66 protein-coding genes and 1 riboswitch (2 of these 67 cut by a window edge) are annotated in these 55,291 nt (G+C 47.0%); of the genes, 53 read left to right on the top strand and 13 right to left on the bottom strand.

Translation table 11 applies throughout. The features are described from left to right. The 3 genes from ggt to ACFVS2_RS07720 all read left to right on the top strand — a co-directional run. On the top strand, positions 1–550 hold the end of the coding sequence (gene ggt / locus ACFVS2_RS07730) for a gamma-glutamyltransferase (protein WP_390232795.1). The gene continues 1,484 nt to the left of window position 1, outside the view; only the last 550 of its 2,034 coding nucleotides appear in the window; its start codon lies off the left edge, out of view; its stop codon occupies positions 548–550. Positions 551–577: 27 nt separating this feature from the next. Continuing rightward, the gene (locus ACFVS2_RS07725) at positions 578–1,468 is read left to right on the top strand and encodes an NAD-dependent epimerase/dehydratase family protein (RefSeq protein WP_390232793.1); all 891 of its coding nucleotides are present in this window, start codon (positions 578–580) and stop codon (positions 1,466–1,468) included. An 82-nt stretch (positions 1,469–1,550) separates the two neighbouring features. Continuing rightward, positions 1,551–2,372, top strand: coding sequence for a M15 family metallopeptidase (locus ACFVS2_RS07720; RefSeq protein WP_390232791.1), 822 nt, complete (start codon positions 1,551–1,553; stop codon positions 2,370–2,372). A 62-nt stretch (positions 2,373–2,434) separates the two neighbouring features. Here ACFVS2_RS07720 and lepB (ACFVS2_RS07715) read toward each other — a convergent pair whose 3' ends face one another. Then, the gene (lepB, locus tag ACFVS2_RS07715) at positions 2,435–2,995 is read right to left on the bottom strand and encodes a signal peptidase I (RefSeq protein ID WP_390232790.1); all 561 of its coding nucleotides are present in this window, start codon (positions 2,993–2,995) and stop codon (positions 2,435–2,437) included. A gap of 387 nt (positions 2,996–3,382) precedes the next feature. Here lepB (ACFVS2_RS07715) and ACFVS2_RS07710 point away from each other — a divergent pair, with 387 nt between their 5' ends. The 4 genes from ACFVS2_RS07710 to ACFVS2_RS07695 all read left to right on the top strand — a co-directional run bounded on the left by ACFVS2_RS07710 (position 3,383) and on the right by ACFVS2_RS07695 (position 5,933). After that, positions 3,383–3,808 carry a MarR family winged helix-turn-helix transcriptional regulator gene (locus ACFVS2_RS07710; protein ID WP_390232788.1) on the top strand — a complete coding sequence of 142 codons (426 nt, stop codon included), beginning with the start codon at positions 3,383–3,385 and terminating at the stop codon, positions 3,806–3,808. 75 nt (positions 3,809–3,883) lie between these two features. Next, a complete protein-coding gene (locus ACFVS2_RS07705; RefSeq protein ID WP_390232786.1) occupies positions 3,884–4,366 on the top strand; it encodes a hypothetical protein in 483 nt (160 codons plus the stop codon). A gap of 122 nt (positions 4,367–4,488) precedes the next feature. Then, complete coding sequence (locus tag ACFVS2_RS07700; protein WP_390232784.1) at positions 4,489–4,671, top strand: DUF4025 domain-containing protein; 183 nt, start codon at positions 4,489–4,491, stop codon at positions 4,669–4,671. Positions 4,672–4,817: 146 nt separating this feature from the next. Next, positions 4,818–5,933, top strand: a complete 1,116-nt coding sequence (locus ACFVS2_RS07695; protein ID WP_390232782.1) for an aminopeptidase — start codon at positions 4,818–4,820, stop codon at positions 5,931–5,933. 17 nt (positions 5,934–5,950) lie between these two features. Here ACFVS2_RS07695 and ACFVS2_RS07690 read toward each other — a convergent pair whose 3' ends face one another. The 3 genes from ACFVS2_RS07690 to ACFVS2_RS07680 form a co-directional block, all read right to left on the bottom strand. Continuing rightward, positions 5,951–6,271: a hypothetical protein gene (locus ACFVS2_RS07690; protein ID WP_173617355.1), complete on the bottom strand. Its 321-nt coding sequence runs from the start codon at positions 6,269–6,271 to the stop codon at positions 5,951–5,953. Positions 6,272–6,391: 120 nt separating this feature from the next. Further along, complete coding sequence (locus ACFVS2_RS07685; protein WP_390232780.1) at positions 6,392–6,919, bottom strand: isoprenylcysteine carboxyl methyltransferase family protein; 528 nt, start codon at positions 6,917–6,919, stop codon at positions 6,392–6,394. Positions 6,920–6,921: 2 nt separating this feature from the next. Continuing rightward, positions 6,922–7,986, bottom strand: a complete 1,065-nt coding sequence (locus tag ACFVS2_RS07680; protein WP_390232778.1) for a type III polyketide synthase — start codon at positions 7,984–7,986, stop codon at positions 6,922–6,924. A gap of 285 nt (positions 7,987–8,271) precedes the next feature. Here ACFVS2_RS07680 and ACFVS2_RS07675 point away from each other — a divergent pair, with 285 nt between their 5' ends. The 3 genes from ACFVS2_RS07675 to ACFVS2_RS07665 all read left to right on the top strand — a co-directional run bounded on the left by ACFVS2_RS07675 (position 8,272) and on the right by ACFVS2_RS07665 (position 10,747). Continuing rightward, positions 8,272–8,958 (top strand): GGDEF domain-containing protein, encoded by a 687-nt coding sequence (locus tag ACFVS2_RS07675; protein WP_390232777.1) that lies wholly within the window; start codon positions 8,272–8,274, stop codon positions 8,956–8,958. 159 nt (positions 8,959–9,117) lie between these two features. Beyond that, the gene (locus tag ACFVS2_RS07670) at positions 9,118–9,735 is read left to right on the top strand and encodes a DUF47 domain-containing protein (protein ID WP_007728239.1); all 618 of its coding nucleotides are present in this window, start codon (positions 9,118–9,120) and stop codon (positions 9,733–9,735) included. Beyond that, positions 9,728–10,747: an inorganic phosphate transporter gene (locus ACFVS2_RS07665; protein WP_173617358.1), complete on the top strand. Its 1,020-nt coding sequence runs from the start codon at positions 9,728–9,730 to the stop codon at positions 10,745–10,747. Before ACFVS2_RS07670 ends, ACFVS2_RS07665 begins: the two co-directional genes overlap by 8 nt. Positions 10,748–10,817: 70 nt before the next feature. On the opposite strand, the gene ACFVS2_RS07660 is transcribed toward ACFVS2_RS07665, so the two are convergent. The 3 genes from ACFVS2_RS07660 to ligD all read right to left on the bottom strand — a co-directional run bounded on the left by ACFVS2_RS07660 (position 10,818) and on the right by ligD (position 12,955). Next, a complete protein-coding gene (locus tag ACFVS2_RS07660) occupies positions 10,818–11,057 on the bottom strand; it encodes a hypothetical protein (RefSeq protein ID WP_390232774.1) in 240 nt (79 codons plus the stop codon). Positions 11,058–11,181: 124 nt separating this feature from the next. Continuing rightward, on the bottom strand, positions 11,182–11,979 hold the full coding sequence (lgt, locus tag ACFVS2_RS07655) for a prolipoprotein diacylglyceryl transferase (RefSeq protein ID WP_390232772.1): 798 nt from the start codon (positions 11,977–11,979) through the stop codon (positions 11,182–11,184). A 73-nt stretch (positions 11,980–12,052) separates the two neighbouring features. Continuing rightward, the gene (gene ligD, locus ACFVS2_RS07650; RefSeq protein ID WP_173617360.1) at positions 12,053–12,955 is read right to left on the bottom strand and encodes a non-homologous end-joining DNA ligase; all 903 of its coding nucleotides are present in this window, start codon (positions 12,953–12,955) and stop codon (positions 12,053–12,055) included. Positions 12,956–13,124: 169 nt separating this feature from the next. On the opposite strand from ligD, the gene ACFVS2_RS07645 reads away from it, so the two are divergent. From ACFVS2_RS07645 to ACFVS2_RS07630, 4 genes are read left to right on the top strand one after another with little or no spacing between them, the layout of a single operon-like run. Then, entirely contained in the window at positions 13,125–14,705 is a 1,581-nt protein-coding gene (locus ACFVS2_RS07645) for a spore germination protein (protein ID WP_390232771.1), read from the top strand. Next, a complete protein-coding gene (locus ACFVS2_RS07640) occupies positions 14,702–15,868 on the top strand; it encodes a Ger(x)C family spore germination protein (protein ID WP_390232769.1) in 1,167 nt (388 codons plus the stop codon). The genes ACFVS2_RS07645 and ACFVS2_RS07640 overlap by 4 nt, the downstream gene beginning before the upstream one ends. Beyond that, positions 15,861–16,097: a hypothetical protein gene (locus tag ACFVS2_RS07635; protein ID WP_390232767.1), complete on the top strand. Its 237-nt coding sequence runs from the start codon at positions 15,861–15,863 to the stop codon at positions 16,095–16,097. Before ACFVS2_RS07640 ends, ACFVS2_RS07635 begins: the two co-directional genes overlap by 8 nt. Positions 16,098–16,109: 12 nt before the next feature. Next, positions 16,110–17,468 (top strand): GerAB/ArcD/ProY family transporter, encoded by a 1,359-nt coding sequence (locus ACFVS2_RS07630; protein ID WP_390232765.1) that lies wholly within the window; start codon positions 16,110–16,112, stop codon positions 17,466–17,468. 175 nt (positions 17,469–17,643) lie between these two features. Here ACFVS2_RS07630 and ACFVS2_RS07625 read toward each other — a convergent pair whose 3' ends face one another. After that, a complete protein-coding gene (locus ACFVS2_RS07625; protein ID WP_173617365.1) occupies positions 17,644–18,003 on the bottom strand; it encodes a winged helix-turn-helix transcriptional regulator in 360 nt (119 codons plus the stop codon). Between the two features lie 210 nt (positions 18,004–18,213). Between ACFVS2_RS07625 and ACFVS2_RS07620 the strand changes: the two genes are divergently transcribed. The 7 genes from ACFVS2_RS07620 to ACFVS2_RS07590 all read left to right on the top strand — a co-directional run bounded on the left by ACFVS2_RS07620 (position 18,214) and on the right by ACFVS2_RS07590 (position 22,888). Continuing rightward, complete coding sequence (locus ACFVS2_RS07620; RefSeq protein ID WP_390232763.1) at positions 18,214–18,858, top strand: nitroreductase family protein; 645 nt, start codon at positions 18,214–18,216, stop codon at positions 18,856–18,858. Positions 18,859–19,018: 160 nt separating this feature from the next. Then, positions 19,019–20,011 carry an LLM class flavin-dependent oxidoreductase gene (locus tag ACFVS2_RS07615; protein ID WP_390232761.1) on the top strand — a complete coding sequence of 331 codons (993 nt, stop codon included), beginning with the start codon at positions 19,019–19,021 and terminating at the stop codon, positions 20,009–20,011. A gap of 20 nt (positions 20,012–20,031) precedes the next feature. Beyond that, the gene (locus tag ACFVS2_RS07610; protein WP_173617515.1) at positions 20,032–20,274 is read left to right on the top strand and encodes a DUF896 domain-containing protein; all 243 of its coding nucleotides are present in this window, start codon (positions 20,032–20,034) and stop codon (positions 20,272–20,274) included. Beyond that, on the top strand, positions 20,271–20,747 hold the full coding sequence (locus ACFVS2_RS07605) for an RrF2 family transcriptional regulator (protein WP_390232759.1): 477 nt from the start codon (positions 20,271–20,273) through the stop codon (positions 20,745–20,747). The genes ACFVS2_RS07610 and ACFVS2_RS07605 overlap by 4 nt, the downstream gene beginning before the upstream one ends. A 32-nt stretch (positions 20,748–20,779) precedes the next feature. Next, a complete protein-coding gene (locus ACFVS2_RS07600) occupies positions 20,780–21,067 on the top strand; it encodes a putative quinol monooxygenase (protein WP_390232757.1) in 288 nt (95 codons plus the stop codon). Between the two features lie 172 nt (positions 21,068–21,239). After that, positions 21,240–22,175: an ATP-dependent DNA ligase gene (locus tag ACFVS2_RS07595; RefSeq protein ID WP_390232755.1), complete on the top strand. Its 936-nt coding sequence runs from the start codon at positions 21,240–21,242 to the stop codon at positions 22,173–22,175. Positions 22,176–22,558: 383 nt separating this feature from the next. Beyond that, positions 22,559–22,888, top strand: a complete 330-nt coding sequence (locus ACFVS2_RS07590; protein ID WP_390232753.1) for a DUF1904 family protein — start codon at positions 22,559–22,561, stop codon at positions 22,886–22,888. Between the two features lie 48 nt (positions 22,889–22,936). Here the strand turns inward: ACFVS2_RS07590 and ACFVS2_RS07585 are convergent, their stop codons facing one another. After that, entirely contained in the window at positions 22,937–23,107 is a 171-nt protein-coding gene (locus ACFVS2_RS07585; RefSeq protein WP_390232751.1) for a hypothetical protein, read from the bottom strand. A 15-nt stretch (positions 23,108–23,122) separates the two neighbouring features. After that, positions 23,123–24,877: a phosphomethylpyrimidine synthase ThiC gene (gene thiC, locus ACFVS2_RS07580; RefSeq protein ID WP_390232749.1), complete on the bottom strand. Its 1,755-nt coding sequence runs from the start codon at positions 24,875–24,877 to the stop codon at positions 23,123–23,125. 149 nt (positions 24,878–25,026) lie between these two features. After that, positions 25,027–25,139, bottom strand: a riboswitch (TPP riboswitch). Between the two features lie 250 nt (positions 25,140–25,389). On the opposite strand from thiC, the gene ACFVS2_RS07575 reads away from it, so the two are divergent. Next, positions 25,390–26,271: a cation diffusion facilitator family transporter gene (locus ACFVS2_RS07575; protein WP_390232748.1), complete on the top strand. Its 882-nt coding sequence runs from the start codon at positions 25,390–25,392 to the stop codon at positions 26,269–26,271. A 58-nt stretch (positions 26,272–26,329) separates the two neighbouring features. Here ACFVS2_RS07575 and ku read toward each other — a convergent pair whose 3' ends face one another. Next, positions 26,330–27,283 (bottom strand): non-homologous end joining protein Ku, encoded by a 954-nt coding sequence (ku, locus tag ACFVS2_RS07570; RefSeq protein WP_390232746.1) that lies wholly within the window; start codon positions 27,281–27,283, stop codon positions 26,330–26,332. A gap of 123 nt (positions 27,284–27,406) precedes the next feature. Next, positions 27,407–27,550: a hypothetical protein gene (locus ACFVS2_RS07565; protein ID WP_016743266.1), complete on the bottom strand. Its 144-nt coding sequence runs from the start codon at positions 27,548–27,550 to the stop codon at positions 27,407–27,409. A gap of 483 nt (positions 27,551–28,033) precedes the next feature. Between ACFVS2_RS07565 and rsmD the strand changes: the two genes are divergently transcribed. Both rsmD and coaD read left to right on the top strand, forming a co-directional pair. Further along, on the top strand, positions 28,034–28,600 hold the full coding sequence (gene rsmD, locus ACFVS2_RS07560) for a 16S rRNA (guanine(966)-N(2))-methyltransferase RsmD (RefSeq protein WP_390232744.1): 567 nt from the start codon (positions 28,034–28,036) through the stop codon (positions 28,598–28,600). Positions 28,601–28,646: 46 nt separating this feature from the next. Further along, positions 28,647–29,126 carry a pantetheine-phosphate adenylyltransferase gene (gene coaD / locus ACFVS2_RS07555; protein WP_007728199.1) on the top strand — a complete coding sequence of 160 codons (480 nt, stop codon included), beginning with the start codon at positions 28,647–28,649 and terminating at the stop codon, positions 29,124–29,126. Positions 29,127–29,130: 4 nt separating this feature from the next. On the opposite strand, the gene ylbJ is transcribed toward coaD, so the two are convergent. After that, the gene (gene ylbJ / locus ACFVS2_RS07550) at positions 29,131–30,360 is read right to left on the bottom strand and encodes a sporulation integral membrane protein YlbJ (RefSeq protein WP_390232742.1); all 1,230 of its coding nucleotides are present in this window, start codon (positions 30,358–30,360) and stop codon (positions 29,131–29,133) included. A 147-nt stretch (positions 30,361–30,507) separates the two neighbouring features. Between ylbJ and ACFVS2_RS07545 the strand changes: the two genes are divergently transcribed. The 29 genes from ACFVS2_RS07545 to ACFVS2_RS07405 all read left to right on the top strand — a co-directional run. Next, positions 30,508–31,302: a patatin-like phospholipase family protein gene (locus ACFVS2_RS07545; protein WP_390232740.1), complete on the top strand. Its 795-nt coding sequence runs from the start codon at positions 30,508–30,510 to the stop codon at positions 31,300–31,302. Beyond that, on the top strand, positions 31,299–32,366 hold the full coding sequence (locus ACFVS2_RS07540) for a SepM family pheromone-processing serine protease (protein WP_390232738.1): 1,068 nt from the start codon (positions 31,299–31,301) through the stop codon (positions 32,364–32,366). Before ACFVS2_RS07545 ends, ACFVS2_RS07540 begins: the two co-directional genes overlap by 4 nt. Positions 32,367–32,450: 84 nt before the next feature. Further along, positions 32,451–32,969, top strand: coding sequence for a YceD family protein (locus ACFVS2_RS07535; RefSeq protein WP_390232736.1), 519 nt, complete (start codon positions 32,451–32,453; stop codon positions 32,967–32,969). Positions 32,970–33,109: 140 nt separating this feature from the next. Beyond that, positions 33,110–33,280, top strand: coding sequence for a 50S ribosomal protein L32 (gene rpmF, locus ACFVS2_RS07530; RefSeq protein ID WP_005834357.1), 171 nt, complete (start codon positions 33,110–33,112; stop codon positions 33,278–33,280). A 151-nt stretch (positions 33,281–33,431) separates the two neighbouring features. Then, positions 33,432–34,193, top strand: coding sequence for a DeoR/GlpR family DNA-binding transcription regulator (locus ACFVS2_RS07525; protein ID WP_173617379.1), 762 nt, complete (start codon positions 33,432–33,434; stop codon positions 34,191–34,193). A 184-nt stretch (positions 34,194–34,377) separates the two neighbouring features. Beyond that, positions 34,378–35,157: an ABC transporter permease gene (locus tag ACFVS2_RS07520; protein WP_390232733.1), complete on the top strand. Its 780-nt coding sequence runs from the start codon at positions 34,378–34,380 to the stop codon at positions 35,155–35,157. A 4-nt stretch (positions 35,158–35,161) separates the two neighbouring features. Beyond that, positions 35,162–35,950: an ABC transporter permease gene (locus tag ACFVS2_RS07515; RefSeq protein WP_390232731.1), complete on the top strand. Its 789-nt coding sequence runs from the start codon at positions 35,162–35,164 to the stop codon at positions 35,948–35,950. A gap of 11 nt (positions 35,951–35,961) precedes the next feature. Next, on the top strand, positions 35,962–36,930 hold the full coding sequence (locus ACFVS2_RS07510) for an ABC transporter ATP-binding protein (RefSeq protein WP_390232729.1): 969 nt from the start codon (positions 35,962–35,964) through the stop codon (positions 36,928–36,930). 126 nt (positions 36,931–37,056) lie between these two features. Further along, positions 37,057–37,647: a transcription factor FapR gene (fapR, locus tag ACFVS2_RS07505; protein WP_173617382.1), complete on the top strand. Its 591-nt coding sequence runs from the start codon at positions 37,057–37,059 to the stop codon at positions 37,645–37,647. A gap of 13 nt (positions 37,648–37,660) precedes the next feature. Then, complete coding sequence (plsX, locus tag ACFVS2_RS07500) at positions 37,661–38,668, top strand: phosphate acyltransferase PlsX (protein WP_390232727.1); 1,008 nt, start codon at positions 37,661–37,663, stop codon at positions 38,666–38,668. Between the two features lie 5 nt (positions 38,669–38,673). Next, positions 38,674–39,690 (top strand): beta-ketoacyl-ACP synthase III, encoded by a 1,017-nt coding sequence (locus tag ACFVS2_RS07495; RefSeq protein WP_173617517.1) that lies wholly within the window; start codon positions 38,674–38,676, stop codon positions 39,688–39,690. 2 nt (positions 39,691–39,692) lie between these two features. Beyond that, complete coding sequence (fabD, locus tag ACFVS2_RS07490; protein ID WP_173617383.1) at positions 39,693–40,643, top strand: ACP S-malonyltransferase; 951 nt, start codon at positions 39,693–39,695, stop codon at positions 40,641–40,643. Continuing rightward, complete coding sequence (gene fabG / locus ACFVS2_RS07485; protein ID WP_173617384.1) at positions 40,637–41,377, top strand: 3-oxoacyl-[acyl-carrier-protein] reductase; 741 nt, start codon at positions 40,637–40,639, stop codon at positions 41,375–41,377. The genes fabD and fabG overlap by 7 nt, the downstream gene beginning before the upstream one ends. Positions 41,378–41,461: 84 nt before the next feature. Continuing rightward, positions 41,462–41,695, top strand: coding sequence for an acyl carrier protein (gene acpP / locus ACFVS2_RS07480; protein ID WP_005834336.1), 234 nt, complete (start codon positions 41,462–41,464; stop codon positions 41,693–41,695). 136 nt (positions 41,696–41,831) lie between these two features. Further along, a complete protein-coding gene (gene fabF, locus ACFVS2_RS07475; protein ID WP_173617385.1) occupies positions 41,832–43,073 on the top strand; it encodes a beta-ketoacyl-ACP synthase II in 1,242 nt (413 codons plus the stop codon). Between the two features lie 54 nt (positions 43,074–43,127). Further along, complete coding sequence (gene rnc / locus ACFVS2_RS07470) at positions 43,128–43,814, top strand: ribonuclease III (RefSeq protein WP_232030391.1); 687 nt, start codon at positions 43,128–43,130, stop codon at positions 43,812–43,814. A gap of 259 nt (positions 43,815–44,073) precedes the next feature. Beyond that, on the top strand, positions 44,074–47,646 hold the full coding sequence (gene smc / locus ACFVS2_RS07465) for a chromosome segregation protein SMC (protein WP_390232723.1): 3,573 nt from the start codon (positions 44,074–44,076) through the stop codon (positions 47,644–47,646). A 45-nt stretch (positions 47,647–47,691) separates the two neighbouring features. Continuing rightward, on the top strand, positions 47,692–48,699 hold the full coding sequence (gene ftsY / locus ACFVS2_RS07460; protein ID WP_173617387.1) for a signal recognition particle-docking protein FtsY: 1,008 nt from the start codon (positions 47,692–47,694) through the stop codon (positions 48,697–48,699). A 143-nt stretch (positions 48,700–48,842) separates the two neighbouring features. Continuing rightward, complete coding sequence (locus ACFVS2_RS07455) at positions 48,843–49,181, top strand: putative DNA-binding protein (protein ID WP_390232720.1); 339 nt, start codon at positions 48,843–48,845, stop codon at positions 49,179–49,181. A 10-nt stretch (positions 49,182–49,191) separates the two neighbouring features. Further along, positions 49,192–50,604, top strand: a complete 1,413-nt coding sequence (gene ffh, locus ACFVS2_RS07450) for a signal recognition particle protein (RefSeq protein ID WP_007719715.1) — start codon at positions 49,192–49,194, stop codon at positions 50,602–50,604. Between the two features lie 113 nt (positions 50,605–50,717). Further along, complete coding sequence (rpsP, locus tag ACFVS2_RS07445; protein ID WP_007719713.1) at positions 50,718–50,990, top strand: 30S ribosomal protein S16; 273 nt, start codon at positions 50,718–50,720, stop codon at positions 50,988–50,990. 23 nt (positions 50,991–51,013) lie between these two features. Further along, entirely contained in the window at positions 51,014–51,241 is a 228-nt protein-coding gene (locus ACFVS2_RS07440; protein ID WP_007719711.1) for a KH domain-containing protein, read from the top strand. A gap of 86 nt (positions 51,242–51,327) precedes the next feature. Further along, entirely contained in the window at positions 51,328–51,756 is a 429-nt protein-coding gene (locus ACFVS2_RS07435) for a YlqD family protein (RefSeq protein WP_144614437.1), read from the top strand. Between the two features lie 6 nt (positions 51,757–51,762). Further along, on the top strand, positions 51,763–52,290 hold the full coding sequence (gene rimM, locus ACFVS2_RS07430; RefSeq protein WP_173617389.1) for a ribosome maturation factor RimM: 528 nt from the start codon (positions 51,763–51,765) through the stop codon (positions 52,288–52,290). Positions 52,291–52,302: 12 nt separating this feature from the next. Then, a complete protein-coding gene (trmD, locus tag ACFVS2_RS07425; RefSeq protein WP_390232717.1) occupies positions 52,303–53,034 on the top strand; it encodes a tRNA (guanosine(37)-N1)-methyltransferase TrmD in 732 nt (243 codons plus the stop codon). 166 nt (positions 53,035–53,200) lie between these two features. Continuing rightward, positions 53,201–53,548, top strand: coding sequence for a 50S ribosomal protein L19 (rplS, locus tag ACFVS2_RS07420; RefSeq protein WP_007719703.1), 348 nt, complete (start codon positions 53,201–53,203; stop codon positions 53,546–53,548). A 135-nt stretch (positions 53,549–53,683) separates the two neighbouring features. After that, positions 53,684–54,247: a signal peptidase I gene (lepB, locus tag ACFVS2_RS07415; RefSeq protein WP_390232716.1), complete on the top strand. Its 564-nt coding sequence runs from the start codon at positions 53,684–53,686 to the stop codon at positions 54,245–54,247. A gap of 28 nt (positions 54,248–54,275) precedes the next feature. Then, positions 54,276–55,169 (top strand): ribosome biogenesis GTPase YlqF, encoded by an 894-nt coding sequence (gene ylqF / locus ACFVS2_RS07410; protein ID WP_390232714.1) that lies wholly within the window; start codon positions 54,276–54,278, stop codon positions 55,167–55,169. 85 nt (positions 55,170–55,254) lie between these two features. Beyond that, on the top strand, positions 55,255–55,291 hold the 5' end (the start) of the coding sequence (locus tag ACFVS2_RS07405; protein WP_390232712.1) for a ribonuclease HII. 740 nt of this gene lie beyond the right edge of the window; the window shows 37 of its 777 coding nt (coding positions 1–37); its start codon is at positions 55,255–55,257; its stop codon lies off the right edge, out of view.

Genomic DNA, 55,291 nt, shown 5'->3' with positions numbered 1-55,291 from the left:
TGGAATGGAAATTGAGGATGCCATCCGTGCACCACGCATTTTTTCTAGCGGCTATCCGAATGTGACGTGGGAAGCGGGCATTGACCAAGATGTCATCCTGCAATTGATGGCAAAAGGTCACGTCTTTGCTGAGGAGCCGACGAACATTGGTAACGTCCAAGCGATAGTGTACGATTTTGAAACGGGAAAAATGTACGGCGGAGCGGATAACACACGCGAGGGTACTGTACTAGGGGTCGATGCCATTGCGTATACGGCTGCGCAGCCAGTCCAGTCGCCAAAAGAAAAAGAAGGCCCCTTTGACTTACGAGTAAACGGCCATGTCTATCCATATACAGCAGAGCAAAAAGTGATGATAGATGGGGTAGCGTATGTTCACGCTAACAAGTTGCTGTTAGGTTTGGGACAAAAAGTGACGTCCTTCCAGTCAGATGTGGTCATGGTGAAGGGAATGCCTTACTTGCCTGTCAAAAAAACTGGCGAGAAGCTGGGCTATACGGTTAATTGGAAGGAAGGAGAGCGGTCCATCGAGTTGAATCGCAAAAAGTAGGCTGATCAAGGAAAGGATGTTGCAAAAATGAAGAAAGTACTTGTACTCGGAGGAACGCGATTTTTTGGAAAGCGATTGGTCCAGCTTCTCGTTGAAGCTGGGGCAGACGTTACGGTGGCAACGAGGGGGTTTACCCAAGGGGAGTTGCCTGCCTCTGTCAAAAGAATGACCCTTGATCGCGATGACGTCCATTCACTAGCGGTTGCAGGGGAAGAGCAGTGGGACGTGGTGTACGATAACATCTGTTATTCCTCCCAAAATGCAATGGATGCGTGTAAGGTTTTTCGGGGGAAAGTGGGTAAGTACGTTTTGACCTCTACTCTGTCCGTCTACGACTATGTAGAGGAACCACTACAGGAAGAAGCATTTGATCCATACACGTATGAAATCAACCGGACAACAAGAGAAGAGACGACCTATCAAGAAGGCAAACGTCAAGCAGAAGCCGTCTTTTTTCAGGAGAAGGCCTTCCCTGTCGTAGCCGTTCGTTTTCCAATCGTACTGGCGGAAGACGATTACACTCGTCGGCTATGGTTTCACATTGAGCATGTGCAAGAGGAGCTCCCAATAGGTATTACGAATCTCGCTGCCCGGATATGCTTTATACATGCACAGGAAGCAGCTCAATTTTTGGCATGGGTGCCGACAACGTCCATCACAGGGCCAGTAAATGCGTGCTCGGATGGGACTGTTTCGCTTGCTGAACTGATGGAGATGATTGCGCAAACAGTCGGAAAACCTGCCCGCATCGAGCCAACGATAGATGCTTCTGATGCGTCTCCCTTTGGGTTTGTCGCATCCTTTTACATGGATAACAGTAAGGCTAAGGCCGCGGGCTTCCCATTTTGGTCGCTGGATGAATGGGTGTCGGCGCTTGTCAAAAACCTAAACGAGGAATATACCTCCGAAAAAGCGTGACCTATCTACCTTTTCTTTCGTATAACTCCATGGTAAGGTAGAGCAGAACATATGTGTCTGTAAGGAACCAGGAGGATCGATCATGAACAAAAATCGCACCAGCAGCCTTGCGATCGTCGCAGCATTATCAGTAGCATTACTCAGTGGATGTGAACCTCCCTCATTAAGTGGAATGTTATCCAGCGAGTCGAATGGACAATCCGCGGGAGAGGGAACGCAGTCAACGACAGTTGAGCCAAATAACGAGGAGACAGCACGTCCCCAACGGGCATCTCTTGCAGAGACGATAAAAGATGTGGATGGAGTGCCAACTGTTACGAATGCAACAGATCTCTCGGTTGTCGTAAATAAACAGCGGGCATTGCCTGCCGATTATATTCCACCGGATTTGATAGAGCCGAATGTGCCATTTCCTTTTGATGAAAAAGTTGAGAAGCGATTACTGAGAGCAGAAGCCGCACAAGCATTAGAAGAACTGTTTGCCAAAGCAAAGACAGAAGGTATTGAACTGTATGCTGTTTCTGGCTACCGCTCATATAAGACCCAAAAATCGCTGTACGAAACGTATGTAAGAACACAAGGTGCTGAACATGCCGCTGCCTACAGTGCCGTACCTGGAAAGAGCGAGCATCAGACTGGCTTGGCTATGGATGTGTCCGGATATGATGCAAGTACACGCTTGGAAGAATCATTTGCTGAGACACCTGAAGGAACATGGCTGGCAGCCAACTGTGCAGACTTTGGCTTCGTCATTCGCTATTTGAAGGGCAAGGAAGATACGACTGGATATGCCTATGAGCCTTGGCATTTGCGTTATGTAGGGAAGGAAATGGCGAAAGAAATTATGGCAGGTGGCCTTACTTTGGAGGATTATTTTTCTGAAGCGGCAATTGCCCACAAATAACGTCATCGAAAACGAAAAGAGCCGCCCCGATAAGGAGCGGCTTTTTTGTGCATGAATAAATGTTAACGTGGGAGGCGAACCTGGGACAGCGGCCAGTATACGACCTCTGCACGTCCTACTACATGATCCAGTTGAACAGGGCCAATGACGCGGCTGTCCATACTGTTGTTGCGATTGTCCCCCATAACAAACACACTGCCCTCAGGAATTTTCACAGGGTCAAAATCTTCGGTTAACGTCACACCTGACGAAGAAGCTTTTAGCTTGTTTTCGACCAAGTACTCTTCGCTGAGCGGTTGACCATTGACATACACTTGATCATTTTTGGCTTCAACGGTGTCACCAGCTACTGCGACCACGCGCTTGATCCAGTTGTCGCCAGTTGCATCTGGATGAATGATGACGATATCGCCAGGCTGCGGTTCTTTGAGATAGTAAACCGCTTTGTTTACGATGACGCGCTCGCGGTCATGCAACGTACTTTCCATGGAACGCCCTTGGACGACGTAGGGAGCCATGACAAATACGTAGATAAAGGCAGTCAATCCGCCAATCAAGAGAAACGATTTTAACCAATCGAGCAATTCCGCTTTCCATTTTGGTGTAGAGTTGGTTTGTTCCATTGAAATTCTCCTATGTATGTAGTTTCTGTGGCAAATATGCCTGAGTCAAATGCCTCGTGTGTGTAAGGCTGTCTTCCCATTATACATGCTTTACGAATAGATACGAAAGATGATTCAAGGAAATAATTGGCTTCGTGGATGAAGCTGAAAAAGTCGTAACATTATTTTGCAAGCTTACCTATTGTCAGTTTTTCCTGTTTGAGTTAAGATGTTCTTGAAATAAGTTTTACAATAAAAATATTAAGTGGTAAACACTTTGTCTGGCTCATACATATCTTTCGTGAAAAGAAATAATTTCGGGAGTCCTCTTGATCTTCCGGTACTTAGGCTATATAGTTTTATAGTAAAAGTACTTATATTATTAATTTTCCGAAAATGGGTGATGTTGTGAGCAATATGTCCCGTGCCAGTAAACTTGAGGAACTGGATCGAGTATTTGTCGAGATTGCTCGTTTCTTTATTAACAATTGGCTAGAGGAAGAGTCAATCAGTCCGAAGCAGTTTATCTTGCTGCGTGTGTTACATCAAAAAGGACGAAGCACAGTTTCTGAGCTGGCGACTATTTTGAAGTTATCCAATAGTGCCACCACAATCGCACTCAATCGGTTAGTCAAGGCCGGTTTTATTGACCGGGTTCGAGATGAACAGGATCGACGTGTCGTGTGGGTCACTTTGTCACAACAAGCCATTCCGACTCTGGAAGGACTTTTGTGCCACAGGAGAGCACTAGTAGGAAAGCTGCTGGAGAATCTGTCTGACGACGAGTTAGAGCAGTTTACGTATTTTCTCAGGAAAATGCAGCAGTGCATATAGCATACCTTCAAGTTCGGGTTTGGGGACATTCGTGTAAGACAAAAGTGTGTACCGCGGGAATGGGAGTGTACACATATGAAAAAGAAAAGCACACTGATCATGAGTTCTTGTATCTTAGGAGCGGCTCTCTTCACACAAGCTGCATTTGCAGAAGAGGCAGTAAAAGCTACTGAAACGACTACTGCAACAGAAGCAAAAACAACTGCAACTGAAGAAAAACCAGCAACTACAGAAGAAAAGCCTGCAACTACTGAAGAAAAACCAGCAACTGAAACCACAACAACTGCACCAGCAACTAAACCTGAAGTAAAACCTGCGACTCCAGAAACAGTTTCCCCAATTCAAGGTTTGACTCAACAAGGTGGCTGGGTCATCATGCCAGGTAAAGATGAGTATGTATGGGTGAGTGGACAATATGTTCCAGTAATCTCTAACGTAGCTGGTTGGGCAACGATGCCAGGAGTAGATCAATTTGTTACTACTGGTGGCGTAACTCCTGTGAGTGCTCCAGCAGCTGGTTGGGCAACGATCGCTCCAGAATCCGATAACGAAAAATAAGCATAGCTGATGATAAAGACGCTTTGTCCCTCGATTGGGCAAGGCGTCTTTTTTTTCGGCTAAATCTGGAGATTCCCGTACAAACTATAGCGAATAGAAACCAAAGGGAAGGAGGAACGAAAATGGCAGGTTATGAAAAAGATCAGGCTCGATCCAGGGCGAGAGAGTTGGGCACTGAGGATGCAAGTGGAGCCGTCTACTATCAAGAGGCAGACGAATATACGGCTGGTCTAGCTACAACGCAAGAGTTGGTCAGTGACATGTACAAGATGGGAACCATTGAGGACAGGGAACAGACCGTGTAAAAACATAGGAAAAGAGCAAGGTCAGCCTGGATACAAGGAGGCTGGCCCCTTTTTGTTTCGTTGATAAAAAATTTTTTATTGACTTGGTAGATTGTATCGGTAAAAATACAAGAGGAATCAGAAAATTTAAAAAGGGTGTGCCACGAATGAGAGACTCACGATTAGATCAATTAGCGTACAATCTGGTTAACTATTCTGTACGAGTACAGCCAGGGGAAAACATTTTGATCAACGCGAAAGGGGACACACCGGATTTGGTGCAAGCCCTCGTGCGTGAGATTTACAAAGCAGGCGGCAGTCCTTATGTTCAATTGATTAATCCCGCCGTCAGCCGAGAAATCGCAATGAATTGCAATGAAGAGCAGTTGAAGACCATGGCTCAACATGAAGTTGAACTCATGGAGAAAATGCAAGGTTACATCGGGATTCGTGCAGCGAACAACATCAATGAAATGGCTGATGTTCCAAGTGACAAGCTGAGCATCTATTCTCGCCTGTATGAGCTGCCCGTGATGAACGTGCGCGTGCCTAAAACGAAGTGGGTTGTTCTTCGTTACCCGAATCCTTCCATGGCACAGCTTGCGAATATGTCTACAGCAGCTTTTGAAGATTTTTACTTCCAAGTATGTAACCTGGATTACGCGAAAATGGACAAAGCAATGGATAGTCTGGTTGACTTGATGAATCGCACAGACAAGGTACGCTTGGTAGGACCTGAAACGGATCTCAGCTTCTCAATCAAGGACATTCCTGCTGTGAAATGTGCTGGCCTGCGCAATATTCCAGATGGTGAAGTGTATACAGCACCTGTGAAGGATTCCGTAAATGGCGTTATCACTCATAATGCGCCAACACCATACCACGGCTTCACTTTCGAAAATGTTCGCTTGACCTTCAAGGACGGTAGAATTGTGGAAGCAACAGCGAACGATACCGAACGCTTGAATCAAATTTTGGATACGGACGAGGGAGCGCGCTTCGTTGGGGAATTCGCTATCGGTGTGAATCCTTACATTCGCAACCCGATGAAAGATATCTTGTTTGACGAAAAAATAGACGGAAGCTTCCACTTCACGCCTGGTCAATGCTATGACGAAGCATACAATGGCAACAAATCGTCTGTGCACTGGGACATGGTTTCCATCCAGCGTCCGGATTGGGGTGGAGGAGAAATCTGGTTTGATGACGTCCTGATTCGCAAAGATGGTCGTTTTGTCATTGCAGAGCTTGAATGTTTGAATCCAGAAAACTTGAAAGGGTAAGGCAAAGCCTACCCAAATCATTTGTCGTACTGACGAAGCCTTTCGTGAGCAAGCATAATATCCATTTCTAGCTGAAATAGCATGTGCAGATTGCTTGAAGGAAGAGTAATTCTGCGTGCTGCGTGGTAGAGAAGTGGCTTGTTTTGTTTGATGACCGTCATGATTTCCACAACCGGTGGAACGACTTGCTTGATTCTTAGCAGACTTTGCAAATAGCGAAGAAAGGTTTGAATACTAGCTTGGTCATCCTTGTTCGGTAGCGTTTCAATCAAAGCGAAAAAGTCTCGGACGATGATACGCTTCGTCTCCTGAGGCTCCACTATGGTTGTACGACTCACTTGATCCACCTCACGGGAAAGAGTAATAGATTCTTTTCTTTTCCCGCTGAATGACAAGTGATAAACCTTTTGCTCGATAAAAAGTCTTTGGCATGTGCGTGTGCCAAAGACTTTTCGTTTTTATGACTCACGATGACCATCGTAGACGCTTGCTTCTTCCAAGGGAATTCGTATACGCAGGAGCAGCCAGGCATTCAAGAGTGAAAACGTCAGGGCAGTTGTCACAGCGGAAAATGTCAGGGGGAGTAGGAGCAGCTCAAGCGATACGACCAAGTAGTTGGGGTGACGAATGAACCGATAAGGACCTCGCTTGATCGGAGCCTCCCCCGGGAGTATGAAGATGCGAGTATTCCACCGTTTGCCCAAGCTGCGAATGCACCAGTAACGAAGTGCTTGCGCGATCAAAAACAGGCTGAACGGTACCGCCCACCAGGAGGGCAGAACCATGGCACTGCCTTTTCCCACCACCTCGAAAATAAGCGAGAGAAAAAAGAGAAGATGAAGAAGAACGATGTATTTGTAATGACTCGCCCCAACCTCGTAGCCACCTTTTGACCGGATATAGCGGGCATTCCTCACGGCAACGAGAAGCTCGACCAGCCGCTGCAACACGACTGCAACCATGACGAATCCAAAGAAGAGCAACATGGCTATCTCGCCTCCAGAAGTAAGAGCTCGGAGCTAAATCCAGGTCCAAGCGCAGCGACCAAACCGCGATCTCCTGGTTCCCACGCCCTCTCCAAGCTTTTTTCCAAGACGAACAAAACCGTAGGGGAAGACATGTTTCCAAAATTGGTTAGAACATCTTCAGAAAAACGAGTGGCTTCTGTGCCAATGCCCAGAGACCGCTGGTAAGCTGTTAATACCTTGGCTCCACCTGGATGGAAAATGAAATGACGCAGATGATCAATAGACATCCCGTGCGGTGACAGAAAGCTCTCGACGTTTTCTCGCATCGAAGAACGAATGAGAGTAGGGATGTCGCGAGAGAAAATGACTTTTAACCCCGGATCGGTCAATTCCCATCCCATGACATCTACGGTGTCCGGCCATGTTGTCGTTCGTGCATCACAAAATTGAACCTTAGGTGCGGCAGAAGAGGACAAGACTTGGTCTCCTTCTATTAATGCGGCTGCAGCTCCATCTCCAAATAGGCATGTTGCGACCAAATTGCTTTTAGACAAATCTTGTCGGATGAAGGTCAAGCCGCACAGTTCTACGCTCACAAGCAATACTCGCCGCGAGGGATAAGCTTGGGTGTATTCACATGCCCGCGACAATCCCATCGCTCCACCGGCACAGCCAAGGCCCCACAACGGTACACGGGTTGCTTGCGGACGGAGTCCTAAACGGTGTAGCAAGCGGGAATCAAGGCTTGGGGTCGCAATGCCAGTACTTGATACAAACATCAGACAATCGATGGATGACGGCTCGACACCAGCTTTTGTCAAACACTTTCGGGCTGCTTCCTCGGCCAAGGCTTCTGCATGTTCGATATACAATTGATTTTTCTCTGCAAAGGGCCGGTCCTCCAAAAACCAATCCATTGGCATGCTAAAATATCGCTTCTGAATGTGACTGTGTGCAAATACGTGTAACAAACGGTCTATGTCGGGAAAAGCATCTTGAAAAAATAGGCGTGCCAGCTTCATGGAATCCTCTTGTGTAATCTCGTGGGAAGGTACTGCTGTAGCCACTGCTTCAATACGGGGCATACATTCATTCACTCCCGTCTGTCATTATTAGCCATTAGCTTATCCCTTCCAATTGGTTCCAATTCATGTTGCACCATGTGTATAGACCACAGGCTGGTTGTCAGGATTTTTCCAAGATTCGCTTGAATGAATAAGTGACAGTTTCGTGGTTTTGCTTGAACTTACAAAAAAAGATAGGTAAAATATTCCTGATTATGTGAAAAAAGACCTACTAAAAATTTGTTAGGTAGGTCTAATGTCCGAATTGGAAGAGGGTAACATCGGATAGATCGGGGGTAGTGTGCTTTGGGCTCACGCTGGATTAGCTTGGGTGTGTCCTGTGTGATCATCTCGGTTTGGCTGATCGGATACGGATTGCCTACGGATGAGAGTATGGTTGTCTTTCTTTTACTTGTGGCTGTCATTCAGTCGCTTGCTGCCTATCAAATAGGGAAATATGTAGATCAGTTGCGGCAGATGGCTTATCACGATTCACTTACAGGCGTTCTCGTCAATCGCAGATTTCATGACAAGTTGGTTGAAGAAGTAGAGTTGGCAAAAAGCAATCATCAATCTGTTACTTTATTATTTATTGATTTAGATAATTTCAAAATATTCAATGATTCATATGGCCATTTGGAAGGCGACCGAATCCTTTGCCAATTTGCAAGACTCTTGCAAGCAAGTGTACGCAAACAAGATACGGTTGGAAGATGGGGTGGGGAAGAATTCGTCGTTTTGTTAACGCATACAGACACAATAAGAGGACTGGCAATTGGAGAACGTATTCAAAATCAAGTGAGGCACGCTCTTTCAGGTGTCACGGTCAGCATCGGAGTAGCCTCGTACCCTCACCATGCTTCAACAGCGGAAGAGTTAGCGAAAACAGCAGATATGCTGATGTATGAAGCGAAAAAGAGGAAAGATTGCATGATGGTCGCTTCGAATGAAAAGATAAATATTGGCAAGAATAACACTCGTCATCTCTCTTGACACGGGTGTTTTTTTTGATTGTAAAGGGCATTTACAAAAACTTAATAATTCCTTAAAGAAAAATATACACATTTGACCTTGATTTTAAATTTACGGAAACAATAACTTTCGATATAATCTGTTAGGTGTCATTTATTCAAAGGAGTGAAGAAGTCCCGTATGTTGAAATCAAACAAGTATATCTTCTTTGATCTGTTCGAGCAGCAGATTGCCACTGTGCACAAAGGAACTCATCTTTTCTATGAAATGATAGGAAACTATCAAGATCTAGAAACAAAGGTTAAGGCAATCAAGGCTGTCGAGAAAGAAGGAGACGAGATCGTTCGTCGCATCATGAACGAGTTAAACTCCACTTTTATCACTCCGCTTGAGCGTGAAGACATTCACCAACTCGCTCATACGATGGACTCGATGATCGACTACATTGACGGTGTCGCTGATCGTATGTATCTGTACCAAGTGACTCAACCAGATCCACGTGTACTGGCACAAGCCAATATTTTGGTGAAATGCTCGGCAAAGCTGATCGAGCTGATTCGCACACTGCGCAAGCTGGATCATAAAGTCGTTACACAAATCGCTGGGGAAATTAAAGATTTGGAGCATGAATCTGACTCCAACTACCGCAAAATGGTATCTGATTTGTTGAACTCTCCTGATACCAACCCAATGGAGGCTATCAAACTCAAAGAGATTTACGATAAGCTCGAAGACTGTGCTGACTTCGCTGAGGACGTCTCCAACCTGGTAGAAGGGATCGTGTTAAAGAATGCCTGATCTTTCGCCAGAGTTGCTTATTCTGGTACTCGTCGTCATCATGGCGCTAGCTTTTGACTTTATCAATGGTTTTCACGATACAGCGAATGCAATTGCGACTTCTGTTTCGACGCGTGCATTAAGTCCGAAAACCGCGATTATTATTGCATCCCTGTGTAACTTGCTTGGTGCACTTTCGTATACAGGTGTAGCGAAGACAATCGGGGGAGGCATTACCGATCCATTCAAGCTGGAAAATGGATTGGTCGTCGTTTTGGCCGCGTTGACATCTGCGATTTTGTGGAACCTAATCACCTGGTGGTTCGGAATTCCTAGTTCGTCCTCGCACGCGATTATCGGCGGTGTTGCAGGTGCTGCTTTTGGTGCCGCAGGAAGTGGTGCCATTAACTGGTCAGGCTTCATTAGCATTATCCAAGCGTTGATCGTATCACCGCTTGTTGCCTTTGCTGTTGGTTTTGTCGTGATCAAGCTTGTGTCTTGGTTTGTTCGTAACTCAGCGTACCACAAAACCAATCGAAATTTCCGTTCGATGCAAGTCGTGTCAGCAGCTTGGCAGGCCTTCAGCCATGGAGCCAACGATGCGCAAAAAACAATGGGCGTAATCACCCTTGCTCTGATTTCTGGAGGATTCTTGATACAAGAACCGGGCGAATTCGTCATTCCACTGTGGGTAAAACTCTCAGCTGCTATTGCAATGGCTTTAGGTACAGCTTTTGGTGGATGGCGTATCATCAAGACCTTGGGTGGTAAGATTATGAAAATCAAGCCAATTTCCGGTTTCTCAGCAGACCTGTCTTCTGCCTTGATTATCACAATCTTTACAGCTTTGAAACTGCCAGTGAGCACAACGCACGTGATCACATCCGCCATCTTGGGGGTTGGGGCATCGCAAAAGCTGAACGCAGTAAAATGGGGCTTGGCTGGCCGAATTTTGGTCACTTGGGTCATTACCCTTCCGATTACAGGACTTTTGGCTGCTGCATGCTACGTCGTGTATGACGTATTCCTGTAGAGCTACATCTTTATACAACACACAACCAGACACCTTTCCGTGTAGAGAACGCGGGAAGGTGTCTTTTTCATTAACTTGATCCAGTTAAACGCTCCCATAAACCGGGCTTGGGTTTAATTTGCACGAGGCGTACGGCAGAGAATGGGATATAGTCCAGCGAGCCATCCCGTTCTTCAATTAAAATCCCATTTGGGCTATAATCATACAATTTGCCTTCTGCGTATGAGGATAATCCTTGACCGATCATATCAGGAGCAAAATGAATACGTACGTAGCGATCGAGATACTCTTCCAAAATTCCATCATCCATCTGATTCCCCACCTTTTTCATTCTTTCTCCTAGTTATTGCCTGCATTGCGACAATTCAGACAAGGTAAAGAAAAAACCACCCAGTCGGACTGACCTGAGTGGTAATGGCTATGGCATATTAACGTTATTCAATCGAGTTTTGGGAATGTCCTGTCTGCTTGTTTTTGCGTGCAAACACGAGCATCAGGATGACACCAGCAGCAATTAAGCACAGACTGACTAATTGAGCGACACGCAGAGTATCTGCTATTAACAAGCTGTCTGTACGCATTCCCTCAATGTAGAAGCGACCGAGTGAATACAGGATCATGTAGCTGAACAAGACCTGTCCGTCGAATTTTTTGAATCGGTACAGCATGAACATGAGAACGGCGAAAACGAAAAGGTTCCAGATCGATTCATACAAAAACGTAGGGTGGTAATATTGTCCGCCGATAAACATTTGTTCGCGGATGAATGCGGGGAACTTTTCCATAAACTCAGCAGAGACGGGACCACCGTGCGCTTCCTGGTTGATAAAGTTTCCCCAACGTCCGATGGCTTGACCCAAAATGACACTCGGCATAAAAATGTCAGCCAAACGAAGGAACGGCAGATTATGTTTTCGAATATACCAGCTTCCTGCCAGAACACCACCGATTAATCCACCGTGAATAGCCAAGCCGCCTTGCCAAACTGCGAAGATGTCCAGTGGATTGTCTTTGTACTGCTCCCATTCAAACGTTACATAATACAATCTTGCACAAACGATGGCTGCTGGAATGATCAGAACCACCATGTTCAAGACGTGATCAGGATCAATGCCAGAACGTTTGGAATTGTAGCGCGCGAGATAAGTACCCAAGAAAAACGCCAGCCCCATAATAATGCCATACCAGTGAATCTTTAAGGGGCCGATTGCAATTGCGATCGGATCAATCATGAATGTGCCTCCTTGCCTCAAAACATCTGTGCCAAGTATAGCACAAATAGGCTGCTGGATTCCAACTAATGGCTTACTGGGACTGCAAAAAGCCGAGGATGGCATCAAGGGAGGCTCGTTTCATTGGAGCAGATACGGATGAGAATAAATCTCCGAATGTTTCCAGTCGTTTGGGCACTGTATAAACGGTGAAGTCTGTGGGATGAGAATGAGGAACCTCCTCCCACAGGAGTGGTGTTGATACGGTTGCCTGTTCTTTTGCACGGGTTGAATAAGGGGCTGGTAATGTTTTCCCCCGCCAGTGTTGCAAATAGTCAATGTACAGCTTATCTCCCCGATTCTTCACTAGTCGCTCGATGGTTAAAAGTGAGGGATGCTTGCTGACTAAATAGGATGCGATGAAATGTCCGACCAGGCGTGTCTGTTCAAAGGTATAGCGGAGTTCAATCGGAACGTATATTTGCAAGCCACTGGAACCAGATGTTTTGACCCATGAAGGCAGCTGTAATTCATCGAGCAGCTGTTTCAACAAGAGGGCAGACTCTATCACAACAGCAAAATCGTCTGTAGAAGGGTCAAGGTCAAATACGAGCTCTGTCGGAGTCTCATCCTTGGCGAGGTGAAAGGAGACGTGCCACTCCAATGCTGCTTGATTTGCCATCCACACGAGTGTCGCCCGATCATTGCACAGTACGTAACGAACATTTTCCCACGTATGCGTTTGTATCCAGTCAGGCGCATAGTCAGGGGCGTTTTTTTGATAGAAGTGCTTGTCGCCAACTCCGTGAGGGTAGCGAATGACTGTTAGCAGCCGATCCTTGCTATACCGTAGAAGTGGGGCTGCGACAATCAGCAAATAGCGCAAGTAATCTAGCTTGGTTACCTTGGCCTGTGGCCATAGAGGCTTGTCAGGATTTGTAATGGACAATATGTGATTGTCAATCGTCAGCTCGTACTCTTTTGTTGCAGGACGCAATAATGTTTTCACCTTCTTTTTAAAAGGTAGTAGGTGTTCCTACTATCTCCCATCCGTGTTTCTCTATGTAAAAGGAAAACCACTTTGCATATATTCCCTGCCAATCAACCATAATACGGGTAGCTTTCCAGTGGTTGGTGATGAAATGGAATTCAAGAAGAAAGATAAAATGCAAGAACTGATTGAGACAATGAATGCCTGCAGCTTGATTGAGCTGGAGGGTATACCGATTTCGCCTCAATTGGAACAGAACATTGATCTTTTGAAAAAAATGTTCGCTGATTGCTCTGATTTTGTCATACGAGAATTCCGTCAAAAAAACAGTGTCCGAGCGATTGCTGTCTTCGTTGATGGGCTAATTGATACGAAAGAGGTCAATTCTGCACTGAAATCGTTAATGGTGCTTGAAGACGGCGATGATGATATAAAAGTGATTGAAGAGTCACTTTTGCCCGTTTCCCAGATGGGAAGAGTAGACGATTATAAAAAGCTGCTACAAGCTGTGCTTTCAGGTGATACAGGCATTCTTGTTGAGGGAAATACAGAAGCGCTCACGCTCGGCATTCGTGGAGCAGAAAAACGCTCCGTTAACGAACCAGAAGGAGAAGCGGTCGTACGTGGGCCGCGTGAAGGCTTTATCGAAAATATTCGCACGAACACGTCGATGCTGCGGCGCAAATTGCGAACACCTCGATTGAAAATGAAGTCCTTGGTAGTTGGACGTGAGACGAACACCAATCTGGTGGTTGCCTTTCTTGATGGGATTGCTGATCCAGAGATCATACAGGAGGTAACTGGTCGAATCAGCAAGATCAATATGGATGCTGTGCTGGAAAGTGGATATATCGAAGAGATGATCCAGGATAACACGTACTCGCCTTTCCCTCAGGTTATGTATTCCGAGCGCCCAGACACGGTTGCTGCGGCATTGCTGGAGGGACGTGTCGCGATATTTGTGGATGGGACACCGATGGTTTTGATCGTGCCTGTTACGTTTTGGATGATGATGCAGGCCAGCGAGGATTATTACGAGCGATTTCAAATGGCTACGCTAGTTCGACTGCTGCGTTATGTATTTCTCATCATTTCGCTCATTACCCCTGCTTTATATGTCGCTATTACGACTTATCACCAACAGATGCTACCGACCACGCTCCTTTTAAGTATTGCGGCTGCGCGCGAGTCCATTCCTTTTCCTGCTATTGTGGAGGCTTTTATCATGGAAATTTCTTTTGAAGCCTTGCGAGAAGCGGGGATTCGTCTCCCGAAAACGGTCGGACAAGCCGTCAGTATTTTAGGTGCGCTGGTCGTTGGTCAGGCAGCGGTGCAGGCAGGGATTGTTTCTGCCCCCATGGTTATCGTCGTATCGCTCACAGGGATTGCCTCATTTACCATCCCGCATTTTAATGCATCGATTTCATTGCGAATGCTGCGTTTTCCGATCATGATTGCGGCTTCGATCCTCGGCATCTATGGAATGCTAGTAGCGTTATTGCTCATCCTCGGTCATATGGCCAACCTGCGCTCTTTTGGTGTCCCTTATTTATCGCCGCTAGGACCGATGTCGATCGGCGATCTCAAAGACGTACTGATAAGGGCTCCGTGGTCGATGATGGAAAAACGCCCAAGCTTTTTGGGCGTTCAAAATGCAAGGCGTATGAACGATGGTTTTTCTAATTCTATTCAGCAAAGAGGAGGGCAATCAGGAGTGACAGGCAACCGTCATCCAAATGAGGAGGGACAATCGTGAAGGCTGTGACCCGCATATTGGTGGTGTCGCTCTGCATGTTCCTAGTATCTGGATGTTGGGATCGCCGTGAAGTAAATGATATGGCCATCGTCATTGCAATGGCGATGGATAAGGAACCAGACGGCAGGTATCGGTTATCCATTCAGGTCCCCCTGGTCAGTAGCCTAGGCGCCCAGTCCGGAGGTGGTGGTGGGACGAGTGGTGATAAGAGTTATTACGTTGATTCCGCAGTAGGCAGGACAATTCGGGAAGCGAATGGATTGATCCAAGCTAGAATGTCTCGAGAAATTTACTACTCCCATCACCGGATGATCGTCATAGGCGAAGAACTGGCGAAGGACGGAATGTCGGATGTGCTGGATATTGTGTCGCGCTTTCCGGAAAACAGACTGACAGCTTACATTGTCATGACAAAAGGCAAAGGAATCGAATTACTAACCGCACAGCCGCAATTTGAACGTTTTTCGGGAGAAGCGATGCGTGAGTTGGTCAAGATGGGGGGCATTACGGTAACGTTGAAGGATGTAGCCCAGATGCTCGGTACACCAGGGGTTGATGCCATTTTACCCGTTCTGGCAGCAGTGGATTCTCATCCGAAAGGAAAGTCAAAAGAAATAGAGGCGACGGGGGTAGGCATATTTAGACAGGACAAGCTCGTAGCCATCGCGAAGCCCAAAGAACTGCTCGGCTTGCGATTGTTCCAACGCGATTTTACTCCGTTTTCTGTTGTGGTGTCCCTTAACAAGCACGAACGGCTTACGATAACTCTTTCGAAAGGAAGGGCGAGTATCAAGCCTGTGATCAGGAAGGGACACATCCATTTCAAAATTGATCTCTACGCTTCTGCCGTTGTAGTGGAGAATCTGTCAAACCTCGATCTAGAGGAAGAGAAAAATATTAGAATGCTGCAAACAAAGCTCGTCGAGCAAATCAATAGCGGTGTGAATCATATGATGAAAACGATCCAACAGAAACAATCAGACTTCATTGGGTTAGGAATCGCATTGTCGAGGAATTATCCGCGAGAGTGGCGAGACCGATATCGGAACAGGTGGAATAAGGAGCTTCCGAAAATCACATATGAAATCCGATCCAAAGTGCACATGGCCAATTTCGGACAGACAACGAAAAATATAACCCAAGGTGAAGATGATCATGAATAGAATATTTTTGATCTTTTTTATCTCTATGTTGGTACTTTCGTTTGGAGAATTCATCATAAAGCGAAAAGGAATGGACGGGAGACAGCAGCGAGTCATTGCTATTTTCTACGTTTTAACCATTCTTTGTCTGATTGCTTTGCAATTCCAGTATTATCAAGTGTTACCCACGAGTAATTTGATGAACTTTCTATCTCCTCATGTGAAGTGGTGGGTGGATCAGTTCGTATAAGGAGGCCCAAGTATGATTCACAAGCAAGTTGTCAATCATCGACAAATTGCCTGGCTGGTTGGCAGTGTCTTGATGACAGGAATGATGATCAGTTTCTTGCGGTCTGTCGTTCATGTAGCAAGGATGGATGCTTGGTTCTCTCAAATTTTACCCATCTTTTATGCGCTTTTTATCGCCTACGTTTTGAGTGGGCTGGTTGAAGCATACCCCGGGAAAAATATCTTTGAAATCTTGTTTATCATTGGCGGGAAGTGGATTGGAGGAGCTATCAATCTCCTCATTTTATTTTACATTTGGATCATCCTGGCGATCGATATTAAAGGGGCTGCTGATTTTTTACATATCTCGTTATTGCCAACCACGCCTTTGGAGGTCATCTTACTCGTCTTCGTCTTACTGATGATGTACTATGGCAAAACGAGTCTTGAGGTGGCGGCACGGGTAAATGAGTTTTATTTTCCCCTTTATTTCATCATGTGCATTTCGCTCTATTTCCTGCTGGTTAATGAATACAACGTTGAGCGATTGGAACCAATCTTGACCAGTAGCTTGGATCGAATCGTGGTCAGCAACTTTTTACAAGTGGGTGTATATGGTGATATTTTTCTCATTGGGGCATTCTTACATGCCATTGTAGAGCCGCGACTATTTTTTGCCGCGATGAAGCACGGGGTCATCATTGTTGGCTTTGGGACGACGATTATGTTGCTCGTCTTGCTCGGGGTGATGGGTTTCATGATCGCCAGTCGACTGAATTTCCCTATCTATATTCTCGTCCAGCAAATCCACGTCACAGATTTTTTGGACAGGGTCGAAATGATCCTCTTTAGCGTGTGGTTCCCCGCTTTCACAATCAAAGTCATTGTCGCTTACTTAGCATTTTTAGTGGGGGTGGGATCATTTGGCGGACAGCGGCATTACAATACATTCAATGCTCCGTGTGGATGGTTTATCGTTGTATCGTCCATATTTGCGTTTCCAAATGTAGCGCATATCGATCAGTTTATTAGTTATAGCTTGCCGTTGATCGTGCTCGTCTTTCAATTCCCGTTGGCGATCTTTTTGCTCATTCACGTAAGGAGAAAGAACAAAGGAAGAGAGCAAAGCCTCATTCCCGAAGGAACGAAGCTTTATCGATTTTACCGGTCGATGGTGTGGATCACGACAGTCTGTTTGAGTGGATGTGTGATCGTGATTTTGATTGGGGACTTTTTTAAGGACAAATCAGCAGTCGGAGGGGTTGCGACAGCTATTGTGTTTATTGCCCTCTTACTGATAGCGCTGTTGACGAGCTACGGGGAGATGCAGGCTCTTAATCATGGCAAGCAAAAGCTGGGGAGGGCAAAACAGGCTGGATCGTTTCGACAATGAGATCGAAAGTAGAGGGGGTGTGCCTACGAATTTCCAAGTCAAAGCTACCATTCATACATCGTTAAATAAAGGCAGTGATAGTAAAGACTTTTTAGTCTTTGACTCAGCTGCCTTTTTGTAATGGATGAGAACCATATACCTTGATTTTTCAACGAAATATGTGCCTAAGGTATGGTCATCCAATAATATCATCCTGATTTTTAACGGAAACTTCACCATTCGGATACCGATGCTTTAGATAGTCTCCGCCCCATTTACATAGTACTTGTAAGACTTCTTTTAATGATTCCCCATATTCGGTCAGGGCGTATTCAACTCTTGGCGGTACTTGATCGTATGTTTTTCGGGTGATCAAGCCATCTCTTTCAAGCTCTTTTAATTGTACCGTGAGCATTTTTTGTGAAATCCCCGTTACTAATCGTTTTAATTCCCCTGTTCGGATCGGTCCCCTGGTTAAGTGATATAAAATATGAGCCTTCCACTTTCCACCAATCACTTCTAAAACGACTTCCAGCCTGTTGTTGTACTGTTTCATCTTCTTTAACTCCTTTAAAAATATACAGGTACGTTGACGTACCTATAGCACGTTGGCGTTCCTATAGTACGTAAAAGTGCGTACTTTTCAATGTTTCCTAACCCTTGCATAATAGGGTTCGTTACCAAGTAATGCGGGATCGTGATAAGGACTGTAACCATTATACCCATAGAAGTATCCTGCATAAAATATTTAGGAGGTACTGCTACTATGAAAACTGCAAATCGCACAGCAAATTTTTATGACGTCATTCGAGAGCGTCGTTCTGTTCGGACTTTTGATCCTTCTTATACAATCGCAGAGGAAGAAATCAAAGAACTCATCGGAGAGGCGATTCTCGCTCCAAGTGGTACGAATCTGAATCCTTGGCGTTTTATGGTCTTTACAGAGAAAGCACTCAAGGAAAAACTGCTTCCTACGGCACTGGGACAACAACAAGTGGTTGATGCATCCGCGGTCATTGTCGTATTAGGAGATATGAACGCCTATACAGTAGAGAACGCGGAAAAAATCAATCAAAGAGCAGTGGAAGCCGGTTTCATGCCAGAAGAAGTGAAAAACAGAATTAACGAAAGTGTGAAAGGGTACTACGGTACGGTGAGTGAACAAGTATGGAGAGAATGGCAGCACCTTGATGGAGGACTTGTTGCGATGCAATTGATGCTCGCGGCAAAGGCAAGAGGTTACGACACTGTGCCAATGCTTGGTTATAACACAGAAGAGTTCCGAAAAATCTTCGATGTTCCAGATAACTGGGTGAACGTTCTGATGATTCCTGTAGGGAAAGCTACACAACCAGGGTTCCCGACTGTACGCTTGAGTGTTGATGAAGTGACATACTGGAATGGCAAGTAATTGGTAGGATGGATGTTCCGCCACATATCATCACATGCTTGATCATGTGGCGTCTTCCCTGAAAACATGCATTTTCGATAGATCTTGTATCTGTCGCCTCTCTATAAAACAAAATCACAGATATTAAATATCCTTATTCACGACGAAAGGAGGTCTAACTATGAAACTAAGTGTTTTGGATCAAACACCTACATCTAACGGTCAAACTTCAGCGCAAACCTTTCAAAATACCATTGAGCTGGCGAAGCTTGTGGATGATATGGGGTATAACAGAATTTGGTACTCAGAGCATCATGGGGCTACAAACTTGGCAAGCGCCTCTCCTGAGATCATGATTGCACACATTGCATCTGTAACAAACAACATTCGTGTTGGCTCCGGTGGAATTATGCTGATGCATTATTCTCCATTAAAAATGGCCGAAGTTTTTAAAACGTTATCAACGCTGTATCCTAATCGAATTGATTTTGGTGTCGGTCGTGCTCCAGGGGGAGATCGGTTCTCCACGCTTGCCCTGCATGAAGGAAGACAACCGAATCTGCTTAACCAGTACGATAAGCTGATGGAAACCATGATGTTTATGACAGATACGATGCCTGAAGATCATGTGTACAGTCGCACATTGGCAGCACCAGTAGACGCTCCACTTCCTGAGGTTTGGCTACTAGGATCAAGTGGAAGCAGCGCTGCACAGGCAGGAAGATTCGGTATCGGGTATTCATTTGCCCAGTTCATCAGTGGACAATTAGAGTCTCAAATGCTCGAAGCGTATCGCACGAACTTCACACCCTCAGAGTTTATGCCTGCTCCTAAAATCAATGTTGGCTATTTTGTGATGGCGGCGGAAACAACGGAGGAAGCTGAATATCACGCAGCGAGCCTGGATCTGAATTTGCTGTTTCTGGATAAAGGCATGCCGTTTCAAATCTTCACACCAGAAGAAGCATTGAATTATTCCTATACCGAAATGGACAAAATGCAGATCGAACACAACCGCAATCGTTTCCTGGTGGGAAGTGCAAAAGATGTTGCTGATACACTACGTGAGCACGATGAAAAATACGGGATCACGGAAGCCGTACTTGGAACAATCAGTCATAGCCATGAGACGAGACTACAGTCTTACCGTTTGCTTGCAAAGGAACTTCTATAAATAGAAAGGTGGAAAAAATGATGATCCCATTTTTAGAACGAATGAATAGCTTATCGAAAAAACAACGCGAAGATGGTTTAACCAAAAAAGAAAAGGAAGAACAACAACAGCTTCGTCAAGAATATCTGCAAATTATCCGCGGGCAAGTTTTGCACACATTTTCAGGGCTAACGATCTTAGACCCGCTGGGTAATGATGTAACGCCCGAAAAATTGAAAATCGCCCAACAAAATCAGATGTTCAATACAGAGGATGAAGCATGAATATGAAGTCTGGCGTCGAACAGGCCGTTTATGCTCTTCTGGTGCTAACTCGACTACCTAGACAGGCGATGTTATCTGGTGAAGCTCTAAGTCAACAGCTCCACATCTCTCCAACTTATTTGCAAAAGTTAATGAGAAAACTTGTACGGGCCGGGATTGTTCTGTCCGTGCCAGGTGCAAAAGGAGGCTTTCGACTGCAAGCTTCACCAGACGACATAACCATTTATGATGTGTACATGGCAGTAGAAGGTGTGAAATCTCTTTATCGTTCGACGGGTATCTTTGAAGGGATGCTACAGTTAAAGGATAACAACGCCTGCTTGTTATCTGATGTCATGGATGAAGCGGAGCGTGCTTGGCAGGCTGTATTAAAACGCCAATCTATCGCTTCTTTACACAGCGAACTAAACGAAACCTGCTCGGCTGATGATTTGACGAAGCTGGATTCTTGGTTAAAAAGCACGATTCGTTAACTAGATAATTAATTAGATAAGGAGGAACGATGATGTTTGTTCGAGTGGTGACAATCAGTAGTAAAGAGGGAATGGAGGAGCAACTGAGGCAAATAGGGCGAAATGTACTTGTTCCTCTCAATAAAGCCGCAGGATGTGTAGATGTATATTTCATGGAGCCTAGCTTAGAAACGGACAATCCCTTTTTTGGTGTCGTAAGTATCTGGAGAGAGAAGGAGGCGTTGGAGACGATGAAAAATAGCGGAAGTTATCGTGACATGCTCAAAGACATGGGACCAATGATTGAATCTGTCACGGATCATTTATATGTGGTCGAGTAATCCATTACGTAATGAACTGGACTCCATCGTGAATGACTTGTTGGGTTGGAATGAATTGGTAGAAGAATGATTCCCGCCTAAGTCCACTTGGTATGATATATCCCCTGATCTAGCATAATAGTAGGAAGAACCTTCGAACGATTGAGGGTATTTTATTGACCAGAGGTGAACCATGCATCCAATCATTCCGATGGAGCCAATATTATGTGACGTAATTCCTCAAGGATCAGACTGGATTGCCCAAGTGAAGTGGGATGGTGTCCGGATACTGACCTACTTTGATGGTCATCAAACGAGATTGTTTAATCGTCGGTTAAATGAACGGACTTTTCATTTTCCTGAAGTAGCAGACATTCATTCGTACTGCAAAGCTCGATCTGTCATATTAGATGGAGAAATTATTGCATTAGGACCGGACGGAAAACCATCGTTTCATGAAGTGATGCGACGGGATGGAATAAGACGTTTGGAGAAAGTTAGCCATGTGCGAAAAGAAGTTCCTATTACATATATGATTTTTGATGTCATCTTTTTCGACGAGCAGTGGATCAATCTGCGTTCATTGAAAGAAAGGATTCATATCCTACAAGAAATAATCGTGACGAATGACCATATCCAATTAGTTTCCAACCACGATAATGGAAAAGCGTTGTTTACTGTCATTCAGCAACAAGGCATGGAAGGCATTATCATGAAAGATCTAAACAGCAAATATGTTATTGGGCGTAAAGAAAAACAATGGCAAAAGAAAAAATACTATCGGGATATCGTAGCGGTTGTAGGAGGAGTAACGATACGAGACAACATCGTAAACGCAGTACTGTTGGGGCTATACGATTCAGAAGGTAGGTTACTTTATATTGGACATGCAGGGGCAGGGAGATTAACACGGAACGATTGGATGGCACTAACAGAGAGGATCGTGCCACTCATACAAAAGGATATGCCCTTCTTTAACAAACCCGAAAGGAATAGAGGAGCGATTTGGCTACAACCAAATGTTACGGTGAAAGTGAACTTCGCAGAATGGACAGAGGGTTATACGTTACGACAACCAAGTATACAAGCAATTGTTGATATACCTACTGATCAATGTGTGCTGGAGTGAACAACATCCCTCATGAATCGAGGGATGTCCTCTGTTTGAAATTTCTAAAAACAACTTAAAATAATAAAGTCGCATGGGTATTTGCAGGAATTTTACGAAACTTTTTTATTGATTAAGTATTGAATTCGAGCTATACTACTTGTATCTAAAAGAACTGATCGGTTAGCGCATTGGGCTGTATCTGGTTGAGTTGCTTCCTCCTTCCGTGGTACGTCCACCACACCTCATGGGAAGGAAGCTACTCTCTGATATGGCCCTCTTTGTGTCTCGCTCGGGTTGGGAATGTTTGTTGTTCACTTTCTTTAATCCTTTTTTCATTGATATATAATTAGAGACTTGTTTATAATGACTGTGCGAACTTATTTACGAAAGAAGGAATTGACTTGCCGTTTCTTCGGTTTAAAGGCTTTGCGAAGCAAGACATAGAGCCCATTTCTCAGATTCTTATAGAAGAGTTTTCCAAAATTGCTGAGGTCGCTCAGGAAAAGGTGAAATTGGAGCTGCTTCAGGTAGATCAATTGACGAACAGTCCTTTGTCTGTAGAGATCATGATGTTTCCGCGTGAACAAAAGCAACATGACGCGATTGCTAGTGCCATACACGGCATTTTGAAGAAGCAAGGCTTTCTACATGTCCATATTTTCTTCATTCTGCTATCGCCTTCTCTCTATTATAAAGAAGGACTTCCGTTGCAAGTCGGAATGACGAAATAAGCAAGAAAAAAGGTCGAGATCCTCAAACGGGATTTCGACCTTTTTCTATTAATAGTAGAGGCTTTCGGTTTGCAGGCACTTGGAGCATGTTCGCGTAAGTGGAGTTTCGATATAGACGTGGCTGCAGTCCTGTTGAATCAGCCGCAATTGTTGTTTAGATTGCTCTAGCTCAGCCTCTAATCGAATGATCTCTTCTCGTAAACGACTGGCTTCCTCCATAGGCATCCCCCTTCATTACGACTGGTACAAACGGCTTCCTTGTTCGCGGAACTCACGGGATTTATCCTGCATCCCTGCAAGAATGGTGGGATCTTGGGCAGCCCCTTGTTCATTGGCGATGTGACGAATGTCGTGCGATATTTTCATGCTGCAAAATTTAGGTCCGCACATGGAACAAAAATGAGCGGATTTGGCGGCTTCTGCTGGCAATGTTTCGTCGTGATATTCACGGGCGCGCTCTGGGTCCAAAGACAAATTGAATTGATCGTTCCAGCGAAAATCAAAACGAGCTTTGGATAAGGCGTCGTCTCGTTGTTTTGCCCGCGGATGTCCTTTTGCGAGATCAGCGGCATGCGCTGCGATTTTGTATGCGTTTAAACCGTTGCGGACATCTTCTTTGTTGGGTAGGCCGAGGTGCTCCTTGGGCGTTACGTAGCAGAGCATCGCTGTTCCGAACCATCCAATCATGGCGGCGCCAATCGCTGAAGTAATGTGATCATAGCCGGGAGCGATGTCTGTCGTGAGTGGCCCAAGTGTGTAAAAAGGAGCCTCATGGCAAATAGATAACTGTTTATCCATATTTTCGCGAATGAGATGCATCGGGACGTGACCAGGGCCTTCAATCATGACTTGTACGTCGTGTTCCCACGCAATTTTTGTGAGTTCTCCCAATGTTTCAAGCTCTGCGAACTGCGCCTCGTCATTCGCATCCGCGATAGAGCCAGGACGTAGTCCATCTCCGAGAGATACACAAATGTCATAGGCCTTCAGAATTTCGCAAATTTCAGCGAAATGCGTATACAAGAAGTTTTCCTCATGATGGGCCAGGCACCATGCGGCCAAAATCGATCCACCGCGAGAGACGATACCGGTAACACGGTTAGCTGTCATAGGAATGTAGCGCAATAGAACACCAGCATGAATCGTGAAGTAATCAACGCCTTGTTCTGCTTGCTCAATCAAGGTGTCTCGGTAAACCTCCCATGTCAAATCCTCGGCTTTCCCATTTACTTTTTCAAGTGCTTGATAAATCGGGACGGTACCGACTGGAACGGGACTGTTGCGGATAATCCACTCCCGTGTGGTGTGGATATGTTTTCCCGTGGAGAGGTCCATAATGGTGTCGGCACCCCAACGGACCGACCAAATCATTTTTTCAACTTCTTCTTCCATCGAAGAGCTGACAGCTGACGTTCCGATGTTGGCATTGATTTTGACATGAAAGTTGCGGCCAATGATCATCGGCTCGCTTTCAGGATGATTGACGTTAGAAGGGAGGATCGCACGTCCAGCGGCGATTTCTGCCCTCACAAATTCAGGGGAGACACCCTCGCGAATGGAAACGTATTCCATTTCAGGTGTGATGATATTTTTTCGGGCATAATGAAGCTGGGTAACATTTTTCCCTGGCTTTGCCCGTTTTGGTTCGTAGCCCTCTCGAGGGAAAGTAGGGAGGGTGGCTGCCTTTTCTTCGTTTCGGATGCCGTCGTCAACTAGTTGTGGTTCGCGACCGACATACGTTTCCGCATCATTTCGCTCATCGATCCACTTGTGGCGGATGGAGGGCAGTCCTGCTTCAATGTCAGGAACGTAACCCGTTGCGGTATACTCGCCACTCGTATCGTACACGCGAAGAGGGGGATTGGGTGTGGAGCCAGACAATCCTTCGGTAGGATGAAGGGAAATCTCGCGCATCGGGACACGGATGTCCGCGCGACTACCTGTTTCGTATACTTTGCGACTGCCTGGAAAAGATGACACCAATGACATAAGAAAAACCTCCTTGTTTTGGTTGCACGAAAGCGAGAACCGTTTAGGGAGGCGAAAGAAACATCCCACGAAAAAGCGCCGCATAAACAACATGCGACGCCAACGCGAGAGTAGAGAAGAAACGGGTATCCTAAAGATACACGTATCTTTTCGTGTCGTATATGACATTCCTCCGCTGGCATTACCCAGTTCAGGTTCAACGGTCGATGGCACAGTACCATCCTCTCAGCCTGGTGATTTCCAAGCTCCCGTGCTTTTTTTATTTTGGATTGCAAGAATAGGATAACGGGAAGTCCATTTAATTTCAAGGAAAATTTTCCAGTGAAAAAATTGCGGGTGTGCAACACATTTTCCTTCCCCCTATTCTCATGAATCGGACTAAAACTGTTTCTGTAGACCCACATGAATCCTATCTGTTACGATGAAGTTCGAAAAAAAAGCAACTGCTTCCAGCGCTTTGATTTTTCTCGTTGTTGAAGCAGATTGGAGAAGTATTTTTGAGGTGATGAGGTATGGATGTCTATTCGGATCTAAAACAAGGAGAACGTGGAGCGTGGGTAAGTATTTTCGCCTACATATTCTGCTCTGTATTAAAAATAGGAGTTGCGTATGTCACCGCGTCGGAAGCTTTAATGGCCGACGGTCTTAACAACTCAACGGATGTCGTCGCATCAATTGCTGTTTTGATCGGGCTTCGTATTGCAAGGAAACCACCTGATAAAGATCACCCGTATGGTCATTTTCGGGCGGAGACGATTTCAGCACTTGTCGCATCATTTATTATGCTATTTGTCGGAGTTCAAGTCGTTACGAATGCCGTACCATCCTTATTGGACCCAAAGCATGCGGCTCCTGACCTGTTGGCAGGGTGGACAGCACTTGCGACTGCAGTCATTATGCTTTTCGTCTATCGCTATAATAAAAAGCTCGCCATTAAAACAAACAGCCAAGCACTAAATGCAGCGGCCGCTGACAACCGTTCAGACGCATTCGTCAGTATTGGGACGTTTATCGGGGTAGCTGGCGCACAATTTCAATTGCACTGGCTTGATCCTTTAGCTGCTTTTGTTGTTGGTCTCATCATCTTGAAGACTGCTTGGGACATTTTCAGGGAAGCAACTCACCGTTTGACAGATGGCTTTGACGAAAGTGAGCTTGCGGACCTGCGGGCTACTATTTCCTCGATTTCGGGAGTTAAGGATATCAGTGACATCAAAGCCCGCTACCATGGCAGCAGCGTGCTGGTGGATGTTGTGATCCATGTAGATCCAGGTCTGAATGTGGTGGAGAGCCACACCATCACAGAGAAAATTGAAGAACAGATGCGCAAGATTCACCGCATTAACGCCGTTCATATCCATATTGAACCATGCAGGAAGATGGTTCCAAACTAGATTTCATGATGTGCATGCAAAAAACCTGTCCATAGTGGGCAGGTTTTTTTAGGTGCAATTAAACAGGGGTAGCCTTCTTTTTGCGTAGTGTTTTGGTTGTAGACGTAGTCTTTTTCGGACTAGCTGCGGTCTCCTTTTGCGATGCCTGTTCTTTTTCGGACGAGGAGGCAGCAGTGGTGCGTTTTCGCGCAGGCTTTGACGGAGTCGGTTCAGGCTCGATTTTGATGGGGACTGCGGCTTGACCGGCTGTAGACTCCAAGCTTTCTTTTAGGGCCTGCATGAGATCAATGACATTGGTTCTTGCCACGGTAGGTGCGGTAGCGATCTCCTGACCCTCCAGCTTTTTCTCAATCAGTTTTTGCAGGTCGGATCGATACTCATCAGTATATTTTGCGGGATCAAAAGGGATCGTCATATTGCTAATGAGCTCAGTTGCCATCTTCAGTTCATTTTCGGCCAACGGTACAGTGGCTTCCGGCAAGGCAGGCACTTGACTGACGGGACGTACCTCATCTGGATAGAAGATCGTCTCCAGCATGATGCAATGCTCATACAGTCGGATAACGGCCAGGCTTTGCCGATTGCGCATCGTCACCTGTGCAACGCCGATCTTGCCTGTCTGTTCCATGGCGGAGCGCAGCAGGGCGTATGCTTTTTCCCCAGTGTCCTGTGGGGATAGGAAATAGCTTTTATGAAAATAAACCGGATCGATCTCCGACAAGTCTACGAAGTCGATAATTTCAATGGCTCTGCGTGTTTCTGGCGTAATGGCTTCCAGATCATCATCGTCGATCATGACAAAGTGTCCTTTTTCATATTCGAAGCCACGGACGATTTCGCTCGTATCAACTTCGCGTTGGCAGTGCGGGCACATTTTCGTGTACTTGATCGGGGTATTGCACTCTTTATGAAGTTGGCGAAAGCGAATATCGCGCTCTTCTGTTGCGGTAAACATGCGAACAGGTATATTGACGAGGCCGAAGCTGATCGAGCCCTTCCACACCGTATGCATGCGGATACCTCCTTCACAGCTATTTTTGTATAGTATCTGTAACTGCATAGAAGAAGTGCCGAGGGAATTGAAGGTGGAAAAGTAAAAAGCCAGCCGATTCGATGCGGCTGGCCTCTTGTATAGCTACTGCCCATGTTTGACGATGTCCGATTGATCTGCACGTGATTGCATGTCTCGCGCCAGCTCGACATCTTTGCCAGTACGGTCCGCAATGGACTGGGCTTTGGACGCCTTCAGTTTTTGTGCAGACGGTCGTTTTTCTGCCATGAACGACTCACTCCTTTCAGGCAATCTACATGTAGAGGGTGTTGCAGGTACATGTAGTATGCGCTGCACACAAAAAAATACCCCATCGCCAAATGACGAGGGGCAGCCGTTCAACTCCTCCCGATGAAGGGAGCGATGGCACGAAATGCTCCTATCAGACACGTCGTGCGCCAAAGTGAACAGCCTTTCAATTATGGGAGAGGAGAAACCGGAGGAAGAGCTTATGGGGAAACGTAAGTCTTCTCCGCGGTTGTCAGCGACACCGTTGCGTCGCTATTCATCATCTTTTCCAATCGAAATGGGTTGTATACCTTTCTTGCACATAAATTTTTCCAGTTGCTAATTTTACGGGTGTATGCAGTTGTGATAGTATGATATCATTCTCAGTCTTAGAAAATTGAGTCTAACAACACGCGTTCAAAAAGTCGTCTTTTTGAACAACCTCTTACAACATACATAGGAAAGCAGACAGGTGAAGTGAGTATGCGAGTCATCGCTGGAGAACACAGAGGAAGACGGTTGGCAGCAGTTCCGGGCAAAGGAACCAGACCGACAACTGATAAAGTTAAAGAATCGATTTTTAATATGATTGGTCCGTATTTCGATGGCGGTTGGGCATTGGACCTATACGCAGGAACAGGTGGTCTCGGGATCGAGGCATTAAGTAGGGGAGCGGATCGAGCTGTTTTCGTGGAGCGAGATCAGAAAGCTTTTGCCGTGGTAAAACAAAACGTCAGCACGTGCAGGCTGGACGATTATGCAGAACTATATCGGATGGATGCGGACCGCGCCATTCGCACACTGAGTACGCGCAATCAAAAATTTGATCTCGTCTTTTTGGACCCGCCATACGCCCAGCAAAAAATTGTCGAAGAAATTGAGATGTTGCAGGAGCTGGGAATGTTGGCGGACGGAGCGTGGATCGTGGCTGAGCATGATATCGCAGAATCCTTTCCAGATGCGATTGGTCATTGTGTAAAGGATCGAGCGGCTAAGTATGGGGATACGGCCGTCACGGTATATTATTACGCTTTGGAGCCACAAGCCTAACGCTCAAATCAAGGTGCAAAAGAGCACCAAGGGAGGATAACCCGCTATGGCAATCGCCGTATGTTCAGGAAGCTTCGACCCTGTTACTTATGGGCATCTCGACATTATTGCGCGGGGTGCCAACGTTTTTGATAAGGTCATTGTTGCCGTCTTGATCAATTCAAAGAAAAACTCATTGTTCAGCGTAGAAGAGCGCGTCGATTTGCTTCGTCAGGCAACGGCTGACATGAAAAATGTAGAAGTGGACTCTTTTGACGGCTTGTTGATTGACTATATGAACAAAAAGGGTGCACAGGTGATCATTCGTGGCCTTCGTGCTGTTTCTGATTTTGAATATGAGATGCAAGTCGCCTCGATAAATAAAAAGCTCGACGAAAATATCGAAACGTTTTTCATGATGACGAACAATCAATATTCGTACTTGAGTTCAAGTATTGTAAAGGAAGTTGCGAAATACAAGGCGAGTGTCGCCGATTTGGTGCCGCCGGTCGTAGAAGAGGCACTGAAGCGAAAAATGGCCGAGTAGTTTATCACGTCTTGCTTCGGTTCATGCGCGAAAGAGTCAAGCTGGTACACAACAGAATCGCACCGACGCCGATGGCGATTCCCCCTGATAGGAGCAAGGTCTCCCACCAACTCGTCGCCGGAATCTCAGATTTCACTTGTACAAATACAGGGACGGCTTTCTCCACGAACCAGGAGCTGACTGTGGCAAGAGGACCCCAAAAGACAAAGGTCAAAATCGCAGCTAGAAAAGCGTGCAGCGCTCTGGCAATCAAGTAAGGGGCGACACGAATATCCGTTTCACTCAAGATACTCGCGACCTGCGCGTGAACACTCAAGCCGCCCCAGGACAATATAGCGCTGGCAATGGCCGCTTTCCAGACCAAGGAAACATTGTCAGGCACAATGCTCGCTGCTTGTGCACCGAGGGTTACTTCGAACAACCCAGCCACGATTGCTTGGGAAAAAGTTGGTGGAAAACCAAAGGGACCGAGAATGATCGAGAGAAGCGTACTGATGATCTGTGTCAGATGAATCATGGAGAATAGTTGAATTAATACCGAAAAAACAATGATGAAGCCACCGATCATGAGCAATGTATTCAGGGCGGATTGCACCGCTTCCCCCATTAATCTTCCGAACGGACGTCCATCGCGGACACGTGCCCGATGCATCGCTTGCAAGGCGCGTAAAGGAAGAGGCAGTGAATTTTTCTCCAATGGGGCTGAAGTAATGGCAAAAGGCGCATGGAAACGATAGATTACGCCCATGAGTACAGCTGACAAATAATGAGTCAGAGCTAGTGTGATGCCCATTTGCTCACTGTGAAAAAAACCGATTGCTACTGCTCCCATGACGAATAAGGGGTCTCCCGTCGTTGTAAAAGAGACGAGACGTTCACCCTCAGCCTTCGTCACATTGCCTTGCAGACGCAGGCGTGTTGTCAGCTTTGCGGCTACCGGATAGCCGGACGAGAAGCCCATAGCCAGTACGAACCCGCCAGTGCCCGGAACGTTAAACAGCGGGCGCATTAATGGCTCCAGTAACACGCCGACGAAATGAACGACGCCCAGACCCATCAACACCTCAGACAGCACAATAAAGGGAAGGGTAGAGGGGAAAACTACCTCCCACCATATTTTCAGACCGCGTACGGCAGCTTCAAAAGAAATCTGCGAGTTAGCAATCAACGAAATAACAATGAAAACTGTCGAGATGGCGAGCAACAAAGTAAGTACGGGTGAGTGGCGTGACATGGATTCCTCCTGAATCGAAGAAAAGTAGTAGTACATGTCTACGTGGCAGGTGGGAGAACTATGCGTAAGCTTGGTCGACGAATATCTCCCAAGTGCGAAAGGTACGGCGATTTACCACATAGACTGGTTACGGGGAGGGGTTTTTCCATGGAGACAAAGCGTAAACCAATCGTGGGTGTAGCCCTGGGTTCTGGGGGCGCTCGCGGTTTTGCGCATATTGGTGTATTGAAGGCGTTAGAGGCACATGGCATCCAGATTGACATGCTGGCTGGCTCCAGTATGGGCAGTCTGATTGGGGCCGTCTATGCCAACGGAATTGAACCGCACATGATGGGAAAGCTTGCCCTTAATTTAAAACGCAAGCATTGGCTAGATTTAACGGTACCCAGCATGGGCTTTGTTACGGGGGAAAAGATCAAGCAATTGATTCGTCTGTTAACGCACGGAAAGCGCTTGGAAGAGCTGAACAAGCCGCTTGCCATAGTGGCGACGGATATTGAATCAGGAGAGCGAGTCGTATTTCGTGAAGGTCCAATTGATCAAGCCGTGAGGGCGAGTATATCCATTCCGGGCATCTTCGTACCTGAAAAAGTAGGGGGGCGGCTTTTAGTCGATGGAGGAGTCATTGATCGTGTGCCCGTGACGGTACTGCGTGAAATGGGCGCCGATATCGTAATTGCCGTAGATGTCGCCCAATTCGATACACGGATGGAGGTCAAAAGTATTTTTGATGTCATCGCCCAGACGATTGATGTGATGGAAAGGGAAATTCTGCGACATCGAATCATTGCGGCAGACATCGTAATCAGGCCGGATGTTGGACACTATAGCAGTATCGCGTACACGGGTGTCGAAGAAATTATCGAGCTAGGCGAACGTGCGGGTACTGAACATATCGAACGCATTCAGGAACTAATTGCAAATTGGGAGGCACAAGAATGAGTGAGGAACAGCTTTATGCCAACAGACGCAGATCTACAGGAACCAGAGGCTTTAGCTGGATACTTGCCTTGGTTTTCGTCTTGTTGGGTATTTCTTTTTTTGTACCGACGAATTATTACGTGAGTCGTCCGGGTTCAGCGATTGAGTTGGGGCCGATGATTCAAGTGGAAGGCGGCAAGAAAGACGAGACTGGCTCCTTCATGCTCACGACGGTTCGAATGGGCGAAGCGAATTTGCCGTGGTATTGGTATGCAAAAATGGCGCAGGATGTTGAACTGATGCCCAAGGAGCTGGTTGTCAGCAAGGGCGAGGACAGCGAAGATTTTATCCGTCGAGAACAAGCAGTCATGGACAATTCACAAAAAATTGCGGAGGCAGTCGCATTCCGTCTTGCCGGTTTCGAAGTGAAAATCGAGAAGCAAGGTGTGTGGGTGATGGGTACCTTGGAAGGGTTCCCTGCCTATAAAAAATTGCAAATTGGTGATGTCATTACGTATGTAGACGGGGTTCGCACGTCTGAGGCAAAAGATTTGCTGACAGCCCTCTTTGCAAAAAAAGCAGGCGATCAAGTCGAAATTACGTACACAAGAGATGGACAAGAGGGCAAAACGATGTTAACCTTGGAACCACTCCCTGAATCCAAGTCAGTTGGAATTGGTGTACGCCCTGACAACAAACAGGAAATCATCATTCCGAAAGAAGTAACCATTGCCTCTCAAGGGATTGGTGGTCCTTCTGCTGGATTAATGATGACACTGGAGATTTATGACCAGTTAAATACGGAGACGGATTTGACAAAAGGCTATAAAATTGCAGGAACAGGCACGATTTCGTTAGACGGAAAAGTAGGCAGGATCGGTGGCATTAATCAAAAGGTAATCGCAGCGGACAAAGCGGGCGCAGAGATCTTCTTTGCTCCACAGGATACGCCAGATACGAACTCCAATTACGAGGAGGCGTTAGCGACTGCCAAGCGGATTGGAACTCCAATGAAAGTGGTTCCGATCAAGACGGTAGAAGAAGCGATTACGTACTTGAATGGACAAAAACCGAAATCTACCTGAGCAAACTAGCTGTCAAGCAAAAATGGTTGACAAAGCTTTGGGCAGGGTCTATAATCATCTTTGTTGTGCATGAGGTGAAATGCTATGAACATTAAGTTAGCAGAGTTAGAGCACCGAAAAGGAGAGCCGTTGCCGTTCCAGGTAACTCTGGATGCAGATGAGTTGAAGAAGCGCCATCATGAGATTCGCGGGATTACTCCTGTGACTGCGAGTGGTGAAGCTGTACAGCTAGGCAATCTCTATTACGTAAAAGGAAGCATGAAGGCAGATGTGAATTTTGTCTGTGCGAGATGCTTGAATCCTTTTGTCGATCAGGCAACAGTAGATTTCTCTGAGACATTTGCTCTTGCGGATGATCCAATCCTGCAAGATGACGAGGACAGCGATATCCTTCCTCTGGAAGGCGATGAAATCGAGCTGAACTCACTGCTTCAAGAGGATTTCTTACTGGCAATGCCGACCTTCCCGCTTTGCGAGGAGGATTGCAAAGGTCTGTGCCCGACTTGCGGTGTGAACCGTAATGAAGTGGCATGCAGCTGTAAGAATGAGCGTGTTGACCCGCGTTTGGCTGGGTTGGCTGACTTTTTCAAAGACAGCAAATAAGTATTCTTACTGTATTCAAGATGATTCGCCGACCATTCGTGGCAGCGTCTCATTTTTGAAGGATAGCATAAGCATTTTGCCTATACTGTCCACCCAATAGAGCATCTTAGCATTTGTCAGTTGAAGGAGGTGTAAGGAAGATGGCAGTACCTCAACGGAGAACTTCCAAAACCCGTAAAAGAATGCGTCGTACGCACTTCAAATTAGAGATTCCAGGCATGATCAAATGCGATAATTGCAGCGAATACAAGCTTGCGCATCGTGTTTGCCCAAGCTGCGGTCACTACAAAGGCGTGAAAGTAGCGAAGTAATATTCGCTGCTAAGAAAGCAAGGTGAGAAATCGCCTTGCTTTTTTTGTTCCTTCCTATTGCTTATGATTACTTACAAGTGCTTATTATCACTTGCGACATTTACTTAAATGACTTATAATGAAGTCAAGATAAGGATGGGGTTGAGGCTTCGTGTTTCAAGAGGAGAGGCTCGCTGCAATTCTTGCGTATTTGCAGGAGTATCAGCGAATCAGCGTGCAAGAGGTAGTTGAGCAGTTTGGGGTTTCCCGTGACACAGCGAGGCGTGATATCGTCAAGCTGGAGGAGCAGGGTCAAATCCTGCGAACTAGGGGAGGAGCAGTATTACCCAGCCTCAACAAAAAGAACTACTCCCATCAGGAACGAATGCAGCTTGATTTGACAGGAAAGCGCAGTATTGCAGCAGCGGCGGCCCGTCTGATCAAAGACGGCGATTACTTGCTGCTCGATGCGTCCACAACTGTTCAGCTAACAGTGGAATCCTTGCAGACCCGCGACCATGTCATCATCACGAATTCATTAGCGACTGCCTCCAGTATGTCCCGAAAAGAAGGCGTTCTTGTCAAGCTTTTAGGCGGAGACGTACATGCTGAGGATCAATGTGTGCTCGGTTCACGCGTGATTCAAAACCTCGCTGATTTTCATGTGGATAAGGTCCTGGTTGGTGCATGCGGTCTTACAAAAGAAGGGCTCATGTCCACGCAGGAAGATCACGGCTTTCTGATCAAAGAAATGATCAAGCGGGCCGATCAAGTGATCATAGTCACCGACCATACCAAGTTTGGAAAAAGCATGCTGTATCGCGTTGCAGGTTTTGAGCAGATCGATATTATCGTGACCGATAAGCTGCCTGAAAAGGAAATAGCTGAGGTTTTGCACGCCAACGATGTAGAGGTGATTGTAGCTTCCACATGAAGCTATTGATCCATAAAAAAGAGGATAATTTCCATTTGGCTGGCGTGAATGGGTAACCAGCGTGACAGCAAATGGATTTATCGAAAGAGAGTCCTTCAAATGGGAAGGGCTCTTTCTTTTTTCTTGCATTTGTGTACGGCCCCTGCTATTCTAGTACTCCTGACTTTTCCAAGAGGAGGGTTTTATGGTCTATTGGCGGATTATTAGAAAGAGCTATCGTCGAAATCTTCAGTATCGTTTATCGCATGTCATCAACAATGTCGCAAGCTCGATTTTTGGGCTTGTTTTTATTGCCATTTGGACGGGTGTCCTTTCTGGAAAACAAGTATACGGTCCCTATGATGTCAAAACGATGGGGTATTACATCGCGATTTGCCAAAGTGTTCTCTGGATGACCACATTTATATCGCCGGGCCTGAATGTGCAAATAGCGGTAAGGAGCGGAGCTGTCAGTCTGGATATGATCAAGCCTGTTCATTACCTCTGGTACATGCTCAGTCAGGAGTTTGGAAGACTTTTGTACAACGCTTGTTACCGAAGTGTTCCGATCGGCTTGCTGCTAGGATTAGTGGTAGGCTTCTTTTATCCCTCCCATCCGTTCACTTACTTCTCGTTTATCCTCTCGCTACTGCTAGGAACTTACGTAGGTATGCTGCTCTTTTATCTCGCGGGTATTTCCTCCTTCTGGACGACAGAAATTCGCTGGGTACACCTCATCCTTTTGTCATTAATCTTTGGGTTAGGTGGACAAATGATTCCGATAGACTTGATGCCCGGGATGATTGGAAAGGTAGCACCTTATTTGCCTTTTTCCGCGATGATTTATTATCCAGTCATGACCTTGCTAGAGCTTGCGCCTCCTTATGGCATGCTTGTGCAAGGTGGCTGGGCGCTCGTTTTAACGGCAGTTGCTTTATTGGTGACGAACATGGCAAGAAGAAAGCTAGAAATTCAAGGAGGATAACCACATGTTTGCCCTCTATCGCAAACTGATTGCGGCCAGCATTCGCTCGCAAATGCAATACAAGATAAATTTTGTCACGAGCGCTGCCACGACCGGAATGATTATGGTGCTTGATTTTATTATTCTCTCCGCGATTTTGTACCGATTTCACGATGTGGTTGGCTGGAATATTTACGAGGTTGGGATGCTTTACGGGATTTCCTCGGCATCTGTCTCCTTATATCGACTGTTTGCCCCGGAAATCAACGACTTTGAGAAGTACATCGTACAAGGGGAGCTCGATCAATTGCTCATTCGTCCTGTTTCACCTTTGCTTCTGCTATTGACACGCAATCTTGATTTGTCGAGAGTGGGAGGGTTGGTGCAAGGGGTGTCTGTTTTAGTCATCTCATTGTCGGGTCTTGCGGCGGAAGGAAAATCGATCATGGGGTTGGTGCTATTCTCACCGATTGCCATTTTGTCTGGCGGAGTGATCTATTTCTCCATTGGGCTTGCTACGGCAGGGGTCGCCTTTTGGACGCATCAGATGAAAGACATGCTGACCTTTACCATTTATGCGCCAGCCAATGCTTCCAATTATCCGATCGGGCTATATCCAAACTGGCTCAAATGGCTGTTTTTCTCAGCGATTCCAATCGCGTATATGAATTATTTGCCAATGTTGACGCTGTTAGGCAAAGGGGGCGAATGGTTTTATCCGATACTCACCCCGGTAGCCGCAGCGATTGCTTTTTATCTCGCTCGTATGCTGTGGAATGTCGGGATTCGACACTACCATAGTACAGGGAGCTAAGGAGGCGTAACATGATTGAAGCAAAGCACATCGAAAAATCATTTTTCCTGAATCAAGCGAAAGAGGGGCGCTTTGCTTCTCTACGAACACTCTTTTCTCGTGAACGAAGGGAAGTCAAAGCCGTCCACGATATCTCTTTTTCGATTGACAGAGGCGAGTTCGTGGGATATATCGGGCCGAATGGCGCAGGAAAATCGACGACAATCAAAATGCTCGCAGGAATTCTTCATCCCAGTCAGGGGGAAATACGAATAGGCGGATATAGTCCACAGCGGGAAAGAATTCAAGTAGCTTCACAAATCGGTGTGGTGTTCGGTCAGCGAACACAGTTGTGGTGGGATCTGCCGGTCAGAGATTCCTTCGAAATTTTGCAAGCGATGTACAAGATTGACGACAAGACATATCGGCGATCGATGGAGGCGTATCAGGAACTGCTGGATCTGCATGAATTCCTTGATACGCCAGTGCGTAAGCTGTCATTGGGTCAGAGGATGAGAGCTGATTTAGCGGCGGCACTACTGCATGATCCGCCTGTCTTGTTTTTAGACGAGCCTACGATTGGTTTGGATGTGGTCGCGAAGACTCGCATCAGAGCGTTTTTGAAAGAAGTGAATCAATCCCAGAAGAAGACCATTCTATTGACGACTCATGATATGGACGATATCGAACAACTCTGCAACCGAATCATCGTGATCAATCATGGCAAAAAGATGATGGATACGAGCTTGGCCGATTTGCGACGTCAGATAGGGTTGCCAAGCCTCATTCGAATCGAATTTCGACAACCGCCCGAAAAGCTTTACGACCTAGAGGGAATTGAGCGAATGGAGCTATCAGAGAATGTACTTTCGATTTACTTCGACAAAGGAAAAATTTCTTCCCCGCGAATCCTTGCCGAAGTGGCGGGGTGGGGTGAGCCTCTGGACATTCAGATGAAAGAACCGGGAATTGAGGAGATCATTCGACTCATTTATCGTTAGGGACGGCTACCTAATTTCGTGAACAATACTTGTAATTCCACATCTTCTCCCTTATACTGTGTTTTGGTACCAGGTATTAAAAACAGATCGCAATCATACATAGTACAATGAATCTTGCTTAAGGGGGTGTTCGGCATCGCCCGCTTGCCAAAAAAAGATCGCCAGTCCCGCTTGGTGCAGTATCTGGCGGATAATCCATTTGCGACGGACGAAGATCTGGCTGAGTTATTTCATGTCAGTATTCAAACCATACGTTTAGATCGACTTGAATTAGGAATACCGGAACTGCGTGAACGTATCAAGACGGTCGCAGAGAAAAGTCTTGATCCTGTAAAATCATTGGGCGTCGATGAAATCATCGGTGAAATGGTTGATCTACAGCTCGATTCACAGGCAATTTCCGTATTGGAAATAAAAGAAGAACACGTATTTTCGAAAACACAAATTGCCAGAGGGCATTATATATTTGCTCAGGCCAACTCATTGGCAGTAGCAGTAATTAACGCAGATGTAGCGTTGACAGCTACGGCGAGAATCCGCTTTGTCCGTCCTGTACGATCAGGGGAGAAGTTGGTTGCCAAAGCAGTGGTGAGAAGCCGTAACGGCGACGAATGCAAGGTACGTGTAGAGACGAAGGTCCAAGGTGAATTGGTCTTTACCGCAACCTTCCGTGTAGTTGAAATGTCGAGCTACCATAACAGCATGAATGACGAGTAAGGAGGAGTCACGGTTGCGAATTGCAGTGGATGCGATGGGCGGCGATCACGCACCGAAGAGTACCGTATTAGGGGCGCTTGCTGCCATCAAGGAAAACCCGGCCATTACAGTTGTATTGGTGGGAGATGAACAGGCTATTCGGAACCACTTGCCGCAGGATATTCCGGCAAACATTGAAATCGTTCCTGCAGCGGATGTAATTTTGCCAGATGATGAACCGGTTCGAGCTGTTCGGCGTAAGAAAAATTCTTCGCTGGTAGTAGCTGTTGAGATGGCGCGCGAGAAAAAAGTCGACGCGATGATCTCGGCTGGGAATACGGGTGCATTAATGACAGCAGGCTTGTTGTACGCTGGTCGCATGGATGGAATCGAGCGCCCTGCGCTTTGTGCCTATATCCCGAATACAAAAGGTCGAGTAACACTGACGCTGGACGTCGGAGCCAATATGGATGCCAAGCCGCATCAGCTTGTACAATACGCGGTGATGGGGAGCTTGTATGCTGAAAAAGTGTTGGGTTTCGAGCGTCCTACAGTAGGCTTGCTGAATGTCGGGACGGAAGAAGGAAAAGGGAACGAATTGACGAAAGCGGTTTTTCCTCTCCTTCAAGAAGCTGACTTGAACTTTGTAGGAAATGTGGAAGCGCGCGATGTTATGCAAGGAGCCTGTGATGTGCTCGTATGCGACGGTTTTGTAGGAAATGTTTTGTTAAAGGCCGTAGAGGGTGCTGCTTCCACAATCTTTTCGCAGTTGAAGCAGGAGTTTACTTCCAGCCTGATAAATAAGCTAGGAGCGGCCATTCTGAAACCTGGATTGGTTCGCTTTAAAAAGAAAATGGATTATGCGGAATACGGTGGTGCTCCCTTGCTGGGATTGAAATCCCCTGTGATCAAGGCCCACGGTTCCTCAAATGAGCGTGCGATGAAAAACGCGATCGTCAGTGCTACGCGGTTTATTCAGCAGGACGTGAACGAGGTTATCCAGCAATCATTACAGAAAAATACTTTGGGAGAAAGCGAGTGAAGCAGATGAGTGCAAAGCGTTCAGTAGGGATTTTGTCTACAGGCTCTTATACCCCGGAACGGGTGTTGACGAACTTTGATCTGGAGAAAATGGTGGAAACCTCTGATGAGTGGATTGTTTCCCGTACTGGAATCAGAGAACGCCGCATTAGCTCACCGGAGCAAGCTTCCTCCGACTTGGCTTACGAGGCTGCCAAAGAAGCGCTCCAAAAAGCAAACATCAGCGCGGAACAGTTGGATATGATCATTGTCGCTACCGTAACGCCTGACATGTCGTTCCCATCTACTGCTTGCTTGCTGCAAGAAAAACTGGGTGCTACACGTGCGGCTGCGATGGATCTTTCCGCGGCTTGTACAGGCTTTTTGTATGGAATTACGACAGCGACTCAGTTCATCGCAAACGGTTTGTATAAAAAAGTGTTGGTCGTAGGCGTTGAGACCTTGTCCAAAATTACGAATTACAAAGATCGAAATACATGTGTGTTGTTCGGAGACGGCGCAGGTGCAGCTGTTATCGGTGAAGTTACTGAGGGCTACGGCTTCCAGTCCTTTGAGCTCGGCGCAGATGGATCAGGTGGGTCCCTCTTGTGCATGCCGGCCGGTGGTTCCAGAACACCTGCATCCGCTGAGTCTGTCGAACAAGGACTGCATTATCTCTACATGACAGGCGGAGAAGTTTTCAAATTCGCCGTTCGCGTCATGAATTCTGCAACAGAGGCTGTCTTGTCCAAAGCGGGCGTATCGAAGGATGAGATCGACCTGTTGGTGCCGCATCAAGCAAACAAACGCATCATCGACTCTGCTGTACAGCGTTTCGGTCTGTCTGAGGATAAAGTTGCGATCAACCTGGATCGCTATGGAAACATGTCTTCTGCTTCCATTCCAGTAGCGCTGGATGAAGCAGTAAAGGCTGGTCGCGTAAAAGAAGGCGATAACCTGATTCTGGTTGGATTTGGTGGCGGCTTGACTTGGGGAGCGACGCTCTTGAAGTGGTGCACGACTCCGGCAGAAGGGAGCAAGTAGGAATGGGAAAAGTAGCCTTTGTTTTTCCGGGGCAAGGTTCACAATTTGTAGGAATGGGGCAAGCTCTCTCCGAACAATCGGAAGCTGCCCGTCACATATTTGAGCAGGCTGATGAAGCGCTCGGCTTTTCCTTGTCGGGACTGTGTTTTGCAGGACCAGAAGAGGAATTGAAGCTGACAGCAAACACACAGCCAGCTATTTTGACAGCAAGCATCGCTGTTATGGCAGCATTGAACGAAAAGTTGCCTGACTATAAGCCTGCGTTTGTAGCGGGTCACAGCTTGGGTGAGTATTCTGCTTTGGTTGTAGCTGGGGCGTTGTCCTTTGCAGATGCAGTCAAAACAGTGCGAGCTCGTGGTCAGTTCATGGAAGAGGCAGTTCCAGCGGGACAAGGTGCAATGGCGGCTGTCTTAAACATGGAACGCGCAGCACTGCATGCGGTTTGCGAAGAAGTAACAGCATCTGGACATCCTGTACAATTAGCGAACATGAACTGCCCAGGGCAAATTGTAATCTCTGGTTCTGCTGAAGGTGTGAAGCTGGCTGGTGAAAAAGCGAAGGAAGCGGGTGCAAAGCGTGTCCTTCCATTGAATGTAAGCGGTCCGTTCCACTCGAGCTTGATGCAGCCAGCAGCAGATAAACTCCAAGTAGTTTTGGCTGGCGTAACGGTACAAGAAGCGACTGTGCCTGTTGTGGCAAACGTAACGGCTAGACCGGTGTCTGAGGCTACAATCATTGCAGATCAATTGGTTCAACAAGTTTCCGCTCCAGTTTTGTGGGAGGATTCTGTACAATGGATGGTCGAAGCAGGCGTGACAACCTTTGTAGAAATCGGTCCAGGAAAAGTTTTGGCTGGATTGATCAAGAAAATCGCACCAGCGGATACAACGATTATCTCTGTACAGGATATGGATTCGCTTACTGAGCTTTTGAACGGAGGGGTACTATGTTAACAGGAAAAACAGCACTGGTCACAGGGGCTTCCCGTGGTATTGGGCGTGCGATTGCATTGAAGCTGGCAGAAGCTGGCGCTAATGTGGTTGTCAATTACGCTGGTAGTGAAGCAGCAGCGAGTGAGACTGTTGCGCTTATTAAAGAAATGGGCCGCGATGCCATCATGATTCGTGCAAACGTTTCTTCTACAGAAGATGTCAACGACATGTTCAAAGCTGCTTTGGATCATTTTGGTGCGATTGATATTCTCGTGAACAATGCGGGAATTACTCGCGACAACCTGATCATGCGCATGAAAGAAGACGAGTGGGACGATGTCATTGCGACGAATCTGAAGGGTGTATTCAACTGCGTAAAGGCAGCGACCCGCCCAATGATGAAGCAGCGTTCAGGCAAAATCATCAACATCACTTCTGTGGTAGGTGTTTTGGGGAACGCTGGACAAGCTAACTATGTGGCGGCAAAAGCTGGGGTTATTGGCTTGACGAAGACGGCTGCTCGCGAGCTGGCTAGCCGTAACATCACGGTGAATGCTGTTGCACCAGGATTTATCGATACAGAAATGACTGCTGTATTACCGGAGGATGTCAAAGCAGGACTCACAAGCCAAATTCCGCTTGCTCGCTTGGGACAAACAGATGATATCGCATCTGTAGTGCTGTTCCTGGCATCCAACGCAGCCAACTACATGACAGGGCAGACCCTGCACGTAGACGGCGGAATGTACATGTAGGAAGAAAACCTCAATCGAGCGTTTTCTGAAAACTGGTTTTTTGAAAGCTCATCCACTATAATACGGGAGAGGGGGTGAAGCAAGATGGCAGATACTTTGGAGCGTGTGAAGAAAATCATCGTCGATCGTCTGGGTGTAGATGAGTCCAAAATTACTTTGGAAGCTTCTTTCAAAGAAGACCTGGGCGCTGACTCCCTGGATGTAGTTGAACTCGTAATGGAACTCGAAGATGAGTTTGATTTAGAGATTTCCGACGAAGATGCTGAAAAGATCACTTCTGTTGGTGAGGTTGTTAAATACATAGAATCTCACAAGTAGGTTGATCTGTTGGAAGTCCCGTACCATACGGGACTTCTCCTTCAATTGCCGCCTGTACATAATCCAAATAGATACACGTTTTGCATGCAGTGGATGTAAGAAGCTGACTGCTGACTTTCATATAGAGGTGATTGCAATGAAACGCAGAGTGGTGATTACTGGCGTTGGTGTCGTTTCTCCAGTTGGGAATGACGCGCAGACTTTCTGGAACAGCTTGCTGGAAGGGAAATCAGGCATTGACCGTGTGGCTGCCTTTGACGCTTCTGATTATCCAACACAAATTGCAGGCGAAGTGAAAAACTTCGATCCTGAGCAGTATATGGACAAGAAAGATATCCGACGTACAGACCGATTCGTTCAGTTTGGATTAGCTGCTGCCAAAATGGCTGTAGAAGATGCAAAACTGGAGATTACGCCAGAAAATGCGGAACGAGTGGGTGTATACATCGGATCCGGAATCGGTGGTCTGACTACATGGGAAGAACAGCATTCCGTATTGTTGGAAAAAGGACCGCGTCGCGTGAGTCCATTCTTCATACCGATGCTGATTGCAAACATGGCGTCTGGTGCAGTATCCATTCAATACGGTGCAAAAGGACCAACTTCCAGCGCGATTACCGCTTGTGCTACAGGTACAAATGCGATCGGTGATGCACTGCGTCTGATCCAGTTCGATCACGCAGATGTCATGATCGCAGGTGGAGCAGAAGCAACGGTGCGTCCAATGGCATTTGCAGGCTTTTGCTCAGCGAAAGCGATGTCCACTAGAAACGATGAGCCGCAAAAAGCAAGCCGTCCGTTTGACCAAGATCGCGATGGCTTCGTAATGGGCGAAGGTGCTGGTGTTCTGATCTTGGAAGAGCTTGAGCATGCAAAAAAACGTGGGGCAACGATCATCGCGGAAGTCATTGGCTACGGGATGAGTGCAGATGCTCACCATATTACTTCTCCATCTCCTGGTGGCGAAGGGGCAGCGCGTTGCATGGCAAGCGCACTGAAAGACGCTGGCGTTGACCCAACGGAAGTCCAATATATTAATGCACATGGTACTTCTACTGGCCAAGGAGATATCGCAGAAACACAAGCGATCAAGAGTGTGTTTGGCGAGCACGCATACAAACTGGCTGTCAGCTCGACCAAATCGATGACAGGCCATTTGCTGGGTGCTACTGGTGGTGTCGAGGCAATCGCGACGGCATATGCGCTGCGTGATCAAGTACTGCCTCCAACAATTAACTTGGAAAATCCGGATTCAGAATGTGATCTGGACTATGTTCCGAACCATGCGCGCAAGGCGACCGTCAATGTGGCTGTTTCCAATACATTTGGATTCGGCGGTCACAACGCAACGGTAATCTTGAAGCGATACGAAGCATAAATGAGCCCTACTGATAGAAAAAGTAGGCAGTCTCCTGGAATGGTGGTGAGGGTGATGAATTTTGCACAGCTGCAAGAAATGATAGGCTTTCGCTTTCGCGATGAAAGTGTTTTGCGGCAGGCATTCACCCATTCTTCCTACGTGAACGAGCAACGCGGCAAACGTATATCAGACAATGAGCGGCTAGAGTTTTTGGGGGATGCTGTGTTGGAGTTGACTGTCTCCCAGTTTTTGTATAAAACTTTTCCGAAGATGAGCGAAGGGGAAATGACGAAGCTGCGTGCAGCCATTGTCTGTGAACCTTCTCTCGTCAAGTTTGCTGAACTGTTGAATTTTGGCGATCTCGTATTGCTGGGAAAAGGGGAAGAGCTGACAGGTGGACGTCAGCGACCAGCCTTGCTAGCGGACGTTTTTGAGGCGTTTGTAGGTGCGCTTTACTTGGATCAGGGGTTGGACGCGGTCTTTTCCTTTATGGAAAAATACGTGTACCCGCGCATCGACAAAGGAGAGTTTGCCCAGGTAACCGACTTCAAGAGCCAGTTGCAGGAATTTGTTCAACAAGACAATCTGGGAGACATCCATTACCGAATAGTAGAAGAAAAAGGACCAGCTCATAATCGAGAATTCGTATCTGAGGTGCTTTTGAACAATCGTTCGCTTGGCATCGGCTCTGGCCGCTCCAAAAAAGAAGCGGAACAGCAAGCTGCTGCACGAGCGTTGGTCAAGCTGGGGGATAAATAATCACTCGTCAGCGAGAAGGGCTGCATCATCTGCTACAAGATGGTGCAGCTTTTTTCTTTCGGGTGGGAAACATAGGGAAAATACTGCGAGATGACCGCTATCTATGATACACTTACCTACAGATGACCATGTAGGCTCGTAGTAGGTAGCTCCTGTTCGATGCAGGGGCTTCTTTTCGGGTACCATCCGAACCTTGCATGTTTTTAAGTCTGTCAGTTTGGCAGGCAGTCTGGATGGTTTCTTAAGGAGGACCGTACGTATGTATTTGAAACGCCTGGAGCTGGCTGGATTCAAATCCTTTGCCGATCGCACGGAATTGGAATTTGTACCAGGAGTAACAGCTGTAGTGGGACCGAATGGAAGCGGGAAAAGTAACGTTTCTGATTCGATCCGCTGGGTGCTGGGGGAACAGAGCGCAAAGTCGTTGCGTGGAGCGAAAATGGAAGACATTATTTTCGCGGGCAGTGATAAGCGCAAGCCAGTGAATTTCGCAGAAGTGACACTCACCTTGGACAATACAGATCGTTCGCTCGATGTGGAATATTCGGAGGTATCCGTTACCCGCAGAGTGTATCGTTCTGGTGACAGTGAGTACTACATAAACAACAGATCCTGCCGTCTAAAAGACATCATGGAGCTGTTCATGGATACCGGGCTGGGTAAAGAAGCGTATTCCATTATCGGTCAAGGAAAAATTGAGGAAATTCTCAGTACCAAGTCCGAGGATCGCCGTGGAATATTTGAAGAAGCAGCCGGAATCGTCAAATATAAAACACGCAAGCGCGAGGCGGAGAAAAAGCTCGATGACACTGAGCAAAATCTGGTGCGTATTCACGATATCGTCAGTGAAATTACGGAACAGATTGGACCTTTGCAGGAGCAGGCGGAAACAGCCAAGACGTACAAGGAGCTTCATCGCCAGCTGGTTGAGCATGAAGTAGCTCTTTACGTGCAGCAAATTGAAGCAGCTCATACGAAGTGGGAAGCAGCAACAGGACGCGTAGAGGAACTCAAGCATCTGTTAATTGGACAAACGACCGAAGCATCCAAGCAAGAAGCTGAATTGGAGCAGGCGCGTTTTCATGTCACCCAAATCGACCAATCTATCGAAGAACTGCAACAAGTACTTTTGACAGTCAGTGAAGAGACTGAGAAAGTCGAAGGACAACGTGAGGTATTGCGGGAGCGTATGCGCAATCTCAATGCCAATCGTCAGCAAACGATGGAGCAGATGCATCGGATTACCGAGAAGCAGCACGGGCTAGAGGCAGAACTGGCTGAAGAACAAGAGCGGGCCAAGGAAGCGGATCGCCGAATGACCGAAGCCCACGCCTCGCTGCAAGAAGCAGAAGGTCAATTTTTTTCCATGGTGCAATCACTGACAGATGACGTAGAGCGTTTGAAGAGTGATTACTTCGAAAAGCTTAACGAAATGGCGAATCTGCGCAACGAAAATCGTCATCAAGAGCAGCTTCTCAAGACAAGCGAGGCCAGAGTTGAACGTCAATTGTCTGGAAAAAAACAGCTCGATGAAGAAGAAGAGCAGCGACTAGCTCGGTTGAGCCAGCTCCAAGATCAATTGGAGAAGATCGTTTCTACCATTCAAGAAACCGGCGTCAGATACAAAGAGCTGGTTGAGGGCATGCGCGAAGGACAAGCCCGCCTTGAAACAACTCGTCGAGAGCTGCGCCACTGGGAACAAAAGCGGGAAGCAGCAAAGTCGCGTTTTGACCTGTTAAAAGAAATGCAGTCGGAGTTCGCAGGGTTTCAGCAAGGGGTAAAAGAAATTTTGAAAGCACGCGAGCGGGGCTTCAAAGGAATTCATGGAGCGGTCGCTGAGCTCGTTGTCGTGCCACAGCAATACGAGACAGCGATGGAAGTCGCATTGGGTGGCGCACTGCAAAACGTCGTCGTGGACAACGAAGCATCCGGTCGTGCAGCCATTGCTCACTTGAAACAGCATAATGCGGGTAGGGCGACATTTCTTCCGCTCGATGTCATTCGTTCTCGCACCTTGCAGGCAAGCGATAAGCGCCAGCTGGAGGCGGAGAGCGGAGTCGTCGGAATCGCGAGTGAGCTCGTGACCTTTGAGGAAGCGTACCGACCCATCCTCGAAAGTCTATTGGGCAATGTCATTATTACGGAAAAGCTGGAGCAGGCAAACCGTGTGGCCCGTACGCTTGGCTACCGCTATCGCGTCGTGACGCTGGAAGGCGATATCGTGAATACTGGCGGTTCCATGACAGGGGGGGCCTTGAAAAAGAACAGCACGAACTTGCTTGGACGCAACCGTCAATCAGAAGAGTTGGAAGCACAGCTGGTAGAAATCGACCAGGCAATTTCTGGGCATACTACCCTTATGGAGCAGCTGACGAAGGAATTGGCGCAAATGCAGCAGGAGCAAGAAACTCTGCGTACAGAAGGCGAGAGTCTGCGTCTGAAAGAACAGGAAGTAAAAGGGCTTTTGCAGCAAAAAGAATCGGAAGGCAGATCCTTGGGCGAGCGAGCAAAGCTTGTTGAACAAGATATTGAAGGCTATCGCCGCGAGATGGAAGAAGCCAAACGGAAGCAAGAGCAGCTGCAAGCCTCTTTGGCTGCCATGGAGCAAGAGGAAAAAGAGCTCGGTGCGCAGATCGCAGAAGCAGAGGCGAAACGCCAAGAGCAGCTCGAATCCAAAGAAGAAATGAATCAAAAAATAACAAGTCTCAAAGTATTGAATGCGCAGGTCAAGCAAGAGTATCAATCACGCTTGGAGCAAACAGAACGCTTGATGGAGCAAAAAAGCCAATTGCAGCGCGAATGGGAAGAACAAAACGCGAACTTGGCATCTCTTGATGAGTTGGAGCGTACAAACGAATCGTCCGGGCTTGAGTTAGATCAGCGCATTAGCGAATTGCGTCAGGATAAAGACCGTGTAGCTGGCTTGATTCAAGAGCGGCGAAGTGAGCGGGCGACTCTCTTTTACAAACAGGAGCAAGTGGAACAGCAGGTGAAGGAAATCCGCCGCGAGGTCAAATCGCTCGAGGAAAAGCTTCATCAGGAAGAAGTAAAAGTCAACCGCAACGAGGTAGAGCTCGATCATCTGTTGAATAAACTCTCCGAAGAATACGAAATGAGCTACGACCTGGCAAAGCAAAAATATCCGGCACGTGGCGAGATTCAGGAAGAGACACAAGTGGTCAATCGTCTCAAAAAGCAGATTGGGGCACTTGGTACTGTGAATCTTGGTGCGATTGAGGAATATGAGCGCTTGTCCGAGCGTCAGCAGTTCTTAAGCTCGCAGGAAGCTGATTTGAATGAAGCAAAAGACATGCTCTATCAAGTGATCCAAGAAATGGACGCAGAGATGTCGCGCCGCTTCAAAGAAACATTTGATGCGATCTCGGAGCAGTTCCGCGACGTGTTTGTCCAACTGTTTGGAGGAGGACGTGCAGATCTTGTACTCTCCAATCCAGATAATCTGCTTGAGACGGGCATCGATATCGTGGCGCAGCCACCTGGCAAGAAGCTGCAAAATCTTGCGCTCTTATCCGGGGGCGAACGCGCTTTGACTGCAATGGCCTTGTTATTTGCCATCCTGCGTGTGAAACCAGTACCATTTTGTGTATTGGATGAGGTAGAAGCCGCTTTGGATGAGGCAAACGTTAACCGTTTCGCCGAGTACATGCACCATTTCAGCAACCAGACGCAGTTTATTTGCGTCACGCACAGAAAAGGCACAATGGAGAGCGCAGACGTGCTGTACGGTATCACGATGCAAGAGGGCGGTGTGTCCAAACTCGTCTCCGTGAAGCTGGAGGACAGCGACAAGTTTATCGAATCAGCCTCTTAAACGGATTTGCCATTCAATTGATACTACCCGCAAAGGAAGATGAACATGAGTTTTTTCAAGCGCCTTCGTGATGCTATTGTCCAAAAGTCCGAAGAGGTCACCCAGAAGTTTACGGATGGTCTGGCTAAAACGAGAGACCTGTTAGTAGAAAAAGTAGAGGATTTGGTACGTCGCTACAAAAAGATCGACGATGACTTTTTCGATGAATTAGAGGAAATTTTGATTACGTCCGATGTGGGCGTCAATACCGTGATGGAGCTCATTGACGACCTGCGGACAGAAGTGCGCAAGCAAAAAATTGAGAATGCGATCGACCTGCAGCCGATTCTCTCAGAAAAACTGGTTGCCCTTTTGAAAAATGATGATGCTGCGGATACGACTCTGAACGTAGAGGACGGTCGTTTGAATGTCATTTTGTTCGTAGGGGTAAACGGAGTAGGGAAAACGACCACGATCGGTAAAATGGCACATATGTTCAAACAGCAAAATAAAAAAGTGCTGTTGGCAGCAGGTGACACGTTCCGTGCAGCAGCGATTGAACAGCTAGAGGTTTGGGGAGAGCGTGTAGGAGTTGACGTAATCAAGCAGCAACAAGGCTCTGATCCAGCTGCAGTGATCTACGATGCGATTCAGGCAGCGAAATCCCGACAGGTTGATGTGCTGTTGTGCGATACCGCAGGCCGCTTGCAAAACAAAGTCAATCTGATGGAAGAGTTGGCGAAGGTGCACCGCGTATTGCAGCGAGAATTGCCAGGAGCTCCGCACGAGGTCTTGCTTGTTTTGGACGCTACGACTGGGCAAAATGCGCTTTCACAGGCGAAGACGTTTGGACAGTCTGCTGGTGTAACAGGTTTAGTTCTGACCAAGCTGGATGGTACAGCAAAGGGCGGTATCGTCATTGCGATTCGCAACGAGCTGAACATTCCAGTGAAATACGTGGGCTTGGGTGAAAAAATGGATGACTTGCAGCAGTTTGATCCTGAGCAATTTGTTCACGCATTGTTTGCTGGATTGATCCAAAAAGATGAAACAGAACAGCAGGAAAATGCGTAAAAACATAGTGTTTCGAAGATGAAAAAATGATGTCAATAAAAAACCTTGACACTAGGTGTGGAATTAGGTACTATAATCTACGTGCTGTAAAGAAAAAGTCTTTACAGTTCGAAACGAGTACCTCATAGCAAAGGATTGGTTTCATGTTAGAAAAGACCAATCAAGTCAATCTCTTGTTTGACTTTTACGCGCCGCTACTCAAGGGCAAGCAGCGAGAATATCTTGAGCTGTACTATCTGGACGATTTATCGCTCGGAGAAATTGCCGAGATGCATGAGGTCAGCCGCCAAGCTGTTTATGATCATATCAAGCGGGCAGAGAAGCAACTGTTTGAATACGATCAGAAGCTTCGCCTCGCTGAGCGTCATGAAAAGCGCATGGATGTGTTGAATCGCATGAATGAACTTGTAAGTGGGCTTTCGGAGAGCGAGACAAGAGACGAGCTGAATACTTTGCTCCACCAACTGTCAGAGATGGATTAGGAGGGCTCGCATGGCGTTTGAGAGCTTAGCCAATCGGCTGCAAAACGCGTTTGACAAACTGCGCGGCAGAGGGAAAATAGACGAGACCATCGTGAATGAAGCGATGCGTGAAGTTCGTCTGGCCCTGCTAGAAGCAGACGTTAACTTTAAAGTAGTAAAAGACTTCGTTGCTCGTGTCAAGGAGCGCGCAGTCGGTCAAGAAGTCATGAAAAGCCTGACGCCTGGTCAAATGGTGATCAAGATCGTGAATGAAGAGCTGGTCGCTCTGATGGGTGGCAACGTCGCTCAGCTCACGATGGCGCACCGCCCGCCGACCGTCATCATGATGGCAGGTCTGCAAGGGGCAGGTAAAACGACCACAACCGGTAAGCTGGCCAAGTATTTGCAAAAGCAAAACCGCAAGCCGCTTCTGGTAGCGGGAGACATTTACCGTCCTGCTGCGATCAAGCAGCTTCAGGTTTTAGGGGACCAACTCAATGTTCCCGTCTTCACTCTCGGTGATCAAGTCAGTCCTGTCGAAATCGCTCGCCAAGCGATTGAACACGCGAAGACGAATCATCTCGACGTAGTCCTCATCGATACCGCAGGTCGCCTGCATATCGACGAAGCGCTAATGGACGAGTTGAAGCAGATTCGCGAGGTAACCAAGCCCGATGAGATTTTGCTCGTCGTGGACTCGATGACAGGTCAAGATGCCGTCAATGTAGCAGAGAGCTTTAATAGCCAGCTCGAACTGACTGGTGTGGTTCTCACAAAGCTCGACGGTGATACCCGAGGCGGTGCGGCACTGTCCGTCAAAGCTGTCACTGGCAAGCCGATCAAATTCGCGGCGATGGGTGAAAAGCTGGATGCGCTTGAACCGTTCCATCCGGATCGTATGGCTTCCCGTATTTTGGGTATGGGGGACGTACTCAGCCTGATTGAAAAAGCACAGGCATCCGTGGATGAAGACAAAGCACGCGATATGGAACGCCAAATGCGTCAAGGTGAGTTTACCTTCGACATGTTCCTGGATTCCATGCAGCAGCTTCGCAACCTGGGTCCTTTTGAAGATATTCTCGGCATGCTGCCAGGAATGAACAAGATGAAGGGCAAAATGAACGTGGATGAGAAGCAGATTGCCCGCGTTGAAGCGATCGCCAAATCCATGACCAAACAAGAGCGCGCTAATCCTGATTTATTGAATGCCAACCGTCGCAAGCGCATCGCAAGCGGAAGCGGAACGAGTATTCAAGAAGTCAATCGTTTCCTCAAGCAATTCGAGGAAATGAAAAAGATGATGAAGCAATTCTCAGGCGCTGCTGACAAGATGGTCAAGAAGTCGAAGAAAAAAGGCTTCGGATTACCTTTCATGGGCAAAGGCGGAGGCAACAACCAGGGCGGGATGAATTTCCCATTTAACTTCAAACCACCGTTCAAGTAAGTAGGCATGATCTCTTCGCGACACTGACTTGTCAGCTGGCCGCGATGGTTCAGATATAGTAGCACCAACGCAGATGCTCTTCTAGCGTTGATTAATACAGGAGGTGACACAACATGGCAGTAAAAATCCGTCTGAAGCGTATGGGTTCCAAGAAAGCTCCTTTCTACCGTGTAGTAGTAGCTGACTCCCGTTCCCCTCGCGATGGCCGTTTCATTGAAGAAATCGGTTACTATAACCCGGTTGCACAACCGGCAGTGGTGAAAATTGATACCGACAAAGCGGTTCAATGGATCCTGAATGGTGCAGCTCCAACTGATACCGTTCGTAACCTTCTCTCCAAAGAAGGCGTTATGGCTAAAGTGCACGAAACCAAATACGGCAAATAAGTCGGTCATCTGGAGGTTTGATGATGAAAGCGCTGGTCGAAACGATCGCTAAAGCTCTCGTCGATCATCCGAATGAGGTTCGTGTTAACGCAGTGGACAAAGAGCGAACCCTCGTCTTTGAATTGTCGGTACACCCTGATGATATGGGGAAGATTATCGGTAAACAAGGACGAATCGCGAAAGCCCTGCGCACGGTCGTGATCGCGGCATCCGTGGAAACGGACAAGCGTGTCACGGTTGAAATTGTATGAGAAAAGGCTGGGAGCTTTCCCAGTCTTTTTTCTAGTATCCAAGATGCTTATAAACCATGATGGTTTTTCCGAAAGGAGTGGCGAAGGTGCTTACTATATTTCGGACGGTACAGGTTAAACTGATCATTACGGAAGCATCACGGGCTGCTCTCATTGATCAGTATAGCCAACGCCTTCGTTTGCAGCGTAAAGAGTGGGAGCAGTGGCAGTTTCAATCGAAAAAGCTACTAACCGAGGCGAAGAAAAAGTCTGCGGATACATATGCGTTGGCGCAGGAAAAAATAGCGCAGGAAGAGCGTCGACGCAAGGAAAAGATAGATCACCTGACATATACCCTCCAGCAGGTAGAAAATCTCCCAGAGGGAAGCGAGATCGATTACCAGACTGTTCAAAGCCCTGTCACGATTCAAGAGGGCGATGTCTGGGATGAAATGATGTCCGGAACGGAAATCATGATAAAAGATGGCCTGGTACATGAGATTCGGCTACAAACGAAAAATGGGAACAAAGAATAAGGAGGAATGAACACGTTGAGCCAAAATAGTTTTTACGGAGTAGGCAAACTGGTTAATACGCACGGCCTGCGTGGTGAGGTACGTGTAACACCTACGACTGATTTTCCAGATCAGCGTTTTCGCAAAGGAAATGAGCTGTACTTGTTCCATCCGACACTCAGTGAGCCGCTAAAATTGAAAATCGTTTCTCGCCGCTCGCATAAAAATTTTGAGATTGTGAGCTTTCAAGGCTATGAGCATATTAACGATGTCGAAAAGTACAAGGGTGGAGAGTTGAAGATTCCAGCGGAAGCGCTGATGGAATTAGAAGAGGACGAGTTCTACATTCATCAGCTCGTCGGTTGCATCGTAGTAACTGACGAGGGCGAAGAGCTGGGGAAAATTGTGGATGTCATGCAGCCAGGAGCAAACGATGTGTGGGTAGTGAAGGGCAAACGCGGAGAAATCTTGCTGCCGTATATCGATGAATGCATCAAGGAAGTGGACATCGCGAACAAACGTGTGGTCTGCCATCTGATGGAAGGCTTGCTGTAGGAGGAACTTCAGATGCGGATCGATATTTTCACGCTTTTTCCCGAAATGTTTACAGGTGTTTTATCCAGCAGCATTTTGGGAAAGGCAAGCGAAAAAGAACTGGTTGATTTTCACGTCACCAATTTTCGCGATTTCTCTGAGAGCAAGCACGGTACGGTAGACGACACCCCTTATGGCGGTGGCGGAGGAATGGTTTTGAAGCCAGAGCCGTTATTCCGGGCCGTAGAAGCCTTGACAGGAGAGAAAAAACCCCGAGTGATTCTGATGTGCCCACAAGGTGTGCCTTATCATCAGAAGCTTGCAGAAGAGTTAGCGCAAGAAGAGCACCTTGTCTTCATTTGCGGTCATTATGAAGGGTACGACGAGCGAATTCGGGAGCATCTCGTCACGGATGAGATCTCGATTGGCGATTACGTCCTGACTGGTGGAGAGCTTGCGGCGATGGTGGTCATTGACAGTGTCGTTCGTTTGCAACCAGGGGCGTTGGGAAACCAGACGTCAGCTGTTGAAGACTCCTTTTCAACAGGACTGCTGGAATACCCTCATTACACAAGACCGGCTGAGTTTCGCGGCTGGAAAGTGCCAGACACACTGTTGTCAGGGCACCACGCCAATATTGAAAGCTGGCGGTTAAAAGAATCGCTGCGCCGGACAAAAGCACGGCGTCCAGATTTATTGGAAAAGCTTGCGCTGACAGATGAAATGAAAAAGCTATTGGCTGAATTGGAGCAAGAAAAAAAGTAGGGAACAAATAGGAGAAGAGTCTTGTAGTTTTGTGCCCTCTATGTTAAGATATTTCTTGTGGCAATTTTGCCCGCTGACTAAGGCGGTCCGCTACTCGTAACGCAGCCAAGCGGCTGGACCTACGGGTTAGACGAGTAAGAACGTCTATCGGAAGGAGGAAATTCAAATGAACCAAATTATCCGTGAACTGGAAAAAGCGCAACTGAAACAGGACATTCCTGCGTTCCGACCTGGTGACACTGTTCGTGTACACGTTAAGGTTATCGAGGGTCAGCGTGAGCGTATCCAGCTGTTCGAAGGCGTATGCATTCGCCGTCGCGGTACAGGTGTTAGCGAAACATTTACTGCTCGTAAGATTTCTTACGGCGTAGGTGTTGAGCGTACATTCCCAGTACACACGCCTAAGATCGACAAGATCGAAATCGTGCGTCATGGTAAAGTACGTCGTGCGAAACTGTACTATCTGCGCGATCGCGTAGGTAAAGCAGCTCGTATTAAAGAAATTCGTCGATAAGCGTAAAGCTTAGAAAGAGGACTGGCCTGCTTGCCAGGCCTCTTTTTTCCATTTAACGATCTTGAAATAAAATAGTTCATCTTGACATATGTTACAGCTAAGGTTGGACGAGCTTTCATGGGAGGATCGTAAGTCATGAGCGAAGAAATTACCTCCAGTCATAAGAAGAAAAATGAACTATGGGAATGGACAAAAGCACTTGGGATCGCCTTAGTCTTGGCTTTTCTCATTCGTACCTTTTTGTTCGCCCCGTTTATTGTAGAAGGCGAATCCATGGAAAGCACATTACATAATAGCGAAAAATTAGTTGTGAACAAGGCGATTTACTTTTTGCAAGATCCGAAGCCTGGTGAAATCATCGTGTTCCATGCTGAAAAGGAACGAGATTACATCAAGAGAGTCATCGCTGTTGAGGGTGATACAGTAGAGGTCAAAAGCGATCAACTGCTGGTCAATGGCAAAGTGGTAGAAGAACCGTATCTTGCACAATCAAAAGAACAAGCGAAGCAGCAGGGAGAGTCGTTCTTTACCCACGATTTTCCCCCGGTCCAAATACCAGCAGACCATATCTTTGTGATGGGCGACAACAGGTTGAACAGTCATGACAGCAGAGCCATTGGTCCTGTTGCCGTCAGTACGGTTGTTGGTAGAGCTGAATTTACTTTTTGGCCGATTGCGGGAATTCGCTTGACAAGATAACGCAAAGCTTCAAGGTAGGTGAGACATCATGACGATCCAATGGTTTCCTGGCCATATGGCTAAAGCACGTCGTCAAGTAACGGAAAAGCTGAAGTTAATCGATGTAGTCATTGAGCTTCTCGATGCACGTCTGCCGCTTTCCAGCCGTAATCCGATGATTGACGAGATTGTCAGTGATAAACCACGTTTGATATTACTTAACAAAGCAGATTTGGCGGATGAACGGGCAACAGATGAGTGGATTTCTTATTTTCGCAAACAAGGCATTCGCACATTGCCGATTGATGCCCTGAGTGGTAAAGGTGTCAACAAGCTCCCAGAAATGTGTAAGGAGTTAGCTGCTGACATGCTGGCAAGGCGCAGTGAGCGGGGGATGCAAGGTCGTGCCATTCGCATCATGATCTTGGGAATCCCCAATGTCGGCAAGTCTTCCCTCATTAACCGCTTGTCCAAGCGCTCGGTAGCGGCAACAGGTGATCGACCAGCGGTAACCAAGGCGCAACAATGGGTAAAAATGGGCGATACACTAGAGCTTCTCGATACGCCTGGTATTCTTTGGCCGAAGTTTGAAGATCAAATGGTAGGTCTGCGATTGGCGGCAAGTGGGGCAATTAAAGACGAGCTCATCGATTTTACGGAGGTAGCATTATTTGTTATCAGCTATATGATGCACTACTATCCGGAACGCCTGATCGAACGCTTCAAGCTAAAAGAATTGCCTGAGGATCGAGTAGAAATGCTCGAAGAAATCGGGAAGAAGCGCGGATGCCTCGTTTCTGGCGGAAATATCGACTACGACAAGGCAGCGGAAATTTTCCTGCGTGAGCTGCGTTCCGGCAAGCTGGGAACGATCTCTGTCGAGCGCCCGATTGACTGGGAAATGGACGAACCGATAGGTAAGCCAGTATCTTTTCCAGAATAAGCTTTTCAGCCATCTAAAACCTGTCTATCGATATATACGGTAGGCAGGTTTTTTACTATGAGGATCGGTAAGGAGAAATGAGTCAATGAATCTAGCGGATATGTCGATAAAAGAAATACGAG

The organism is Brevibacillus sp. NPDC058079 (genome assembly GCF_042885155.1).
Taxonomy (GTDB): domain Bacteria; phylum Bacillota; class Bacilli; order Brevibacillales; family Brevibacillaceae; genus Brevibacillus.
This window is presented reverse-complemented; position numbering and strand designations above follow the sequence as displayed.

Excerpts from the sequence above, each read along its gene's own strand:
- ACFVS2_RS07725 (WP_390232793.1), top strand. The coding sequence starts at position 578 with ATGAAGAAAGTACTTGTACTCGGAGGAACGCGATTTTTTGGAAAGCGA.
- ACFVS2_RS07720 (WP_390232791.1), top strand. The coding sequence starts at position 1,551 with ATGAACAAAAATCGCACCAGCAGCCTTGCGATCGTCGCAGCATTATCA.
- lepB (WP_390232790.1), bottom strand. The coding sequence starts at position 2,995 with ATGGAACAAACCAACTCTACACCAAAATGGAAAGCGGAATTGCTCGAT.
- ACFVS2_RS07705 (WP_390232786.1), top strand. The coding sequence starts at position 3,884 with ATGAAAAAGAAAAGCACACTGATCATGAGTTCTTGTATCTTAGGAGCG.
- ACFVS2_RS07700 (WP_390232784.1), top strand. The coding sequence starts at position 4,489 with ATGGCAGGTTATGAAAAAGATCAGGCTCGATCCAGGGCGAGAGAGTTG.
- ACFVS2_RS07695 (WP_390232782.1), top strand. The coding sequence starts at position 4,818 with ATGAGAGACTCACGATTAGATCAATTAGCGTACAATCTGGTTAACTAT.
- ACFVS2_RS07685 (WP_390232780.1), bottom strand. The coding sequence starts at position 6,919 with ATGTTGCTCTTCTTTGGATTCGTCATGGTTGCAGTCGTGTTGCAGCGG.
- ACFVS2_RS07680 (WP_390232778.1), bottom strand. The coding sequence starts at position 7,986 with ATGCCCCGTATTGAAGCAGTGGCTACAGCAGTACCTTCCCACGAGATT.
- ACFVS2_RS07670 (WP_007728239.1), top strand. The coding sequence starts at position 9,118 with ATGTTGAAATCAAACAAGTATATCTTCTTTGATCTGTTCGAGCAGCAG.
- ACFVS2_RS07665 (WP_173617358.1), top strand. The coding sequence starts at position 9,728 with ATGCCTGATCTTTCGCCAGAGTTGCTTATTCTGGTACTCGTCGTCATC.
- ACFVS2_RS07660 (WP_390232774.1), bottom strand. The coding sequence starts at position 11,057 with ATGGATGATGGAATTTTGGAAGAGTATCTCGATCGCTACGTACGTATT.
- lgt (WP_390232772.1), bottom strand. The coding sequence starts at position 11,979 with ATGATTGATCCGATCGCAATTGCAATCGGCCCCTTAAAGATTCACTGG.
- ACFVS2_RS07645 (WP_390232771.1), top strand. The coding sequence starts at position 13,125 with ATGCAAGAACTGATTGAGACAATGAATGCCTGCAGCTTGATTGAGCTG.
- ACFVS2_RS07635 (WP_390232767.1), top strand. The coding sequence starts at position 15,861 with ATGAATAGAATATTTTTGATCTTTTTTATCTCTATGTTGGTACTTTCG.
- ACFVS2_RS07630 (WP_390232765.1), top strand. The coding sequence starts at position 16,110 with ATGATTCACAAGCAAGTTGTCAATCATCGACAAATTGCCTGGCTGGTT.
- ACFVS2_RS07625 (WP_173617365.1), bottom strand. The coding sequence starts at position 18,003 with ATGAAACAGTACAACAACAGGCTGGAAGTCGTTTTAGAAGTGATTGGT.
- ACFVS2_RS07620 (WP_390232763.1), top strand. The coding sequence starts at position 18,214 with ATGAAAACTGCAAATCGCACAGCAAATTTTTATGACGTCATTCGAGAG.
- ACFVS2_RS07615 (WP_390232761.1), top strand. The coding sequence starts at position 19,019 with ATGAAACTAAGTGTTTTGGATCAAACACCTACATCTAACGGTCAAACT.
- ACFVS2_RS07610 (WP_173617515.1), top strand. The coding sequence starts at position 20,032 with ATGATCCCATTTTTAGAACGAATGAATAGCTTATCGAAAAAACAACGC.
- ACFVS2_RS07605 (WP_390232759.1), top strand. The coding sequence starts at position 20,271 with ATGAATATGAAGTCTGGCGTCGAACAGGCCGTTTATGCTCTTCTGGTG.
- ACFVS2_RS07600 (WP_390232757.1), top strand. The coding sequence starts at position 20,780 with ATGTTTGTTCGAGTGGTGACAATCAGTAGTAAAGAGGGAATGGAGGAG.
- ACFVS2_RS07595 (WP_390232755.1), top strand. The coding sequence starts at position 21,240 with ATGCATCCAATCATTCCGATGGAGCCAATATTATGTGACGTAATTCCT.
- ACFVS2_RS07585 (WP_390232751.1), bottom strand. The coding sequence starts at position 23,107 with ATGGAGGAAGCCAGTCGTTTACGAGAAGAGATCATTCGATTAGAGGCT.
- thiC (WP_390232749.1), bottom strand. The coding sequence starts at position 24,877 with ATGTCATTGGTGTCATCTTTTCCAGGCAGTCGCAAAGTATACGAAACA.
- ACFVS2_RS07575 (WP_390232748.1), top strand. The coding sequence starts at position 25,390 with ATGGATGTCTATTCGGATCTAAAACAAGGAGAACGTGGAGCGTGGGTA.
- ku (WP_390232746.1), bottom strand. The coding sequence starts at position 27,283 with ATGCATACGGTGTGGAAGGGCTCGATCAGCTTCGGCCTCGTCAATATA.
- ACFVS2_RS07565 (WP_016743266.1), bottom strand. The coding sequence starts at position 27,550 with ATGGCAGAAAAACGACCGTCTGCACAAAAACTGAAGGCGTCCAAAGCC.
- rsmD (WP_390232744.1), top strand. The coding sequence starts at position 28,034 with ATGCGAGTCATCGCTGGAGAACACAGAGGAAGACGGTTGGCAGCAGTT.
- coaD (WP_007728199.1), top strand. The coding sequence starts at position 28,647 with ATGGCAATCGCCGTATGTTCAGGAAGCTTCGACCCTGTTACTTATGGG.
- ylbJ (WP_390232742.1), bottom strand. The coding sequence starts at position 30,360 with ATGTCACGCCACTCACCCGTACTTACTTTGTTGCTCGCCATCTCGACA.
- ACFVS2_RS07545 (WP_390232740.1), top strand. The coding sequence starts at position 30,508 with ATGGAGACAAAGCGTAAACCAATCGTGGGTGTAGCCCTGGGTTCTGGG.
- ACFVS2_RS07540 (WP_390232738.1), top strand. The coding sequence starts at position 31,299 with ATGAGTGAGGAACAGCTTTATGCCAACAGACGCAGATCTACAGGAACC.
- ACFVS2_RS07535 (WP_390232736.1), top strand. The coding sequence starts at position 32,451 with ATGAACATTAAGTTAGCAGAGTTAGAGCACCGAAAAGGAGAGCCGTTG.
- rpmF (WP_005834357.1), top strand. The coding sequence starts at position 33,110 with ATGGCAGTACCTCAACGGAGAACTTCCAAAACCCGTAAAAGAATGCGT.
- ACFVS2_RS07520 (WP_390232733.1), top strand. The coding sequence starts at position 34,378 with ATGGTCTATTGGCGGATTATTAGAAAGAGCTATCGTCGAAATCTTCAG.
- ACFVS2_RS07515 (WP_390232731.1), top strand. The coding sequence starts at position 35,162 with ATGTTTGCCCTCTATCGCAAACTGATTGCGGCCAGCATTCGCTCGCAA.
- ACFVS2_RS07510 (WP_390232729.1), top strand. The coding sequence starts at position 35,962 with ATGATTGAAGCAAAGCACATCGAAAAATCATTTTTCCTGAATCAAGCG.
- ACFVS2_RS07495 (WP_173617517.1), top strand. The coding sequence starts at position 38,674 with ATGAGTGCAAAGCGTTCAGTAGGGATTTTGTCTACAGGCTCTTATACC.
- fabD (WP_173617383.1), top strand. The coding sequence starts at position 39,693 with ATGGGAAAAGTAGCCTTTGTTTTTCCGGGGCAAGGTTCACAATTTGTA.
- fabG (WP_173617384.1), top strand. The coding sequence starts at position 40,637 with ATGTTAACAGGAAAAACAGCACTGGTCACAGGGGCTTCCCGTGGTATT.
- acpP (WP_005834336.1), top strand. The coding sequence starts at position 41,462 with ATGGCAGATACTTTGGAGCGTGTGAAGAAAATCATCGTCGATCGTCTG.
- fabF (WP_173617385.1), top strand. The coding sequence starts at position 41,832 with ATGAAACGCAGAGTGGTGATTACTGGCGTTGGTGTCGTTTCTCCAGTT.
- rnc (WP_232030391.1), top strand. The coding sequence starts at position 43,128 with ATGAATTTTGCACAGCTGCAAGAAATGATAGGCTTTCGCTTTCGCGAT.
- smc (WP_390232723.1), top strand. The coding sequence starts at position 44,074 with ATGTATTTGAAACGCCTGGAGCTGGCTGGATTCAAATCCTTTGCCGAT.
- ftsY (WP_173617387.1), top strand. The coding sequence starts at position 47,692 with ATGAGTTTTTTCAAGCGCCTTCGTGATGCTATTGTCCAAAAGTCCGAA.
- ACFVS2_RS07455 (WP_390232720.1), top strand. The coding sequence starts at position 48,843 with ATGTTAGAAAAGACCAATCAAGTCAATCTCTTGTTTGACTTTTACGCG.
- ffh (WP_007719715.1), top strand. The coding sequence starts at position 49,192 with ATGGCGTTTGAGAGCTTAGCCAATCGGCTGCAAAACGCGTTTGACAAA.
- rpsP (WP_007719713.1), top strand. The coding sequence starts at position 50,718 with ATGGCAGTAAAAATCCGTCTGAAGCGTATGGGTTCCAAGAAAGCTCCT.
- ACFVS2_RS07440 (WP_007719711.1), top strand. The coding sequence starts at position 51,014 with ATGAAAGCGCTGGTCGAAACGATCGCTAAAGCTCTCGTCGATCATCCG.
- rimM (WP_173617389.1), top strand. The coding sequence starts at position 51,763 with ATGAACACGTTGAGCCAAAATAGTTTTTACGGAGTAGGCAAACTGGTT.
- trmD (WP_390232717.1), top strand. The coding sequence starts at position 52,303 with ATGCGGATCGATATTTTCACGCTTTTTCCCGAAATGTTTACAGGTGTT.
- rplS (WP_007719703.1), top strand. The coding sequence starts at position 53,201 with ATGAACCAAATTATCCGTGAACTGGAAAAAGCGCAACTGAAACAGGAC.
- lepB (WP_390232716.1), top strand. The coding sequence starts at position 53,684 with ATGAGCGAAGAAATTACCTCCAGTCATAAGAAGAAAAATGAACTATGG.
- ylqF (WP_390232714.1), top strand. The coding sequence starts at position 54,276 with ATGACGATCCAATGGTTTCCTGGCCATATGGCTAAAGCACGTCGTCAA.